Annotated in this window: 59 protein-coding genes, 1 tRNA gene and 3 pseudogenes (1 of these 63 running past the window's edge); 26 read left to right on the top strand and 37 right to left on the bottom strand. The window is 59.6% G+C overall.

Translation table 11 applies throughout. From position 1 onward, the window contains the following. The first annotated feature begins 347 nt into the window (after positions 1-347). Both AB4P90_RS21460 and AB4P90_RS21465 read left to right on the top strand, forming a co-directional pair. Positions 348-1,877, top strand: a complete 1,530-nt coding sequence (locus AB4P90_RS21460; RefSeq protein WP_019820568.1) for an NCS1 family nucleobase:cation symporter-1 — start codon at positions 348-350, stop codon at positions 1,875-1,877. A gap of 13 nt (positions 1,878-1,890) precedes the next feature. Further along, positions 1,891-2,619 carry an aspartate/glutamate racemase family protein gene (locus AB4P90_RS21465; protein WP_060767355.1) on the top strand — a complete coding sequence of 243 codons (729 nt, stop codon included), beginning with the start codon at positions 1,891-1,893 and terminating at the stop codon, positions 2,617-2,619. 105 nt (positions 2,620-2,724) lie between these two features. On the opposite strand, the gene AB4P90_RS21470 is transcribed toward AB4P90_RS21465, so the two are convergent. After that, complete coding sequence (locus tag AB4P90_RS21470; protein ID WP_019820571.1) at positions 2,725-3,648, bottom strand: LysR family transcriptional regulator; 924 nt, start codon at positions 3,646-3,648, stop codon at positions 2,725-2,727. Between the two features lie 107 nt (positions 3,649-3,755). Between AB4P90_RS21470 and AB4P90_RS21475 the strand changes: the two genes are divergently transcribed. Further along, complete coding sequence (locus AB4P90_RS21475; RefSeq protein ID WP_019820573.1) at positions 3,756-4,502, top strand: 3-oxoacyl-ACP reductase family protein; 747 nt, start codon at positions 3,756-3,758, stop codon at positions 4,500-4,502. 130 nt (positions 4,503-4,632) lie between these two features. On the opposite strand, the gene AB4P90_RS21480 is transcribed toward AB4P90_RS21475, so the two are convergent. Continuing rightward, positions 4,633-5,319 (bottom strand): HAD-IA family hydrolase, encoded by a 687-nt coding sequence (locus AB4P90_RS21480; RefSeq protein WP_019820575.1) that lies wholly within the window; start codon positions 5,317-5,319, stop codon positions 4,633-4,635. A gap of 224 nt (positions 5,320-5,543) precedes the next feature. Between AB4P90_RS21480 and AB4P90_RS21485 the strand changes: the two are divergent. From AB4P90_RS21485 to AB4P90_RS21495, 3 genes and pseudogenes are all read left to right on the top strand, one after another. Beyond that, positions 5,544-5,795: pseudogene (locus AB4P90_RS21485) on the top strand (type II toxin-antitoxin system RelE/ParE family toxin); the annotation flags it as partial. Continuing rightward, a complete protein-coding gene (locus AB4P90_RS21490) occupies positions 5,779-6,105 on the top strand; it encodes a helix-turn-helix domain-containing protein (protein WP_014719512.1) in 327 nt (108 codons plus the stop codon). The pseudogene AB4P90_RS21485 and the gene AB4P90_RS21490, both read left to right, overlap by 17 nt. Positions 6,106-6,156: 51 nt before the next feature. Then, on the top strand, positions 6,157-6,513 hold the full coding sequence (locus AB4P90_RS21495; protein ID WP_014719513.1) for a DUF2784 domain-containing protein: 357 nt from the start codon (positions 6,157-6,159) through the stop codon (positions 6,511-6,513). Here the strand turns inward: AB4P90_RS21495 and AB4P90_RS21500 are convergent. Continuing rightward, positions 6,500-7,468 (bottom strand): NAD-dependent epimerase/dehydratase family protein, encoded by a 969-nt coding sequence (locus tag AB4P90_RS21500; protein ID WP_014719514.1) that lies wholly within the window; start codon positions 7,466-7,468, stop codon positions 6,500-6,502. The two genes, AB4P90_RS21495 and AB4P90_RS21500, sit on opposite strands and share 14 nt — an antisense overlap. A gap of 94 nt (positions 7,469-7,562) precedes the next feature. On the opposite strand from AB4P90_RS21500, the gene AB4P90_RS21505 reads away from it, so the two are divergent. From AB4P90_RS21505 to AB4P90_RS21530, 6 genes are all read left to right on the top strand, one after another. Then, the gene (locus tag AB4P90_RS21505) at positions 7,563-8,447 is read left to right on the top strand and encodes a LysR family transcriptional regulator (RefSeq protein ID WP_102666443.1); all 885 of its coding nucleotides are present in this window, start codon (positions 7,563-7,565) and stop codon (positions 8,445-8,447) included. A gap of 53 nt (positions 8,448-8,500) precedes the next feature. Further along, entirely contained in the window at positions 8,501-9,079 is a 579-nt protein-coding gene (locus tag AB4P90_RS21510; RefSeq protein WP_003193347.1) for a DUF4337 domain-containing protein, read from the top strand. Positions 9,080-9,257: 178 nt separating this feature from the next. After that, positions 9,258-9,593 carry a hypothetical protein gene (locus AB4P90_RS21515; RefSeq protein WP_003193349.1) on the top strand — a complete coding sequence of 112 codons (336 nt, stop codon included), beginning with the start codon at positions 9,258-9,260 and terminating at the stop codon, positions 9,591-9,593. A gap of 69 nt (positions 9,594-9,662) precedes the next feature. Next, the gene (locus tag AB4P90_RS21520) at positions 9,663-10,703 is read left to right on the top strand and encodes an EamA family transporter (protein ID WP_395605361.1); all 1,041 of its coding nucleotides are present in this window, start codon (positions 9,663-9,665) and stop codon (positions 10,701-10,703) included. Positions 10,704-10,832: 129 nt separating this feature from the next. Further along, positions 10,833-11,285, top strand: a complete 453-nt coding sequence (locus AB4P90_RS21525) for a thiol-disulfide oxidoreductase DCC family protein (protein WP_020302615.1) — start codon at positions 10,833-10,835, stop codon at positions 11,283-11,285. Next, the gene (locus tag AB4P90_RS21530; protein WP_020302614.1) at positions 11,282-11,650 is read left to right on the top strand and encodes a DoxX-like family protein; all 369 of its coding nucleotides are present in this window, start codon (positions 11,282-11,284) and stop codon (positions 11,648-11,650) included. Before AB4P90_RS21525 ends, AB4P90_RS21530 begins: the two co-directional genes overlap by 4 nt. Positions 11,651-11,701: 51 nt before the next feature. On the opposite strand, the gene AB4P90_RS21535 is transcribed toward AB4P90_RS21530, so the two are convergent. The 3 genes from AB4P90_RS21535 to AB4P90_RS21545 form a co-directional block, all read right to left on the bottom strand. Next, complete coding sequence (locus tag AB4P90_RS21535; RefSeq protein ID WP_020302613.1) at positions 11,702-12,199, bottom strand: DUF2269 domain-containing protein; 498 nt, start codon at positions 12,197-12,199, stop codon at positions 11,702-11,704. A 2-nt stretch (positions 12,200-12,201) separates the two neighbouring features. Next, complete coding sequence (locus AB4P90_RS21540; RefSeq protein ID WP_032903085.1) at positions 12,202-13,329, bottom strand: saccharopine dehydrogenase NADP-binding domain-containing protein; 1,128 nt, start codon at positions 13,327-13,329, stop codon at positions 12,202-12,204. Between the two features lie 198 nt (positions 13,330-13,527). After that, a complete protein-coding gene (locus tag AB4P90_RS21545; RefSeq protein ID WP_032895759.1) occupies positions 13,528-13,827 on the bottom strand; it encodes a hypothetical protein in 300 nt (99 codons plus the stop codon). A gap of 545 nt (positions 13,828-14,372) precedes the next feature. Between AB4P90_RS21545 and AB4P90_RS21550 the strand changes: the two genes are divergently transcribed. From AB4P90_RS21550 to AB4P90_RS21565, 4 genes and pseudogenes are all read left to right on the top strand, one after another. Next, entirely contained in the window at positions 14,373-14,918 is a 546-nt protein-coding gene (locus AB4P90_RS21550; RefSeq protein WP_395605362.1) for a hypothetical protein, read from the top strand. A gap of 13 nt (positions 14,919-14,931) precedes the next feature. Then, a pseudogene (locus AB4P90_RS21555) lies at positions 14,932-15,107 on the top strand (phage baseplate assembly protein V); the annotation flags it as partial. Between the two features lie 46 nt (positions 15,108-15,153). Beyond that, positions 15,154-15,278, top strand: a pseudogene (locus AB4P90_RS21560) (baseplate assembly protein); the annotation flags it as partial. Between the two features lie 377 nt (positions 15,279-15,655). Next, on the top strand, positions 15,656-15,934 hold the full coding sequence (locus AB4P90_RS21565; protein ID WP_020302610.1) for a hypothetical protein: 279 nt from the start codon (positions 15,656-15,658) through the stop codon (positions 15,932-15,934). 292 nt (positions 15,935-16,226) lie between these two features. Here AB4P90_RS21565 and AB4P90_RS21570 read toward each other — a convergent pair. Continuing rightward, a tRNA-Ser gene (locus AB4P90_RS21570) sits at positions 16,227-16,316 on the bottom strand. Between the two features lie 321 nt (positions 16,317-16,637). Here AB4P90_RS21570 and AB4P90_RS21575 point away from each other — a divergent pair. From AB4P90_RS21575 to AB4P90_RS21585, 3 genes are all read left to right on the top strand, one after another. Further along, positions 16,638-17,330, top strand: coding sequence for a crotonase/enoyl-CoA hydratase family protein (locus AB4P90_RS21575; RefSeq protein WP_003193445.1), 693 nt, complete (start codon positions 16,638-16,640; stop codon positions 17,328-17,330). A gap of 213 nt (positions 17,331-17,543) precedes the next feature. Beyond that, complete coding sequence (locus AB4P90_RS21580; RefSeq protein WP_073843634.1) at positions 17,544-18,266, top strand: 1-acylglycerol-3-phosphate O-acyltransferase; 723 nt, start codon at positions 17,544-17,546, stop codon at positions 18,264-18,266. Between the two features lie 147 nt (positions 18,267-18,413). Next, complete coding sequence (locus tag AB4P90_RS21585) at positions 18,414-19,385, top strand: magnesium and cobalt transport protein CorA (protein WP_003193449.1); 972 nt, start codon at positions 18,414-18,416, stop codon at positions 19,383-19,385. On the opposite strand, the gene AB4P90_RS21590 is transcribed toward AB4P90_RS21585, so the two are convergent. The 3 genes from AB4P90_RS21590 to AB4P90_RS21600 all read right to left on the bottom strand — a co-directional run bounded on the left by AB4P90_RS21590 (position 19,382) and on the right by AB4P90_RS21600 (position 23,571). After that, positions 19,382-20,107, bottom strand: coding sequence for an amidotransferase (locus tag AB4P90_RS21590; RefSeq protein ID WP_014719523.1), 726 nt, complete (start codon positions 20,105-20,107; stop codon positions 19,382-19,384). The two genes, AB4P90_RS21585 and AB4P90_RS21590, sit on opposite strands and share 4 nt — an antisense overlap. Positions 20,108-20,201: 94 nt before the next feature. Beyond that, on the bottom strand, positions 20,202-22,349 hold the full coding sequence (locus tag AB4P90_RS21595) for a 3-hydroxyacyl-CoA dehydrogenase NAD-binding domain-containing protein (RefSeq protein WP_289328956.1): 2,148 nt from the start codon (positions 22,347-22,349) through the stop codon (positions 20,202-20,204). Between the two features lie 16 nt (positions 22,350-22,365). Then, positions 22,366-23,571 (bottom strand): acetyl-CoA C-acetyltransferase, encoded by a 1,206-nt coding sequence (locus AB4P90_RS21600; RefSeq protein WP_032901590.1) that lies wholly within the window; start codon positions 23,569-23,571, stop codon positions 22,366-22,368. A 648-nt stretch (positions 23,572-24,219) separates the two neighbouring features. Here AB4P90_RS21600 and AB4P90_RS21605 point away from each other — a divergent pair. Then, on the top strand, positions 24,220-25,026 hold the full coding sequence (locus AB4P90_RS21605; protein WP_060767411.1) for a cytochrome c: 807 nt from the start codon (positions 24,220-24,222) through the stop codon (positions 25,024-25,026). Between the two features lie 133 nt (positions 25,027-25,159). Here the strand turns inward: AB4P90_RS21605 and AB4P90_RS21610 are convergent, their stop codons facing one another. From AB4P90_RS21610 to AB4P90_RS21675, 14 genes are all read right to left on the bottom strand, one after another. Then, entirely contained in the window at positions 25,160-25,942 is a 783-nt protein-coding gene (locus tag AB4P90_RS21610; RefSeq protein WP_032901589.1) for a transglutaminase family protein, read from the bottom strand. Further along, on the bottom strand, positions 25,939-26,889 hold the full coding sequence (locus AB4P90_RS21615) for an alpha-E domain-containing protein (RefSeq protein WP_019820590.1): 951 nt from the start codon (positions 26,887-26,889) through the stop codon (positions 25,939-25,941). Before AB4P90_RS21615 ends, AB4P90_RS21610 begins: the two co-directional genes overlap by 4 nt. A gap of 4 nt (positions 26,890-26,893) precedes the next feature. Further along, entirely contained in the window at positions 26,894-28,303 is a 1,410-nt protein-coding gene (locus AB4P90_RS21620; protein WP_395605363.1) for a circularly permuted type 2 ATP-grasp protein, read from the bottom strand. A 428-nt stretch (positions 28,304-28,731) separates the two neighbouring features. Further along, positions 28,732-29,073, bottom strand: coding sequence for a ribonuclease E inhibitor RraB (locus tag AB4P90_RS21625; protein WP_005790456.1), 342 nt, complete (start codon positions 29,071-29,073; stop codon positions 28,732-28,734). A gap of 213 nt (positions 29,074-29,286) precedes the next feature. Next, positions 29,287-29,523 carry a hypothetical protein gene (locus tag AB4P90_RS21630; RefSeq protein ID WP_014719530.1) on the bottom strand — a complete coding sequence of 79 codons (237 nt, stop codon included), beginning with the start codon at positions 29,521-29,523 and terminating at the stop codon, positions 29,287-29,289. A gap of 103 nt (positions 29,524-29,626) precedes the next feature. Then, a complete protein-coding gene (locus AB4P90_RS21635) occupies positions 29,627-30,232 on the bottom strand; it encodes an START domain-containing protein (RefSeq protein ID WP_020302604.1) in 606 nt (201 codons plus the stop codon). A gap of 41 nt (positions 30,233-30,273) precedes the next feature. After that, positions 30,274-30,528 (bottom strand): YkgJ family cysteine cluster protein, encoded by a 255-nt coding sequence (locus tag AB4P90_RS21640; RefSeq protein WP_014719532.1) that lies wholly within the window; start codon positions 30,526-30,528, stop codon positions 30,274-30,276. A 162-nt stretch (positions 30,529-30,690) separates the two neighbouring features. Continuing rightward, the gene (locus tag AB4P90_RS21645; RefSeq protein ID WP_014719533.1) at positions 30,691-31,182 is read right to left on the bottom strand and encodes a hypothetical protein; all 492 of its coding nucleotides are present in this window, start codon (positions 31,180-31,182) and stop codon (positions 30,691-30,693) included. A 94-nt stretch (positions 31,183-31,276) separates the two neighbouring features. Next, positions 31,277-32,716, bottom strand: coding sequence for a PLP-dependent aminotransferase family protein (locus tag AB4P90_RS21650; protein ID WP_003193472.1), 1,440 nt, complete (start codon positions 32,714-32,716; stop codon positions 31,277-31,279). A 264-nt stretch (positions 32,717-32,980) separates the two neighbouring features. After that, positions 32,981-33,793 (bottom strand): OmpA family protein, encoded by an 813-nt coding sequence (locus tag AB4P90_RS21655; protein ID WP_395605364.1) that lies wholly within the window; start codon positions 33,791-33,793, stop codon positions 32,981-32,983. Next, positions 33,790-34,152 carry a DUF4398 domain-containing protein gene (locus AB4P90_RS21660; protein ID WP_014719535.1) on the bottom strand — a complete coding sequence of 121 codons (363 nt, stop codon included), beginning with the start codon at positions 34,150-34,152 and terminating at the stop codon, positions 33,790-33,792. Before AB4P90_RS21660 ends, AB4P90_RS21655 begins: the two co-directional genes overlap by 4 nt. Positions 34,153-34,161: 9 nt before the next feature. Further along, the gene (locus tag AB4P90_RS21665) at positions 34,162-34,977 is read right to left on the bottom strand and encodes an ABC transporter substrate-binding protein (protein ID WP_058410706.1); all 816 of its coding nucleotides are present in this window, start codon (positions 34,975-34,977) and stop codon (positions 34,162-34,164) included. Between the two features lie 72 nt (positions 34,978-35,049). Next, positions 35,050-35,979: an electron transfer flavoprotein subunit alpha/FixB family protein gene (locus AB4P90_RS21670; RefSeq protein ID WP_014719537.1), complete on the bottom strand. Its 930-nt coding sequence runs from the start codon at positions 35,977-35,979 to the stop codon at positions 35,050-35,052. A gap of 2 nt (positions 35,980-35,981) precedes the next feature. Then, on the bottom strand, positions 35,982-36,731 hold the full coding sequence (locus AB4P90_RS21675; protein WP_395605365.1) for an electron transfer flavoprotein subunit beta/FixA family protein: 750 nt from the start codon (positions 36,729-36,731) through the stop codon (positions 35,982-35,984). A gap of 516 nt (positions 36,732-37,247) precedes the next feature. Between AB4P90_RS21675 and AB4P90_RS21680 the strand changes: the two genes are divergently transcribed. Further along, positions 37,248-38,912, top strand: coding sequence for an electron transfer flavoprotein-ubiquinone oxidoreductase (locus AB4P90_RS21680; protein WP_020301874.1), 1,665 nt, complete (start codon positions 37,248-37,250; stop codon positions 38,910-38,912). 168 nt (positions 38,913-39,080) lie between these two features. Here the strand turns inward: AB4P90_RS21680 and AB4P90_RS21685 are convergent, their stop codons facing one another. Then, entirely contained in the window at positions 39,081-39,974 is an 894-nt protein-coding gene (locus AB4P90_RS21685; RefSeq protein WP_003193483.1) for an AraC family transcriptional regulator, read from the bottom strand. A gap of 181 nt (positions 39,975-40,155) precedes the next feature. Between AB4P90_RS21685 and AB4P90_RS21690 the strand changes: the two genes are divergently transcribed. Next, complete coding sequence (locus AB4P90_RS21690; RefSeq protein WP_133633152.1) at positions 40,156-41,208, top strand: NAD(P)-dependent alcohol dehydrogenase; 1,053 nt, start codon at positions 40,156-40,158, stop codon at positions 41,206-41,208. Here AB4P90_RS21690 and AB4P90_RS21695 read toward each other — a convergent pair whose 3' ends face one another. From AB4P90_RS21695 to AB4P90_RS21720, 6 genes are all read right to left on the bottom strand, one after another. Continuing rightward, positions 41,209-42,012 carry an IclR family transcriptional regulator gene (locus AB4P90_RS21695; RefSeq protein ID WP_019820600.1) on the bottom strand — a complete coding sequence of 268 codons (804 nt, stop codon included), beginning with the start codon at positions 42,010-42,012 and terminating at the stop codon, positions 41,209-41,211. It lies immediately after the preceding gene. Between the two features lie 181 nt (positions 42,013-42,193). Further along, positions 42,194-43,159: an L-arabinose ABC transporter permease AraH gene (gene araH / locus AB4P90_RS21700; protein ID WP_395605366.1), complete on the bottom strand. Its 966-nt coding sequence runs from the start codon at positions 43,157-43,159 to the stop codon at positions 42,194-42,196. A gap of 22 nt (positions 43,160-43,181) precedes the next feature. After that, positions 43,182-44,681, bottom strand: coding sequence for an L-arabinose ABC transporter ATP-binding protein AraG (gene araG / locus AB4P90_RS21705; RefSeq protein WP_395605367.1), 1,500 nt, complete (start codon positions 44,679-44,681; stop codon positions 43,182-43,184). Then, positions 44,678-45,658 carry a substrate-binding domain-containing protein gene (locus AB4P90_RS21710; RefSeq protein WP_014719544.1) on the bottom strand — a complete coding sequence of 327 codons (981 nt, stop codon included), beginning with the start codon at positions 45,656-45,658 and terminating at the stop codon, positions 44,678-44,680. Before AB4P90_RS21710 ends, araG begins: the two co-directional genes overlap by 4 nt. Positions 45,659-45,690: 32 nt before the next feature. Continuing rightward, positions 45,691-46,512: an SDR family oxidoreductase gene (locus AB4P90_RS21715; RefSeq protein WP_323559191.1), complete on the bottom strand. Its 822-nt coding sequence runs from the start codon at positions 46,510-46,512 to the stop codon at positions 45,691-45,693. 237 nt (positions 46,513-46,749) lie between these two features. After that, the gene (locus AB4P90_RS21720) at positions 46,750-47,229 is read right to left on the bottom strand and encodes a GNAT family N-acetyltransferase (protein WP_395605368.1); all 480 of its coding nucleotides are present in this window, start codon (positions 47,227-47,229) and stop codon (positions 46,750-46,752) included. Positions 47,230-47,417: 188 nt separating this feature from the next. Here AB4P90_RS21720 and AB4P90_RS21725 point away from each other — a divergent pair, with 188 nt between their 5' ends. From AB4P90_RS21725 to AB4P90_RS21740, 4 genes are all read left to right on the top strand, one after another. Continuing rightward, positions 47,418-48,614, top strand: a complete 1,197-nt coding sequence (locus AB4P90_RS21725) for an MFS transporter (RefSeq protein WP_323559178.1) — start codon at positions 47,418-47,420, stop codon at positions 48,612-48,614. A gap of 85 nt (positions 48,615-48,699) precedes the next feature. Next, entirely contained in the window at positions 48,700-49,038 is a 339-nt protein-coding gene (locus tag AB4P90_RS21730) for a hypothetical protein (RefSeq protein WP_020301899.1), read from the top strand. 51 nt (positions 49,039-49,089) lie between these two features. After that, the gene (locus tag AB4P90_RS21735; protein WP_395605369.1) at positions 49,090-49,356 is read left to right on the top strand and encodes a hypothetical protein; all 267 of its coding nucleotides are present in this window, start codon (positions 49,090-49,092) and stop codon (positions 49,354-49,356) included. 48 nt (positions 49,357-49,404) lie between these two features. After that, complete coding sequence (locus AB4P90_RS21740) at positions 49,405-49,785, top strand: Rho termination factor N-terminal domain-containing protein (RefSeq protein ID WP_014719549.1); 381 nt, start codon at positions 49,405-49,407, stop codon at positions 49,783-49,785. Positions 49,786-49,902: 117 nt separating this feature from the next. Here the strand turns inward: AB4P90_RS21740 and AB4P90_RS21745 are convergent, their stop codons facing one another. The 6 genes from AB4P90_RS21745 to AB4P90_RS21770 all read right to left on the bottom strand — a co-directional run. After that, positions 49,903-50,814, bottom strand: a complete 912-nt coding sequence (locus tag AB4P90_RS21745; protein ID WP_014719550.1) for a PfkB family carbohydrate kinase — start codon at positions 50,812-50,814, stop codon at positions 49,903-49,905. Next, the gene (locus AB4P90_RS21750) at positions 50,807-52,273 is read right to left on the bottom strand and encodes a purine-cytosine permease family protein (protein ID WP_395605370.1); all 1,467 of its coding nucleotides are present in this window, start codon (positions 52,271-52,273) and stop codon (positions 50,807-50,809) included. Before AB4P90_RS21750 ends, AB4P90_RS21745 begins: the two co-directional genes overlap by 8 nt. Positions 52,274-52,461: 188 nt before the next feature. Then, entirely contained in the window at positions 52,462-53,463 is a 1,002-nt protein-coding gene (locus AB4P90_RS21755) for an ADP-ribosylglycohydrolase family protein (protein ID WP_032901586.1), read from the bottom strand. Then, the gene (locus AB4P90_RS21760) at positions 53,460-54,173 is read right to left on the bottom strand and encodes a GntR family transcriptional regulator (RefSeq protein ID WP_014719553.1); all 714 of its coding nucleotides are present in this window, start codon (positions 54,171-54,173) and stop codon (positions 53,460-53,462) included. Before AB4P90_RS21760 ends, AB4P90_RS21755 begins: the two co-directional genes overlap by 4 nt. A 70-nt stretch (positions 54,174-54,243) precedes the next feature. Continuing rightward, positions 54,244-54,804: a DUF1285 domain-containing protein gene (locus AB4P90_RS21765; protein WP_014719554.1), complete on the bottom strand. Its 561-nt coding sequence runs from the start codon at positions 54,802-54,804 to the stop codon at positions 54,244-54,246. A gap of 16 nt (positions 54,805-54,820) precedes the next feature. Beyond that, positions 54,821-55,053 carry the 3' portion of a DUF4823 domain-containing protein gene (locus AB4P90_RS21770; protein ID WP_395605371.1) on the bottom strand. Its footprint extends 373 nt past the window's final position, so the window shows 233 of its 606 coding nt (coding positions 374-606); its start codon lies beyond the right edge, outside the window — the gene reads right to left on this strand; its stop codon occupies positions 54,821-54,823.

Here is a 55,053-nt window from a genome sequence, read left to right on the forward strand (position 1 = left end):
CGGGTAAATCTTGTACACAACCTTGTAACCATAAGTGCCATTTTTGTGTGCAACTTAATATACAACGCACCAAAACGTAACATCTCTCTGCGCCAATGGCGCCGTCTATAAATAGCCCTCCAATTAACAAAAAAATAAATACCTGTTCAAACGGTCAACTTATAGTGCCCGCAATTCAGTAAGTTATTCACAATCTATATAAAAACGAAATTAGCCAAGATTTTCTTATATCGAGAATTGGCACGCATATGGCTTAGGCAGAAGTACGCTTTGTATACAATCAATACAAAACCTACATACACTTTGCCATCCGCCGCTTTGCTGCAGATGCGCTGGAGCCTGCCGGAATGCGTACAAGTCTCTCGAACACCCTCGCACTGGATCTGCCCTCCTCCCCGTTAAACCCTGCGGCCGCCGGCCCCGGCCCGCTGGTACTCAGCCCGCGCCTGCACAACAAGGACCTGGCGCCCACCAAGGTCGAAGGCCGACGCTGGGGGCGCTATAGCATCTTCGCGTTGTGGACCAATGACGTGCACAACATCGCCAACTACTCATTCGCCATCGGCCTCTATGCATTAGGCCTGGGCGGCTGGCAAATATTGCTGTCCCTGGGGATCGGCGCGGCGCTGGTGTACTTCTTTATGAACTTGTCGGGCTACATGGGGCAGAAGACCGGTGTGCCGTTTCCGGTTATCAGCCGTATCAGCTTCGGCATTCATGGGGCGCAGATTCCGGCGTTGATTCGGGCGGTAATTGCGATTGCCTGGTTTGGGATCCAGACCTACCTGGCCTCGGTAGTTTTCCGCGTGCTGCTGACCGCCATTCATCCAGGCTTTGCCGATTATGACCACGACTCGATTCTGGGGCTGTCGACCCTGGGTTGGGCGTGCTTTGTGGCGATCTGGCTGGTGCAGTTGGTGATTCTCGCCTATGGCATGGAAATGGTACGTCGCTATGAAGGCTTCGCCGGGCCGGTGATTCTGCTGACCGTGGCCGCACTGGCCGGCTGGATGTACTTCCAGGCGAACGGGCAAATTGCCTGGTCGATCCGCGAGCCCCTGAGTGGCGGCGAGATGTGGCGCAATATCTTTGCCGGCGGCGCGCTGTGGCTGGCCATCTACGGCACCTTGATCCTCAACTTCTGCGACTTCGCCCGTTCCTCACCCTGCCGCAGGACTATCCAGGTCGGCAACTTCTGGGGCCTGCCGGTGAATATCCTGGTGTTCGCCGCCATCACCGTGCTGCTGTGCGGCGGGCAGTTCCAGCTCAATGGCCGCGTGATCGAAAGCCCGACCGAAATCATCGCGGCGATCCCCAACACCTTCTTTCTCGTGCTCGGCTGCCTGGCCTTCCTGATCGTCACCGTGGCGGTGAACATCATGGCCAACTTCGTCGCCCCGGCCTTTGTATTAAGCAACCTGGCGCCCAAGTACCTGAACTTTCGCCGCGCCGGACTGATCAGCGCCTTCGTTGCCGTGCTGATCCTGCCGTGGAACCTCTATAACAGCCCACTGGTGATCGTGTATTTTCTCTCTGGCCTCGGCGCGCTGCTGGGGCCGTTGTACGGGGTGATCATGGTCGATTACTGGCTGATCCGTAAAAGCCAGGTGGATGTGCCGCAGCTGTACAGCGAAGACCCCCAAGGCATTTATTACTACAGCCGGGGGGTGAATATGCGTGCGGTGGCGGCGTTCATTCCGGCGGCGGTGATCGCCATCCTGCTGGCGCTGTTGCCGGGGTTTGCCAGCGTCTCGCCGTTTTCCTGGTTGTTTGGCGCCGGCATTGCAGGGTTGCTGTACCTGCTGATTGCCAAGCGTCAACCGCACTACGCCGATGTCAGCGGCGAAAGCATTGCCGTCGATAACGTCAGTCATTAAACAAGGACTTTCCATGCGTATCCTCGTGGTCAACGTCAACACCACCGAATCCATTACCGACACCATTGCCCAGCAAGCACGGGCCGTGGCTTCACCGGGCACCGAGATTGTCGGGCTCACCCCGTACTTCGGCGCAGAATCGGTGGAAGGCAATTTTGAAAGCTATCTGGCAGCCATCGCCGTGATGGATCGGGTAATGGCCTACGACCAGCCCTTTGATGCGGTGATCCAGGCCGGCTATGGCGAACATGGCCGTGAAGGCCTGCAGGAACTGCTCAATGTGCCGGTGGTGGATATCACCGAAGCGGCGGCCAGCACCGCGATGTTCCTGGGGCACGCCTACTCGGTGGTGACCACCCTGGACCGCACTGTGCCGCTGATTGAAGACCGGCTGAAACTCGCCGGCCTCTACCAGCGCTGTGCTTCGGTGCGCGCCAGCGGCATGGCGGTGCTGGAACTGGAAGAAGACCCGCTGGGCGCCACGGAGGCCATCGTGCGCCAGGCCGAACTGGCCATCCGCGACGACAAGGCCGAGGTGATCTGCCTGGGCTGCGGCGGCATGGCCGGGCTGGATGAGCAGATCCGCCAGCGCACCGGGGTGCCAGTGGTGGACGGAGTGACGGCGGCGGTGATGGTGGCCGAGTCGTTGGTGCGGTTGGGGTTGTCGACCTCGAAGATCAGGACGTATGCGGCGCCGCGGCCGAAGAAAGTCATTGGATGGCCGGGCAAGTTCGGGCGGTAGACCGATGCGCCTGCATCGCGGGCAAGCCCGACTCCCACATTGGATTGCGATCACTGTGGGAGCCGGGCTTGCCCGCGATGGCCACGACTCGATGCAAGGCCCTGCTCAGATGGCACTGAATCGTTGAGCCAGTTTCTGCTCGGCGAACTGCTCAATAATGAAATCCACAAACGCCCGCGTCTTGCCCGGCAGCAACTTATGCTCGGCGTAGTAGATGGAAATATTACCGTCGTCCACATACCAATCGGGTAACACTCGCACCAACGCACCGCTGTCCAGGAACGGCACGGCCATTGGCATGCTCACCAGCGCGATGCCAAGGCCCTGGGCACTGGCGCAGCAGGCGGCTTCGGAGTCGCTCATGGTCATGGCTGGCTTCAGTACCAGTGGGCTGTGCTCGCGCTCACGGTGGGTCAGTTGCCATGAACGCACCCGGCCAGTCTGCGGCGAGCGAATCAAGATGCCGAGGCAGTGCGACAGGTCGTCGGGCGCCCGCACCGGCAAGCGTCGCGCCAGGTAATCCGGCGACGCCACCAGCACCCGGTGCGCCGGGGTCAACTTGCGCGCCACCACGCCTTGGGGCAGATCAAACCCGCCACCGATGGCCGCATCGAAGCCTTGCCCGATCAGGTCGACCTGGCGGTTATCAAAATGCCAGTCCGGGCTGATATCCGGACAGCGCTGCATGAATTCGCCCAACAACGGCACCACATACCGATTGCCGAACACTGGCCCCATGCTGACCTTGAGCGTGCCCACCGGCCGCCCTTCGGCACTGGCCAGGTTGGCGACCGCATTCTGAATGGTGGTGAGGCTGCCGCTGACTTCCGCCAGGAACACCTTGCCGGCTTCGGTCAGCACCAGACGCCGAGTGCTGCGCTGGAACAACCGCACCCCGAGGCGCGCCTCCAACTTGGCGACGCTTTTACCCACCGCTGCGGGAGTGAGGCTCAGGTGCCGTGCAGCCTCGGCAAAGCTGCCACCCTCGGCGCTGCGCACAAAGCATTCGATACTGCCAAAGCTTTCCATATCGCTCCACTCTAAACTTTTGGTTTACACAGACTATAGCAACCACGGGCTACCGAGCAGCGCGGGCGAGGTCGATACTCGCTCCATCAACTACCTCGGAGATCGACATGACCACACATAACCTCACCGGCAAAGTCGCCTTGATTCAAGGCGGTTCCCGCGGCATTGGCGCCGCCATCGTCAAGCGCCTCGCCGCCCAGGGGGCAGCGGTTGCCTTTACCTACGTCAGCTCGGCCGCCAAGGCTGAAACACTGCAGAACGAGGTGATCGGCGCAGGGGGGCAGGCTCTGGCGATTCACGCCGACAGCGCCGATGCCACGGCGATTCGCGCGGCGGTCAACGCCACGGTCGAGGCGTTTGGACGCCTGGATATCCTGGTGAATAACGCTGGCGTGCTGGCCATCGCGCCGCTGGACGAATTCAAGCTGGAAGACTTCGACCAGACCTTGGCGATCAATGTGCGCAGCGTGTTTATCGCCACCCAGGAAGCCGCCAAGCACATGGGCGAAGGTGGCCGCGTGATCAATATCGGCAGCACCAACGCCGAACGCATGCCCTTTGGCGGTGGCGGGCCCTACGCCATGAGCAAGGCGGCGCTGGTGGGGTTGACCAAGGGATTGGCACGGGACCTGGGGCCACGGGGCATCACCATCAACAACGTGCAGCCTGGGCCGGTGGACACCGATATGAACCCGGCGAACAGTGATTTTGCCGACAGCCTGATCGGGTTGATGGCGGTAGGACGGTATGGGCATGTGGAGGAGATTGCCAGTTTTGTGGCCTATCTGGCCGGGCCGGAGGCCGGCTATATCACGGGCGCCAGCCTGACCATCGATGGTGGTTTCAGCGCCTGATTTTTGCAGAACCGCAACCCAAATGTGGGAGCGGGCTTGCTCGCGAATACGGTGAGTCAGTTGATAAATCTACTGACTGACACCCTGCATTCGCGAGCAAGCCAGCTCCCACATTTTTGACCGCGCGGGGTCAGGCCATGGGGGGCAAGCCGTAGGCGGCCAAATCAAAGTCGGCGAGCTTGCGAATAATCTGGTCAGCATGCTGGTACTTGCTGTCAGCCATCGCCTCATCGGGCACCGCAATAGCGGTCATGTGCGCAGCCTTCGCCGCCGTCACGCCGAACGGCGAATCTTCGAACACCAGACAATCCTCAGGCGCTACACCCAACCGGCGCGCGGCGGTGAGGAAGATATCCGGCGCGGGCTTGGCAGCGCCTACTTCCGGGTCGTCAGCGGTGACGATGGTGTCGAACAGGCCAAACCATTCACGGTGCAGGGTGGTCTTGTGGCCAAACGAGTTACGCGATGAACTGGTGCCCACCGCAATCGGAATATTGTGCGCCTTCAAGTGCCGCACCAACGCCTCGGCACCGGGCATACCCAAGGCCTTGGGAAAGCGCTCGCTCATCAGCGGTTCGCGTATTTCCAGAAACTCGGCGGGCGTGATCGGCAGGTCCAGGGCCTTGACCACGTAATCGGCCAAATCCTGGGCACCCCGCCCGATGATGTGCTGCTTGATGCCCCAGTCGTAGGTACGACCATAGCGTTCGGCAATGATCTGCGTGACTTCGGTGTAGATGCCTTCGGTATCCAGCAACAACCCGTCCATATCGAAAATCACGGCTTTGATCGGGACAGCGGTACGCGGTGCATTCATCACAACACAACCTTGGGGCGAGGACTAAAAGGATTCAGCACAATAACGGCCCTCGTTGCCTGCAAGCAACCTTCGTGGGCCTTCCGTTGATTCATACCACGCAACAGTTTTACCCGTCGGCGCTGACGGCGGCCGTCTAGGGTTTGAGAGGAAAACGTCATGACCCGTTGACGCGGATCTGAAAATACCGATTGCAAACCTTATAAAAGACTTATTAACCTCCCATGAATTCAATCCAATGGACGCGAAAAGCCGTCAAACAATTGCTTCGGTTGCATTCGTATCATCAGCAACAGGTACGCGATGCCGTGTCCGCTCTTGAACACATGCCCGATGCAATCAACGTCAAGGCGCTGGTTAACCATCCTCACAGCTATCGCTTGCGGGTAGGTCATTACCGGGTCCTTTTCGACTGGGACGGCAGCATCCAGGTCGTCAGCATCCAAGAGGTTAAAAAACGTGACGAGCGAACCTACTGCCGTACAGATCATCCACAATACGCAGGGCGAGCCAGCCTATGTGGTGATTCCCTATGAACACTATGTGGCGCAGCAAAACGATCCAAACCTGATCCCCCATGCGGTAGTCAGCCGCCTGGTGGATGGCGCAACACCTATTCGCGCGTGGCGCGAGCATCTGAGCCTGACCCAGGAAGAAGTCGCCAAACGCCTGGGTATTTCACAATCGGCATTTGCCCAGCAGGAAGCGGTCAGCAAACCCCGCCGCACCACGCGGGAAAAGATAGCCAAAGCGTTCGGTATCAATGCCAGTCAACTGGAGCTATAACGGCGCGCTGCAAAAATTCACGTACCCCTTCACCTCACATCGAGCTCAAACATGCTCTACCGCCTAGCCGCCGACGGCCTCGTGCTGTTCCACCTGGCCTTTATCCTGTTCGTGCTGTTCGGCGGCCTGCTCACCCTGAAGTGGCCCAGGGTAATGTGGCTGCACCTGCCCGCCGTTGCCTGGGGCATCGCGGTAGAGGTGCTGCACCTGCCCTGCCCCCTTACACGTTGGGAAAACCTGTTTCGCCACTTGGCCGGGCAGGATGGTTATGGCGGTGGGTTTATCGAGCATTACATTCTGACGATGATCTACCCAGCCGGGCTGACTGCGAATACTCAATTAGTGCTGGGGGCCGTGGTGGTGGTGGTCAACCTCGCCGTGTATGCACGCCTGATCAAACGCAAGTAGGCAGGCAACCCAGGCCAACCAGGGTGGCCTCCACCGCCTGTTCCAGCGGTGTGTGGGGCTCATGGCCGAGCGTCGCGAGCAGGCGCTGGTTATCCAGGCGCAACGGTGTTTGCCACAGGTAGCGCATCTCCTGCATCTCACGCACGGTGACGACAAAAGGCGCCGCCCAGTTCAACAACCACCAGGGAAACGCGCCGACCCTGGGTTGCTGGCCCGTCCTGCGCAGCACCACACGCTGGATCGTCTTAGCCATCTGCGTACCGTCCGCATCCATGTACCCAGCCATATGAAAGCAGGCGAAGGCGCCAAGACTGGCACGACGCTCAATCAACTCAAGCATTGTACGCGCTACGTCCGGCAGATAAGCCCATTGATGGGCCACGCCGTAATCGCCTGGGTAGCGGATGGTGTGCACCGGTTTGCCGGGTTTGACCAAGCCTTGGGCAAACCAGTTATTGGCCACCCTGGCGCCGAAAAAATCCCCAGCGCGCACAATCACCACCCGGGCGCCCTGAGTGGAAGCGGCTCGCAAGCGCTGCTCCATCTGCACACGGATCGCGCCCTTGCGAGTCAGCGGGTGCTGGGGTGAGTCTTCGTGCAGCACAGGGAATGCATCCGGCCCGAAGTTGTAGACCGTGCCGGGCAGCACGACTGTCGCGCCTTCGCAGATGGCCGCCGCAATGGAGTTGTCGATCATCGGCAACACCCACTCGGCCCATTTGCGATAACCCGGCGGATTGACGCCGTGCACGATTACCGCGCAGCCCCGGGCGGCCGCGATCACGTCGTCGCGATTCAGGGCATCGCCTTTTAGCCACGTAAAAACAGGATTTTGGCTGCGAGCCTTGATCAGATCCCGAGTCAACGCCCGCACCTCCCAGCCCGCCGCGCTCAACTGCCGCGCCACTTCGCCACCAATGCCACCGGTTGCACCCAAAACCAGAACCTTGCTCATCACCCTCTCCCACTGTTGGTTGATGAGGGTATGTTGGATGCGGAACAGCTATAGAGGAATTGCCCAAGAGTATCGAGCCGCTATACATTTATGTATGGCTACGAATATCGGTTGGGAGCTTTACCGGTCATTTCTCGGTGTACTCAAGGAAGGATCGCTGTCGGGGGCCGCACGGCAGCTCGGCATCACCCAACCCACGGTAGGGCGGCACATCGCCGCGCTGGAAACGGCGCTGGGCGTCGTGTTGTTCACCCGCTCGCCCTCAGGCTTATTACCCACTACGGTCGCCCACACACTGCGGGCGCATGCAGAAACCATGGCGCGTACCGCCGCCGCCCTTGAACGCGCCGCCTCGTCCCAAGGCGATGAGGTGCGTGGCGTGGTACGAGTATCGGCCAGTGAAGTGGTGGGTGTGGAGGTACTGCCGCCGATCATCACGCAATTGCGCCGGGAACACCCGCACCTGAAGGTGGAACTGGTGCTGACCAACCGCTTGAGCGACCTGCTGCAGCTGGAAGCCGACATTGCCGTGCGCATGGTGCGCCCCAGCCAGGAGCAGCTGCTGGCGCGGCGTATCGGCCTGATCGAAGTCGGCCTGCATGCCCGTGACGATTACCTGCAGCAACACGGCATCCCCCAACACATGCACGACCTGGCCGGCCACTCCGTCATCGGCTTTGATCAAGCCACTGCATTTATCCGCAGCCTGGCAATCAAGGTTTTTGAGCGCAACGCCTTCGCCATCAGTAGCGACAGCGACCTGGCGCAACTGGCAATGATCCGCGCCGGTGCCGGCATCGGTGGGTGCCAGGTACAACTGGCCCAGCGCGACCCACGTCTGCGCCGAGTGCTGCCTGACGGCTTCGCGTTTAAAATGGACACTTGGGTCAGCATGCACGAAGACCTGCGCAACAGCCCACGCTGCCGGGTGACATTCGATGCACTGGTGGCAGGTTTGCAGCGTTACGTACAGGCTTGAGACAGCTGCGCTGGTGAACAATCAGCGCACCTCAATCCGTTCGCGGTCGCCCCATGTCCGAAGCCTTCGAAGTTCCCAGCCCCCACGAAAAACACCTTGAACACACCACCGAGCATGCTCACGGCCGCGGCGATAGCTTTGCCAGTCGTATCGCCGTGATGACCGCGATCATGGCGACCGTCGGTGCCATGCTCAGCTATCAGGCCGGCTCCAGCGAAAGTGAAGCTGCGATGGACAAGAACAACGCCGCCATCATCAAGACCGAAGCCGCTAACCAGTGGAACTACTACCAGGCCAAATCCAGCCGCCAGAACCTGGCAGAACTGGCCAGCCATATTCCCGGCGTGGATGCGGCGCATTACCAGGCGGAGATCGAGCGCTACAAGCGCCAGAAGGAAGAAGTGCGTAAACAGGCCGAAACGCTTGAGGCCACTTCACGGGACTGGGACCACAAATCCGAGGAAGCGCTGCACCAGCACCATCGCTGGGCCCAGGCGATGACGGCGATTCAGATCGCGATTTCATTGGCGGCGATTACCCTGCTCACGCGCAAGGAATGGCTCAAACGCATGTCGTACACCGCCGGCGGGGTGGCGGTGATGTTGGGTGGCCTGGCGTGGCTGCATCTCTGACACGCCGAAGAATAAATGTGGGCGCTGTCGAGCCCCAACCAGGCTGCAATGGGATCACCGCGCAGTACCCGCCAGACTGCGACCCAGCCTCGCTGATTGATTTCAATCTGCCAACTGAGCGCTTAGAGTGTCGCCCCCCCGAGAATTGAATCTCGAGATTGAACCTATGGAGTTATGAGTGAAATACGTCAGTAAAGTCGTTGCAGCAGCCGTACTTGGTTTCACCCTGGCAGGTTGCACCGGCACCGCCATGAAAACCCAGCAATACGACGCCAGCCAATACACCGTCCTCGGCCACAGCGAAGCCAGCGCCACCGGCATCATGCTGCTGGGCGTCATCCCCATCGGCCAGAACAACCGCTTCGTACGCGCCCAGGATGCAGCCATCAAGGCCAAGGGCGGCGACGCGTTGATCAACACACAAGTGCAGGAAAAGTGGTTCTGGGCTTGGGTATTGAACGGCTACACCACCAAAATCTCCGGTGATGTGATCAAGCTGAAAACCGCGCAATAAAGTACGAAATTGCCAGGGCGCTGACCCCGGCAAGCGACGTATCATGGGCCTGACTTTCGAGGATGGCCCATGAACCTCAGCATCATTTACGCCCTCGCGGCCGCCGCCCTGTTCGGCGCCAGTACCCCGCTCGCCAAAAGTCTCGGCCTGGGCCTCTCGCCCATCCTGCTCGCCGGCCTGCTCTACCTCGGCAGCGGCATTGGCCTTGCCGGTGTGCGCTTGATCCGTGATCGCGGCTGGAAACCTACCGGGCTAACCCCATCGGAATGGCCCTGGCTACTTGGCGCCATCGCCTTCGGCGGCCTCCTCGGCCCCGTTGCACTGATGTTCGGCCTGACCCGCACCACCAGCGCCAGCGCCTCCCTGATGCTCAACCTTGAATCGGTACTGACCGCCGTGATCGCCTGGGTCGTGTTCCGCGAAAACGCCGACCGACGCATCGTCCTCGGCATGCTTGCCATTGTGTTGGGCGGCGTGGTGTTGTCGTGGTCCGGTGCTGACAGCAGCCATCAGGACTGGACCGGACCGCTCGCCGTCGCGCTGGCGTGTTTGTGCTGGGGCATTGATAACAACCTGACGCGCAAGGTGTCGGCGTCTGACGCGCTCTTTATCGCTGGCGCCAAGGGTTTGATTGCGGGGTTGGTGAATTGCAGCCTGGGGCTTTACCTGGGGGCGCAGATTCCGGGCGTGGCGCAATTGGCGCCGATCCTGGTGGTGGGGTTCCTCGGCTATGGCATCAGCCTGGTGATGTTCGTGCTGGCGCTACGCGGGCTGGGCAGTGCGCGCACCGGGGCTTATTTCTCCACCGCACCTTTCCTCGGTGCCGCAGTGGCGTTGCTGGTATTTGGCGAGTCGGTGACCGTGGCGTTCTGGATTGCCTCGGCACTGATGGCCGTAGGCGTGTGGCTGCACCGGACGGAGCGGCATGCCCACGAGCATGTGCATGAAGCCACGGAACATGGGCATCGGCATGTGCATGATGAACATCACCAGCATGAGCATGGGTTTGAGTGGGATCCGGCGCAGCCGCACAGTCATGTGCATGTTCACAAGGTGATGACCCACAGCCACGCGCATTTTCCGGATGTGCATCATCGGCATAGGCATTGATGATCGTTTGGTACGAAAAGACTTCGGTATTCTCCAATCCTGAAGCCCAGTGGGAGTGGCTCCAAACATTACAGTGCAGGCGAAGGCAGGTATGATCCAGGCCAACCCGGCCCGACTGGACCTACACACATGCCTGCCTCCGACACCCGCCCTACGCCCGCGCCATTCCTCAAGCCCGGTGAAACCGTGGTGTTGTTCGACGGGGTGTGCAAGCTGTGTAACGGTTGGGCAAGGTTTCTGATCCGCCACGACCACCAACGGCGCTTGCGATTAGCCGCCGTGCAGTCACCCGAGGGTCAGGCGCTGCTGGCGTGGGCGGGGTTGCCGCTGGAGCAGTTCGACACCCTCGCAGTGATCCGCGATCGGCACTGTTGGGAGCGTTCGGAGGCGGTGTTGGAAATCATTGCGCAACTGCCTGCCCGCTGGCACCCAATGCTGCTCCTGCGCGGCATCCCGCGCTTTCTTCGGGATTGGGCTTACGACCGCATCGCGCGCAATCGCTATCGGCTGTTCGGGAAATACGATACCTGTCTGTTGCCGAACGCGGATCATGAACAGCGCTTTTTAAAGGATCAGCCATGAATTCCCTGGTGCGCATCAACTGGATCGCCCGGGGCGGCCTGGCTTTCATGTTTGCCTACCATGGGCTGGTGCCAAAGCTGCTGTGGCTAAGCCAGGGTGAGCGGGCAATGATCCAGGCGCACGGGATCGAGCAGGTGCAGTTGTTCGCCACGCTGGCGGGGGTTGGGGAAATTGCCCTGGCGATATGGATACTGCTTTCGCCACGCAGTATCTGGCCGCTTGTAGTGGCTGCGACTGCGCTGGCGGGGCTGCTGGTGGATGTGGCGGTGTTCAGCCCGTCGATGCTCAGGGAAGCGTTTAATCCTGTGTCGCTGAATGTGGCGGGTTTGGCGTTGTGTGCGGTGGCTTGGAATACCAAGCCCTGAACGGCATTTATTTCAGCCCGAGTGCCTCAAGTGCAACGGCCAGCGCTGATGTCAGCCACACAGCAACAGCCCAATCAACTGCCATGGCGTCATCTTCGTGACCATGATCAGCACGATCACAAACATCCCAGAGAAACCCAAAACACCCATCCAGAACCATTGCCTATAGACGCCGCGGTATCCATCACCAAGCGCGCTGCACGTCTCAACCGCACTGAGCGCCATCTGCTGCAAACGCTTCTGCAGCACCAGCACCGGCAGCCAAAGAGCCCCCACACACAGGAAGATGATCAGCGAAGTCAGCACCCATTCGGTGGTCAACCCAAGTCCGGCAAGCTTGACCAACACAAAGCCGGTAATGATCTGAATGACGCCCGCCGGCGTAGTGATCCAGGTATCGAACTGCACCACCATCCGCGCCACATGGGCAATCACTTGCGGGTTGGCCGTACGGCTCGCGGCGATCAGATACAGATACGAGCCCATGCCGAAGCCAAACAGGAAAATCGCCGCGATGATGTGGATGTATTTCAGGCTCAGATAGAGCATGGTCAGCCCTGCCCGTCAGAGAAATGCACGGCCAGGCTGAGGTTCGCCGGGTCGTTGATAGCGGCCATGTATTCGTCGACGGTGATTTCGCCAACGCACGGCCGCGCACCGGGTTCAGGCACATAGCCTTGGGCGACTTTAAGGGCCAGAGCAACGGCGGCGCAGCTGGGGATTTCCGGGCCTTTGTCATTCAGCGCCGTCAGTTGCACCGCCAGGGACAGCGGTTGCCCTTCTGCACCAAGGCCTTTCACGTCGATGTACATCGCGCTTTTGCCATCGCCAAAGCGCTCGAACCAAGTACCCAGCCGATGCAGCCGCGCAGCCCAGGCAAGATGGTCACGCACCACGCCCCACCGCAGCGCCTGGGCCAGCAGACAGTTGGCGACACCGCCAAGCTTGAGCCCCGCACCAGCCTTGAAGCTCAGGGTGTGGGCACCATAGCGGCCAGCAAAGATGTCCATGTCGGGCACGTCCACATTCGCCAACACCCGCGTGCCAAGCTCAGGCATTTTGCGCAGCGTCAGGTCCTGCCAGCCCAGCACTTCATGCACCTGGCCATGCCTGAGCTGCTTGATGGGTTTGCCCGCGTAAGCCAGCACACCTTCGACGGTGGACAGGCCCGGCATCTTGGCCGAGGAGGAAATACCGTGCTCGATCGAGTCGATACGGGTGAAGCGATAGCGATACTGATCGATGATGGCGGACGACAGCGTCGGCACGGAGCTGCACCCGCTAAGGATCGCCACGCCTGCCTGCCGTGCTTGTGCATCCAGCACGCTCACGCCGTTGACGAAGGTGCGGCAGTCGGACAAGTCGCAGTAGTTCACGCCAGCGTCGATGCAACTCTGGGCGACAGCATAGGACTGCCCCTGGAACGGGCCGCCGGTGTGGATCACCCACGTGATGTTCATCGACCGCAAAACGGAGGCGAACCCGGCTCCCATGGCATCGCCGCACCAGCCCTCGCAAGCGGTGTTCGACTGGCTTTTCAGCTCATCCACCTTGCGCTGCAGCTTATGAGGGTCGCGACCCGAGATCACCAGTTCAATGCCCGGCGCCAACACCAGATGCCGGCAAACGATGCTGCCGAAATTGCCGTAGCCACCGACTACCAACACCCTGAGTGTCATTCCATTCTTCCCTAAACAATCGATCATGCGCTGCGCCTGAGGCAGGCTGGCGGCTGAGGCGGCAAAGATACCCGATTTGCTTAACAGCTTGGGCCAGATCAACAGAAAGAGTGAGAAGAAGGACTACGGTTTTACAGAGCCCTGATCACCAGCCCGCCCCACAAGCCGTCTCAGACCACCTGCAACGGTTTACCGCGATCAATTGACTCCAGGCCAGCTCTCTACATATTCAATAGTGAAGTCCGGATAGGAATCGACAATCTGGATCTTGTAATCAGGATAGCTATCGACGGTTTGCCATTTCCCGACAGAATCCGGCCAGGAATCCACCTTCTTTACTTTGAGGTCGGGGAATTGATTCACCACCTTCACCTTGTAGTCGGGATAGCTGTCCACGAACTGAATCTTGCCGTAAATCTTCGACACATCGACCGTCGTACCGGCGTGAGCGCAAAAAGTGCAGGTCAACAGCAAGGAAGCGAGGGCAGCTTTGAACATGAGTATTGCATCCTGAAAAATTGAGGCGTCCAGTCTATCGGTAGCCGCGCGGGCCGTGCCGAAAAACGCCTATCCTTTAAACTCACCCGCCCCATTGCAGACGGCGTCAACATACGCCACACACAACAACTCGGAGATCTGGCTTTTGACTGCTTTGGTCGATTCTGGGCGCGGGTTTCACCTTTGCTGTTTCCGGACTTTCGATAGCAACCTTGAGCCGGAAATAACATGAGGGTTCCCGTCGGCGAAGTTAGCGATAAAACACAACGCTGTGCGGGCCATAAAGTAAATAAATTCGTCCCCTTTTCCCGCTGGAGCAACTCCAGCCAGCCGCCCGCAATCAACTCGCCCGCTCTATCGGCCAGGAATTGCGACGTAGCCATCAAAGACCGTGCTCAGCGCAGTGCACCAGAGATTCGTTACGAGCAACCTGAACTATTAGGGTTCATAGACATAGACCTTGATATAATTCGCGACGCCTTACTGACAAAACCAACTCAATGAACTCTTTTTGATCGAGAACTAAAATGCAAGGAAAGCAAAACATGTCAAAGCCAAACTACAAAATGATCGTAGGCTTGTGGGTGGCTGCTTTCATACTAGCGTTTGTATCACCTATCACAGCTGGCATATTCGGCAAGCCAGAAATAGCCATATCAACATTGATCCTAGGTGTCTTTTTGGCTCTCATCATGATACTTGACCTCAAGCAGGACAGAGTGATCAAAGGGTTATTCATTATAATGTTTGGCGTGTTATTTCAAACTTTATACTTGAAAATAATTTACATCTTTGTTCCTTCCAATACCATTCCGCAGCATTACAAAGATTACTTGGATATCTACTCGCAAGTATTATTATTTGCTTGCTCAGGAGCAGGCGGAAGTATCATTGCAGCTCACGCAGACAAAAGCTCTCTCGATAATGACTCAGCAGCCTCCAGCGAAAAACACACCTGCCATGACGTAGAAATCAAAAAACTAACCACCACAATTGAAAAACTCCATAAAAAACTTAATTCTATTATCACTGCGATCGCCTCATTAGGCATGATTATTATAATTCTGGCAGTCGCTATTTTTATCCGATAGTTCGCGACGCTTCGGCGGCATCAACCTAGAAGGCGACATCACCCACAAAGGTGACTACATCCAAACCAGGAGTCAGACGTAACCGGCCAAGTCCAGGTATCTAGTGATGTGATCGCAGCCGGCGTCAGTTTGGTCAAACACCCGCACACCGGCGTCAAGGCCGGCGGCGACCAGTCTGGGGTGCCGATCCATCATGAATCGACATACCGGCGGTGCTATCAGCGAGCGCTAGCACATCAGTCAGGCGATCACCGACATTCTGACCACACGCATTGGCACGCGTGGAATGCACCGCGAATATGACAGCCTGGTGCCAGAGCTGGTGGATCACCCTTCAACGACGTCAACCGTCTGCGCGTACGAATAGATATGCCGTGCGCATGATCTAAGAACAGTAGGTTTTCCAAGCTCAAAAATTACAAACCCCCAGGTTTCTTTCGAAACCTGGGGGGGGGTTGTTTGCTTTGAACGAGGAGGAAGAAAATCAAAAAAATCTGTCCCCCTCTCCTTGCATTTTCCCGTCTGTAGGCTTGACTGTGGAAGCAGGCGGACAATATACCCATGCAATACATTATATTTTACTTGGCGCCAGCATTGAGCGCCTCCAGTATCACTTGGATATGGCTTAATCAGCGAGTTAACCTAACTACGGTTTTTTTGTAGCAGTGGCAAGTCTGCAGCTTTATTCCAAATAGGGAGCCAACTCATGGAATTCAAAATCCAAAAGGAATGTAAATATGACTATCACAATCACAAACGGCGCAAGCAGAGTTGTAAAAGTTGCAGTAAGTTCATGGAAGACTGATAGCAACCCCAGTGAGGACTACTTCTCAATAGAGCAAGGCAATAGCGACACGTGGTCGCGTAGCGATTCAAGAGGCTATTTAATGCTCGTCCAAGACCTCGCACAGACGAGCGAGTACTACGTCTCCTCCAGCAGCAAAATCGTTATCGAGGATGACCGTGTCAAAGATCATGGCCAAACTATTAGACCACTAACATCGATAAATCAGTGATAGGTGTCGGTAATACGCATGTGGAGGTCACTCAAAACAGGGGACAGCACCTGTACCGCCACCAAATCCTGTCGCAGATTTTTCCTGGTTGCTCATTGGGTCGAAATCAATAGAGATCAGCTCAACGAGCTGCGCACAGACGCCAGGGTGGATTGCTAATACGAAAAAGCGCCCCGTCGAGAGCCACCTGGCGGCGAGGCTGCCTTTCAAAAATCCGAATGGGGAACAAAGGGAGGGAGAAAATCATCAGGCACAAAAAAGCCCCGAAAAACGGGGCTTTTTCATAACAATGTGGCGGTGAAGGAGAGATTCGAACTCTCGATACAATTTCTTGTATACACACTTTCCAGGCGTGCTCCTTAAGCCACTCGGACACTTCACCGTATCTCGTCAAACCAGTTCAGTCTGTCGAGGCGCGCTAATGTAGTCGAAAGCCTTTCTGATGGCAAAGGTTTTTTTCAGAATTTTCATGCGGTTAGACCGTTATGCCATTCACCGCGCGGCAAGGGGTGATGATTGTGCCATTCTCAGGCAGCGGCGGCACGCGTCTGGAGCGCTTGCTGCGCCCTGCTGCGGGGTGTCTACCCTTGGGGATGGGGCAAAAGCCTGACTGGGTAGTCAGTCACGGCGCTTTACCCGCGCGGGCGTGGTGAGTAACGTCTGCGCATCTACCTCTATAACAAACCCTACAAGGAACCGCGTCATGAGTGAGTTGATTGCCTACCACTTCGAAGACGGTATCGCGACCCTGACCCTGAGCAACGGCAAGGTGAATGCCATTTCTCCGGCGGTGGTCAGTGAGTTTAATGCGGCGCTGGATCAGGCCGAGAAGGATCGGGCGGTGGTGATCATCACGGGCACGCCGGGGATTTTGTCGGGTGGTTATGATTTGAAGGTGATGACCGCCGGCCCTAAAGAGGCAATCAGCCTGGTGACCTCGGGTTCGACCCTGGCGCGGCGGATGTTGGCGCATCCGTTCCCGGTGATCGTGGCCTGCCCTGGCCATGCGGTGGCCAAAGGCGCGTTCCTGTTGCTGTCGGCCGATTATCGGATTGGCGTCGAAGGCCCGTTCAGCATTGGTCTGAATGAAGTGGCGATTGGCATGACCATGCACCACGCCGGTATCGAGCTGGCGCGGGATCGCCTGCGTAAGTCGGCGTTTCAGCGTTCGGTGATCAATGCCGAGATGTTTGATCCGCAAGGCGCCCTGCACGCAGGTTTCCTCGACAAGGTGGTTGCACCGGAAGAACTGCAAGCGGCTGCACTGGAAGCGGCGCGGCAGCTGAAGAAGATCAATATGAACGCGCACAAGCACACCAAGTTGAAAGTGCGCCGTGCACTGCTCGAAGCCCTGGACGATGCAATCATCCAGGATCAGGGCCATAGCCTGAGCTAAGCCCTACCCCTGCTGTGCCTGAGCCCGACCTTGAGTCGGGCTTTTTCTTACCTAGTAAGTGTGAAACGTCTGTAGCCGCTCTAGCTAGCCGTTATCGGCCCATGTGGAAACATGCGCTTAAACATCGGCTATCTCCTACGTCTGTAGGGGCAATTGCCGAATACAGTGCACATCCGTACACTGCGCCACCTTTTATCCCGATGGGCCGTGTCGATGCTTTTTCTGTTGCGTATGTTGTTGATGAGCCTGCATTTTATGATCGCTGGCGTGCTGGGTGTGCTGGTCGGTGTGTGCCGGCCGTTCAACCCGGACAACAGCCGTCTCTGCGCTCGCCTCTATGCGTTGCCGGCCATGCGGATCCTGGGCTTGAACGTGAAGACCGACGTCGACTCGCTGCGCGACAAGCCCGGTACCTGCGTGGTGATCGCCAACCATCAGTCCAATTACGATTTGTTTGTGTTCGGCAATGTAGTGCCGCATCGCACGGTCTGCATCGCCAAGAAAAGCCTGAAATGGGTACCGCTGTTCGGCCAGCTGTTCTGGCTGGCGGGCAATGTGCTGATTGATCGTGGCAATGCACACAAGGCGCGGCGGGCGATGCTGACCACCACGCATACCTTGCAGCATGAAGACACGTCGATCTGGGTGTTCCCGGAAGGTACGCGCAACCTGGGCAAAGGGTTGTTGCCGTTCAAGAAAGGCGCGTTTCATATGGCGATTGCGGCCGGTGTACCTATCGTGCAGGTGTGCGTCAGCAATTACGTGACGCAGATGAAGCTCAATCGTTGGGACAGTGGCAGTGTGCTGATACGCTCGTTGCCGCCGATTCCTACCTGTGGCTTGACGGTGGATGACATCCCTCAGTTGCTGCTGACGTGTCAGACGCAGATGAATGAGTGCATTGCACAGATGGACCGCGAACTGCAATGCGCGTAGGCGCACGCTTAGAGTGACGCGGAGCGTCAAGGGCGGCATTCCCACGCAGAGCGTGGGAACGATCAGTGATATCAGCCAGCAACAACGGAACGCCATTCAGGCTAAGCTGCCCAACATCTGTCCTCTTGATAAGAAGTGATCAGCACCATGGGTAGAGTTGTTGCGGCTGCCGTCTATAGCGCCGGTAAGAAAGTCTCGGATATCACTCTCGATGAAGGCGCGGCCTGGGCCGCCAAACCTGGGCACTTTGTGTGGATCGGCCTGGAAGAACCCAGCGCCCAGGAATTGAACAACCTGCAACGCCAGTTCAACCTGCACGAGCTGGCGATTGAAGACGCCATGGAAAAACACAGCCGCCCGAAGCTGGAAACCTTCGGCGACGCGCTGTTTATCGTCACCTACTCACCGGTGCGCGAGAACGGCAAGCTGGAGTTTATCGAAACCCATATTTTTGCCGGCAACGGCTACATCATAACCGCACGCAACGGTCACTCGGCGTCCTACGGCTTTGTGCGCCAACGCTGTGAGGCGCGCCCGTTGTTGCTGGAGCATGGGGAAGATTTCGTACTCTATGCGTTGCTGGATTTTGTCACTGAAAACTACCAGCCGGTGAGCGAGGCGATCCACGCCGAGATTGATGAGTTGGAGCGTAACGTGCTGTGCAGTTCGCTCAACGAGCGCGATATCCAGCACCTCCACGGCCTGCGCCGCGATGTGTTACGGCTCAAGCGGCACGTGGCGCCAATGGTGGAGATCAGCCAGGAGTTGCAGAAGCTGAGCTTCCCGTTTATCGACAAGAACATGCGCCCGTATTTCCGTGATGTGCAAATCCACGTGACGCGGCAAATGGAAGACCTCACCACCCTGCGCGACATTGCCAGCCAGACCATCGAGATCGGTGTGTTGCTGGAGGCGTCGCGCCAGAGCGTGGTGCAGCGCAAGTTCGCCGCGTGGGCGGCGATCCTGGCGTTCCCCACGGCGGTGGCGGGGATTTACGGGATGAACTTCCAGAACATGCCCGAGCTGCAATGGCACTACGGCTATTTTGCGGTGCTCGGTTTTATTACCTTGGGCTGTACCGGTTTATGGGCCAGCTTCAAGCGTTCGGGCTGGCTTTAAGCCTTGGCTTCAGGCTGGTGCGCCACAAAGCGCATCATCCACTCCGCCACGGTCACGCCGTGGTGGTCGCGCTCCAGGCTGGCCACGCCGTTGCTGTAGACCTTTTCACCCAGGGTTGTCTGAAGTATTTCCAGCAACTCACGGGAATAGTCGTGAACAAACTCCGGATGGCCCTGGAAGCACAGCACTTGGTCGCCAATGTGATACGCGGCAAACGGGCAGAATTCGCTCGAGGCGATCACGGTGGCGTTTTCTGGCAAGGTGGTGACTTGGTCCTGGTGGCTGATCAATAGCGTCAGCTCCGGCACCTCGGGGCTCATCCATGGCGTCTTGGCATCCAGCTTGTAAGCGTGGGTGCCCATGCCCCAGCCCTGGCTGGCACGTTCGGCCTTGCCGCCCAAGAGCAGCGCGAGCAACTGATGGCCGAAGCACACGCCCAGCAGCTTGTCGCCGCGCTCATAACGCGTGAGCAGGTAGGTCTTGAGCGTCTGGATCCAAGGGTCGGTACCGAAGGAATCGGCCTTGCTGCCGGTGATCAGGTACGCGTCAAACACTTCGTCATCCGGTGGGTACTCGCCCTGCACCACGTTGTAGACCACAAACTCGGCGGCAATCGGTTGCTTGGCGAACAGGCGCTTGAACATCTGCCCATAGCCTTGGTACTCATCGATCAAAGCGGGGCGCAGAATATCGGTTTCCAGGATGCAGACGCGTAGCGACATAAAAAATACCTGACACGGCGATGGGAATATTGCACACCCCAGAGCCTGCCTTGAAATACACCTTCAAAGCAAGCTCTCCCCTCCTACATTTTGATTACCGGAACACTTCACCCTGCGCGGCTTTCTCCAACAACAACGCCGGCGGCGAGAAGCGCTCCCCATACTGCTCTGCCAGGTAGCGGGCGCGGGCGATGAAGTCGTTCAGCCCGTACTGGTTGATAAACTGCAACGCGCCGCCACTCCACGCGGCAAAGCCGATGCCGAAGATTGAACCAACGTTGGCATCCGCCGTGGACATCAACACGCCCTCCTCCACACAGCGCACGGTTTCGATGGCTTGGATAAACAACAAGCGGTCGCGCACGTCCTGGGGTGAGATTTGCTCGTCGGGCTGTTCAAACCGGGTTTTCAGCTCAGGCCACAGGTGCTTCTGGCCTCCAGCGGGATAGTCGTAAAAACCACCGCCGGCCGCCTTGCCCGTGCGCTTGTATTCGTTCACCAACAGATCAATCACCGCCGTCGCCGGATGGTTCGGCATGGCCTTGCCTTCGGCCTGCAGGTCCTTGGCCGTTTGCTGTCGGATATGGCTCATCAGGCTGAGGGACACTTCATCGGACACCGCCAACGGCCCCACCGGCATGCCGGCCTTGCGCGCTTCGGTCTCGATCATCGGCGCGGCCACGCCTTCGCCGAGCATGGCGATGCCTTCGTTGGTAAAGGTGCCGAATACCCGCGAGGTGAAAAAGCCGCGACTGTCGTTGACCACAATCGGGGTTTTCTTGATTTGCAGTACGAAGTCAAACCCTCGGGCCAGGGTTTCGTCGCTGGTGCGCGCCCCTTTGATGATTTCCACCAGGGGCATCTTGTCCACGGGGCTGAAGAAGTGCAGGCCGATGAACTTGGCTTGATCGGGCACCGCCGTGGCCAAGCCGCTGATGGGCAAGGTGGAGGTGTTGGAGGCGATCACCGCGTCGGCCCCCACCACACTTTGCGCCGCGGCCGAGACCTTGGCCTTGAGTGCGCGGTCTTCGAATACGGCCTCGATGATCAGGTCGCAGCCGGCCAGGCCGGCGTCATCCTGAGTAGGATGAATGCGCGCCAGGGTGGTTTCGCGCTGTTCGGCGGTCAATTGCCCACGGCTGACTTTCTTGTCCAGCAATGCGGCCGAATGGGCTTTGCCTTTTTCAGCGGCGGCCAGGGTGATGTCTTTGAGCACCACCTCGATACCCGCACAGGCACTGACATAGGCGATGCCCGCGCCCATCATCCCGGCGCCGAGCACACCGACTTTGCGCGTTGCATAAGGCGCAAAGCCCTGCGGGCGCGAGCTGCCGGCGTTGATTTGGTTGAGCTGGAACCAGAAGGTGCCGATCATGTTTTTTGCCACTTGCCCGGTCACCAGTTCGGTGAAGTAGCGGGTTTCGATCAGGTGCGCGGTGTCGAAGTCCACCTGGGCGCCCTCGACCGCCGCACAGAGGATTTTCTCCGGCGCAGGGAAGCAGCCTTGGGTCTTGCTACGCAAAATCGATGGGGCAATGGCGAGCATTTGCGCAACTTTAGGGTGGGACGGCGTGCCGCCGGGAATCGCGTAGCCCTTGTTGTCCCAGGGTTGCCTGACGTCGGGATTAGCCAGAATCCAGGCACGGGCCTGTGCCAGCAATGCCTCGCGATCTGCCGCCAACTCATCAATCAGGCCCGCTTGCAGGGCCTGGGCGGGCCGCACCTTTTTGCCTTCGAGCAAATACGGCAAGGCTTTTTCCAGGCCGAGCATGCGCACCATGCGCACCACGCCGCCGCCCCCTGGCAACAGGCCAAGGGTGACTTCCGGCAAGCCCAGTTGCACGGACTTGTCGTCCAGCGCGACCCGGTGATGGCAGGCCAGGCAAATTTCCCAACCGCCGCCCAGGGCCGCGCCATTGATCGCGGCCACCACCGGTTTGCCGAGGGTTTCCAGGCGGCGTAATTGCGCTTTCAATACCAAGACACTGTCGTAGAACGCCTTGGCGTGGGCTTTATCGACCTTGATCAGCTCATTGAGGTCGCCCCCGGCAAAAAAGGTCTTCTTGGCCGAGGTGATCACCACCCCGGCGATCTCGTCCTTTTCAGCTTCCAGGCGCGTGAGGGTGGCCGCCATGGCTTCACGGTAGGCGGCGTTCATGGTGTTGGCGCTCTGGCCGGGCATGTCGAGGGTCAGCACCACGATCTGGTCCTGGCCTTTTTCGTAACGAATGGCATCGGTCATGACAAATTCCTTAGGCTCAGAGGCGTTCGATAATGGTGGCGATACCCATGCCACCGCCGACGCATAAGGTGGCCAGGCCGTAGCGTTGCTGGCGCGCCTCCAGCTCGTCGAGCAAGGTGCCGAGAATCGCGCAGCCGGTGGCGCCCAAGGGGTGGCCCATGGCGATGGAGCCGCCGTTGACATTGACCCGTGCGGCGTCGATGCCCATGTCCTTGATGAACTTGAGCACGACCGAAGCAAAGGCTTCGTTGACTTCGAACAGGTCGATGTCTTCAACCCGCAGGCCGGCTTTGGCCAGCGCCTTGCGAGTGGCCGGCGCGGGGCCGGTGAGCATGATCGTCGGGTCGGTACTGGTCACCGCCGTGGCGACAATACGCGCCCGCGGTTGCAGGCCCAGTTCACGGCCTTTGGCCTCGGAACCGATCAGCATCAACGCGGCGCCATCCACAATGCCGGAACTGTTGCCCGGCGTGTGCACATGGTGGATGCGCTCCACGTGGCTGTAGACCCGCAACGCGGTGGCGTCGAAACCCATCTGGCCCATCATTTCGAAGCTCGGCTTGAGCTTGCCCAAGCCCTCGAGGGTTGAGTCGCCGCGGATAAATTCGTCATGGTCCAGCAGCACGATGCCGTTCTGGTCGTGCACCGCGATTAGCGACTTATTGAAGGAACCGTCTGCCCGCGCCCTGGCTGCTTTCTGCTGGGACTGTAGGGCAAAGGCGTCGACATCCTGGCGCGTGAAGCCTTCCAGGGTGGCAATCAGGTCGGCGCCAATGCCTTGGGGCGTGAAGTGGCTGTGCATATTGGTTTGCGGGTCGAGTACCCAGGCGCCGCCATCGCTGCCCATGGGCACGCGGGACATGGACTCGACGCCGCCAACAACCACCAGGTCTTCGAAGCCGGAACGCACTTTCATCGCCCCCAGGTTCACCGCTTCCAGGCCCGACGCGCAGAAGCGATTGACCTGCACACCGGCCACACTGACATCCCAGTCGGCCACCAGCGCGGCGGTCTTGGCGATATCGGCGCCCTGGTCGCCAACGGGCGTGACGCAGCCCAGGACGATGTCATCCACTTGGCGGGTGTCGAGGTCGCTGCGCTGCGCCAGCGCCGTGAGCAAGCCAGCCACCAGGTTTACCGGCTTGACGCTGTGCAGGGCACCGTCGGCCTTGCCCTTAGCCCGGGGCGTGCGTATCGCATCAAAAATCAAAGCTTGGGTCATGACATCCTCGAACCGCTGTGGGTGTGTGCTCCTACCTTAGGCCCGATTGACACGGTTTCAATGACGGATGCGCTCATTGCTTTTGACCCCCTCGCTCGGACGAACGGTAGGTTCCTACGGGAAATGCCTGATTAATCGTTTTAGCTGTCTAGCCCTAGGGCTGGCGCCAAGATGGCAATAAGCCTCATGCCGTTTTTAGCGCAAATACTTCTTAGCTGATATGAAATGAGTCTAAGCCAGAAAGAACGGGCGCTCTAAGGTTGAATCTGTAAGACGCTGTTGCCGGGTTTTGCTGGAACAGTTGTAAGAAAAGTGCAACGTCACCTCGCGATACTGAAATAAACCAGCACGCATTTGACGCTCAGGAATAACAACAAAAGAAAAGGCAGTCAGCCATGTTCAAACAATCGAAAGTACGTCAGGCGGGACTTATTCTGTTCGCCACCACCTTGATTCTGATCTTGCCCAATTTAACCAAGGTTATTGGGTGACACTCCCCGCTTGCGTGCACACACCGCACCAGGCCTGCAGTTTTTGGCAGCACCTGCCAGGACATTGCGCTTAGCGCTCCTGTTGCAGGGGCTGTCTTTTTACCTGCCGTTTTCCGTTATCGTGTGCGCCCTCACTCTCTCGCAACGGGCCTGAGCCTTGAAACCGATCCTCGCCCTTTTTGCCCTGCTGCTGAGCCTGCCCGCGGCGGCGGCACAGTTGACCATCGAGTTGGACCACAGCCAAAAGACCTGGCAGACCGCCGAGTTGCTCAAGCACCCCGACGCTCAGACGGTGCAGATCGTCGATGATGTGTCCTACAAGCGCACTATGACCTATCGTGCGGTGCCCCTGGCGGTGCTCTTACCGGGCCTTAAATCTGCGAACCACCTGCAAGCCGTTGCCCTTGATGGTTTTGCCGCCGAACTTGCCGCCGCGCCGTTACTGGAAAAAAACGGCGCCCGCGCCTGGCTGGCCGTGGAAGACCCGGCCCATCCATGGCCACCGCTGGCACAGGGCAAGCCCAGCGCCGGGCCGTTCTATCTGGTCTGGACCAACCCTCAAGCCGGGCATATCAGCCCCGAACAGTGGCCGTTCCAGGTATCGAAATTCAAGCAGTTGCAGACGGTTGGCGAGCGTTTCCCGGCGTTATTGCCCGACCCGAAGCTGGCGGCGAACGACCCGATCAACCAGGGCTTTGCGTTGTTCCAGAAGAACTGCCTGGCGTGCCATCGCCTCAATGGCGGCGGTGATGCCCAGATGGGGCCGGACCTGAATGTGCCCTACAACCCCACCGAGTATTTCAGCGGGGATTTCCTCAAACGTTACATCCGCGACCCGCAAAGCCTGAGGCAGTGGCCACAGGCGAAGATGCCGGCGTTTACAGCGAGTGTATTGCCAGACAATGAGTTGGACTTGCTGGTGGGGTATCTGCGGCATATGGCGGGCCGCAAACAGCAACCTTGAGCCTGCGCTGTATCGATCGCTCCCACTCCGCGTGGGAACGCCTCTTGTGTCACGCTTTGGGACGCGGAGCGTCCTCGGCTGCATTCCCACGCAGAGCGTGGGAACGATCAAGCAACGCAGAGCGCGGGGGCGATCATTGCTGCGGCGCCACGAATACCTTGGCATGCATCTGCTCATGCCCACCGCCACGGCGCATCCCCCGGACCGGGCAGGCGTCGAGGTAGTCCAGGCCCACGGCCAGCTTCAAGTGCCGCTCCGGCCGCGCCAGTTGGTTGGTCACGTCAAAGCTGTACCAGGCGTCATCCAGCCAGGCTTCGGCCCAGGCATGACTGGCCAGGTGCGTGCTGTCTTCGGTATACAGATACCCCGACACATACCGCGCAGGGATCCCCAGGCTGCGTGCGCAGGCCAGGAACGCATGGGTGTGGTCCTGGCACACCCCAGCGGCACCTGCGAAGGCTTGGGCGGCGCAGGTATCGACGTCGGTCGCACCGGGGGTGTAGACCATGGTGTGGTTAAGCGCGTGCATCAAATCGATAAGCGCCGTGCGATCACGACGCTGATGGCAGTGTTGCCCGGCAAACCCGCGCAGGGCGTCGTCGGGCTCGGTGAGGCGAGTGGAGCGCAGGAACGGAAAGGCAGACTGACTTTCGTGTTCGGCCTCGCGCAATTCATCGATCTCCACCACGCCCCGGGCGCCGATGATGATGGCGTCGTGGGGTTCGTCCAGCGTGAGCACATGCAAGATATTGCCGAAGGGGTCCACCTGAGCCCGCACCGGGCGCGGCAGGTCGAGTTGCCAGCTCAGCACGTGTTGGCGCTCGCTGTCATGGGGCGTCAGGCGCAGGTACTGGATGCTGGCGCGCACCTGGTCTTCGTAGTGGTAGGTGGTGTCGTGGCTGATGGAGAGTCTCATGCCGCCTCCAGGTAGGAACTGTAGATGGCGTCGCCCAACTGGCGGACCAAGGGGATAAAGTCGGTCAGCCAGGCATGCAGGCCTTCCTCGAGGATTTCGTCGATGGCCGTAAAGCGCAGGCGCGCATCCATCTCGGCGGCCAGGCGCTGGGCCGGGCGGCCGTTGATGCCGGGCAGGCTGGCGAGGATCTGGTCGATCTCTTCGCTGCAAGCGCGCAGCGAACGCGGCACATCCGCGCGTAACAGCAGCAGCTCGGCCACTTGTCGAGCCCCCGGGGCATCGCGATAAATCTCGGTGTACGCCTCGAATGACGACAGTGCGCGCAGCAACGCACTCCATTGGTAATACGCGTGAGCCGTGCCATCGCTGACCACCGCCGCGTGTTCGCCGGCCATTTCGTAGCGGGCATCGAGCAAGCGCAGGGTGTTATCGGCGCGCTCGATAAAGGTGCCCAGGCGAATAAAGCGGAAGGCATCGTTGCGCATGATAGTGCCGTAAGTGGCGCCCCGAAACAGATGGGAGCGCTCCTTGACCCACTCACAAAACCGGCTCATGCCGTAATGGCTCAGGCCCTGCTGGGCGATATCGCGTATGTCCAGCCAAGTGGCATTGATGTTTTCCCACATGTCGGCGGTGATTCGCCCACGTACAGCGTGAGCGCTGGCCCGCGCCGCACCCAGACAGCTGTAGATGCTCGCCGGGTTGGCCGCGTCCAGGGCAAAAAAGTGCAGCAAGCGTTCAGCGTGCAAGGGGCCATGGCGCTCGTGGTAATCCTCCAGGGTGCCGGTGATCAACAGCGGCATGGCCAACTCGTGCAGGCCATCGCCGCGCCCGTCCTGGGGCATCAGCGACAGCGAATAGCTGACATCGAGCATGCGCGCGAGGTTTTCGGCACGCTCCAGGTAGCGCGACATCCAGTACAAATCCGAGGCAGTTCTACTCAACATGGCATCAGCCCTCGACCACCCAGGTGTCCTTGGTTCCGCCGCCCTGGGACGAGTTGACCACCAGCGAGCCTTCGCGCAGCGCCACGCGGGTCAGGCCACCCGGTACCACGCGGGTCTCCTTGCCGGACAACACGAAAGGGCGCAGGTCTATGTGGCGCGGGGCGATGCCGTTCTCGACAAAAGTCGGGCAGGTAGACAAGCACAGGGTCGGCTGCGCGATATAAGCGTGTGGCTTGGCCTTGATACGTGCCCGGAACGCTTCGATTTCTGCCGTGGTAGACGCCGGTCCAACCAACATGCCGTAACCACCGGAACCCTGGGTTTCCTTGACCACCAGCTCGGGCAGGTTGGCCAGTACGTGGGACAATTCGTCAGGCTTACGGCATTGGAAGGTCGGAACGTTCTGCAGGATCGGCTCTTCGTCGAGGTAGAAGCGAATCATCTCGGTGACGAACGGATACACAGATTTGTCGTCCGCAACCCCGGTGCCAATGGCGTTGGCCAGCACCACATTGCCGCAACGGTAGGCGGCGAGCAGGCCGGGCACACCGAGCATGGAGTCCGGGTTGAAGGCCAGCGGGTCAAGGAACGCATCATCAAGGCGACGGTAGATCACATCGACAGCCTTGGGCCCGTCGGTGGTGCGCATGAACACACGGTCATCGCGCACGAACAAATCCGCACCTTCTACCAATTCCACACCCATTTCCCGAGCCAGGAAGGCATGTTCGAAGAACGCGCTATTGAAACGCCCGGGCGTCAGTACCACCACACTGGGGTTATCCAGGGGGCTGGCGCTTTTGAGGGTGTCGAGCAGCAGGTTGGGGTAATGGTCGATGGGCGCGATGCGCTGGGCCGCGAACAGCTCGGGAAACAGACGCATCATCATTTTGCGGTCTTCAAGCATGTAGCTGACACCGCTGGGCGTGCGCAAGTTGTCCTCGAGCACGTAGTACGTGCCGTCGCCATCGCGTACGAGGTCGACCCCGGAGATGTGCGAATAGATATCGCGGTGCAAATCCAGGCCCTGCATTGCCAACTGGTATTGCTCGTTGGCCAGTACCTGTTCGGCGGGGATGATGCCGGCCTTGATGATGCGTTGATCGTGGTACAGGTCGGCGAGGAACAGGTTCAGCGCCTTGACCCGCTGGATGCAGCCGCGCTCGACAATCCGCCATTCACTCGCTGGAATGCTGCGGGGGATGGTGTCGAAGGGGATCAGGCGCTCGGTGCCTTGTTCGTCCCCGTAGAGGGTAAAGGTGATACCGGCGCGGTGGAACAGCAAATCGGCTTCACGCCGGCGCTGGGCCAGCAGTTCGGCAGGGGTGTCGGCCAGCCAAAGGGCGAACTCGCGATAATGGGGGCGAACCTGCCCTGCCCCATCGTACATTTCATCGTAATAAGTGCGGATCATGCCGTACTCCTTGTCACCCGGACGCAAGAACCTTCGCAAGGCCCGTGCCAGCGGCATAAACACTTAATAATCAACCAGTTGAATAATCCAAGCGCATTCCTCGCACCGTCCTGGTGCGCACAATGGCTTGGGTCACGTCGCGCGCCTCATTGCAATGCGGTCTTTGACTATCAACAGCATAGCCAGAGTTGATTTCACTGCCCGGCTGGCGCTGCGGATAATCACCTCCATTGGCTGAACAGGAGATGTCCTACAGCGAAACCTTTTGTGCAAGCGATATCGTGTTACTTCGTGTACTGATCTACTCCCTTGAGCTTCCCTTTCCGCCACCCTATCCGGGTGGCTTTTTTTTGCACGTAAAACGCCGTCCAAACAAAATCGGCCGACCCAAAGGTCAGCCGATACGCTGTGGTGCTCATAAATACCAACTACATGGGTAACCCACGCACCTCCTGCTTGACGCCCCATCCTTCGATGATCCCTCCCAGGGGCTCGACCACTGCTTCAAAGTCTTGCTCGAAATCTCCTATGCCGTCGTAGGTTGCGAACATGACTTTGCTCAGTTCCAGGTACCAGGCGCCATCGTCGCGCGCGCTGACCTGGGCATTGAGGGACTCCCCACGAAATCGACCCGCTGCCCTGCGCGCCCGTTCTTCATCCGGGAAAATGGCGTAGAACTCAATGGGGTGAAAACGCGAGAAGTCAAAGCCGCCTTCTTTCATGCGGCGCAGTACGTTGGTGCTGATGTCTTCTTGATAGGCTGTGCTCATGAAACGTCCTCCTCAAACCGATGGATAGACTTTCCGTGCTTCCTGAAGCCCCGCGCCCTGCTGGCGCGGGCACCACGGCATAACAACGCCGCAGGAAAACAAGCATGTAGCTGACAAGACCAGACCTTAGCGATTCATTCGCTGATCTCGATTGCAGAGTAGCGCGAAGCTATCACCTCCACCAGAGGTGCTCGTGTGGCGTGTGAAAAATGTTTAGACGGAGGGAGAAATATCGAGAATCTGGATACTGTTCTGGTCTTTGAGAATCTTGACCGTCGGCTCGGGTTTACGGCCTTCCAGGTCATTGAGATCGAGTTCGGCAGCAATCGGCACCAGCTTCGCACGAATCATATGCGCAGCGTCTTCGAGGCTGGGCTTTTGTTCGCAGGTGAACTGCTGCACGGACTTTTCACCGTGATCATCAACGAAGGTAATTTGCCACGTTTGCATCGGTGCCTCCTCGATAAAACCCATAGGTGGGCTTACAAGTATCTGGACCTTGGCGGCGCGCAAAACGTTCCGCTCAAGCCCGGAGGCACCGGATCAACTGCACTTATTTTTCAGCGTGATCTTTCAAGGCTTTCAAAGTGTTGAACGGCGCTTCCACCACGAACTTGTTGGCCAGCCACGAGGGGACACTGCCACCTGGCTCGGTGTGTACCTGGTAGGTGACTTCGGTCTGGTTATCGCCCTTTGGCACCAGTTTCCAGAAACCGTCCACCTGGGCAACCCGCACGTAGCCTTTTGCTTCTGGCTTGTAGGTCGGCACACCTTCCAGTTTGCGCGTGACGGTGCCGTCAGCGGCTTTGGTGGTGGTGACGTGGATGTACGAGTCGCGGTCCGTCACGGGGAACGGGGCCTTGAACTGGGTGTAGGTCCAGGCCTCGTCGCCTTTCTTGTCGACGAGTTGCTGGGATTTGCATTCATGGATCCATGCGCAAGCACCGACCACATCTTCCTGCAGCGCCTGGACCTTGGCCAAAGGCGCCTTGATCACCGTCACACCGCGATACGCCTTGTACTTGGAACCGGCAATCTCGCTCAGGGAGACCTTGATACCGTCTTCGTCCTTGGCGACTTGCCAATCCTCAGCCTGGGCAGTAGCCGCCAACAACAGCGTAAAACCGCACAGTACAGCCACTCGTTTCAGCGAACCCATCGTTGTATTCCTTATTGTTGAAGTTCCGATAGTAAAGCCCATCAAGCCGCCGTCATCTGTTCCCACCAACCGATCAGGCGAATGGCATCGGCCTGGTCATTGCCGCACACCTCAATATCGGGCTTGAAATCACTGCATACGGCTGGCCGCTGCGGTTGACCGAACAACTGGCACAGTTGTTCCACCGACAAGTGCACGCAGCGAACGCCAGCGGGCTTGCCATGGGGCATTCCCGGCAACGGTGAACTGATGGAGGGGGCAATGCAGCATGCGCCACAGCCTTCACGGCATTTCATGACCAGCAGGTCCTCGACGACTCAATAGGGATGGCCGGGCTAGAGTACGCCCTTAAACAGACGTTTTAAAATGGCCCAACAGGGGTTTTTCGCACAAAACAAAAGTGACCGACCAGTCTGCGACAGATGGTCGGCGACCTGGGTCACCTGTGGTGCGAAAGTTTATTGCTTGAATTCGAAATCCAGCGCAGCGCCTTCAACATCACGGCGCTCTTCGTTACGCAGTTGCAGCTTCATCTCATTGCTGAGCAAGCGGCCGTTGATCTGAAACGCGCTGTTGTCGGTGGGCTTTTCGCCAAACATTGGCGGCAGCAAGGGCACACTCTTGGGCTTGGGCATGGTACCGATGGGTTGCAAGTGCCTGACCATGTCCGAAGGCAGGGACAGGTCCAACTGTGCCGGTGGCAGTTTGGTCTGGGCGACTTCATGGGCCGACTTGGACTTGCTCGCCACGGGTGCACGCTTTTTGGTCGAGGCGGCTTTCTTTTGTGCGGCGGGGGCTTTTTTCGCAGGCGCTGGCTGCTTGGCTGAGGTCTTTTGCTCGGCACCGACAGCAGGCTTGCCTTCAGCCACCGGCGCTGCAGCCAGTACGCTCCCGGCATTGCACAGGCTCAGCAGACCAAGCATCAACGTAACGCGAAAAATAGAAGTCATATCGCCAACAGCATTAACGGCAGAAGGCCATATGCTCGCTTGTTGTGCGCGGCATGACAAGGGCACAGATCAGTCTTGTGCCCTTTTGCTCGCCTCAAAAACCCGCTGCGGCCTCCTGGCACAGCTGGCTGGCAAGCATTCCCAGGGTCATCAACGCCCTCTCCGCCTCGCGGTTCCACGGCGTGCCGCAATTGAGGCGAATACAGTGGTTGAACTGTTCGGTATTACTGAAAATCAGCCCTGGCGCAATGCTGATGCCTTGTTGCAGGGCACGCACATGCAGTTCCTGAGTATTGACCCGCCCCGGCAAACTGACCCACAAGATAAAGCCGCCGGTCGGGCGGGTCATTTGGGTGCCTTCGGGGAAATACTGCTGCACCGCCAATTGGAAGGCACTGAGGTTCTTGCGGTATTCCTGGCGGATGTAGCGCAAATGACGGTCGTAGCCACCGTTTTCCAGATAGGCCGCGACGCCCATCTGCGTGACGCTGCAAGCAGAATGCGTGCTGAACATCTGCAGGCGCTGGATTTCCTGCTGGTACTTGCCGGCAATCATCCAACCAATGCGCACGCCCGGCGACAAGGTCTTGGAAAAGCTTGAGCAATAGATTACCCGGTCGAGGCGGTCGTAGGCCTTGAGGGCTTTGGTGCGGCCGAGTTCGAACATCAACTCGCCGTAAATGTCATCTTCGACGATCTGGATATCGAAGTCCGAGGCCAGGCGCAGCAACTGTTTCTGCCGCTCCTCCGGCATGGTGCCGCCCAGCGGATTACTCAGGCGCGTGGTCAACACCAGCGCCTTGATCGACCATTGGTTGGCGGCCAGTTGCAGGGCTTCCAGGCTCATGCCTGTGGCGGGGTCGCTGGGGATCTCGATCACCTTGAGGCCCAGCAGATCAGCCAATTGCAGCAGGCCGTAATAGGTGGGTGATTCAGCCGCGATCAGGTCGCCAGGGCGCGTCAGCACGCGCAACGACATTTGCAATGCATCGACACAGCCGTGGGTGATCACCACTTCGGAAGGGTCCACCACCACGCCCGCATCGCGCATACGGATCGCCACCTGGCGCCGCAATGGTTCAAAGCCAGGGCTGAACATGTAGCTGAAGGCCCGTGGGCTCTGGAAACGCGTGACCTTGGCCAACTGCTGATGCAGTGCCCGCACCGGCAGGTAGTCGACACTCGGCACCGCCGCGCCCAAGGGAAACACCCCTTCGCGGCGCGACTCGACCAGCACCTGCTGGATGATACTGCTACGGGTGACCAACCCTGGGCGCTCGACCCGTGCGATATCAGGCGTAGGCGCCGTGAGTGCTGGCGTCTGGTGCACGTAATAGCCCGACTGCGGCCGCGCCCGGATCAGCCCCTGGTCTTCCAGGTTGGCGTAGGCCTGCAGCACCGTGGCATGGCTCACATTGAGCTGGGAACTCATCTTGCGCACCGACGGCACGCGCTCCCCCGGTTGGTAGACACCGCGCCGGATGTCCTCAGCCAGTTGCTGGGCAATACGTTGGTAAAGCAACAGATTGGTCATGACGCAGCACTCGATTTCACGGGTATTTTATTTTTGTGTGAAACATACCGGCACAGTTTAGAAGTGTACGGGGACAGTTGCCACAATAGTCGAGCGCGGGCGGGAGTGACAGTAAAAACTGCGGGGGAGCTGGGGTGGGCATCGCCGAAACGAAATGTGGGAGCGGGCTTGCCCGCGAAAGCGGTGTGTCAATCAGTACATTCGGTACTGAGCCACCGCATTCGCGGGCAAGCCCGCTCCCACAATTTGGATCTGCGTCAGACTTTAGCGTGCTGCGCCCAATTGGCCCTTCTCGTCAGAGAACACAATTTCCACTCGGCGATTCTGTGCACGACCACGCTCGGAGGCATTGGCTTCCACCGGGTATTGGTCGCCATAACCCTCGACCTCGATGCGCTTGTCATCAATACCCAGGTCCATCAACAGATCGGCCACCGATTGAGCACGGTCGCGGGACAGTTTCAGGTTTTCCTGCTCGCCACCGGTGTTGTCGGTGTAGCCCTCGATGCGCACCCGACGCTTGGGGTTCAGTTGCAGGAATTGCACGATCTTGAGCACCGTGCGGTTGGCCGAGTTGTGCAGTTCAGCTTCGCCGGTGTCGAACAGTACGTCCCCCAGGGTCATCACCAGGCCACGGTCGGTCTGGGTGGTGAGGCTGGCGATTTGCGCTTCAACCCACTTGCCCTGCTGTTGCACGCTGGCCAGCTTGTTTTCGCGCAAGGCCAGTTGCAGGCGCTGACGTTCCAACTCCAGTTGGGTGCCGCGCTCGGCATTCAGGCCCTGCTGGGTGTGCTCTCGGGCGATGGCGCTGTAACGCTGGCTCAGGTAAGCGTAATGCACCACATCCGCGCCGCTGCCCCAGTAGCTGGACAGGCGATCGGCGCGGGCCAGGGACTCGCCGGCGCGGATCACGTCCTTGGGGGCGAAGCGCAGTACGTTGGCGTCTTCCTTGACCTTTTGAAAGTCATCGCCGGCCTGCTGCAACGCCTGCTCGCTCGTGGGTTGGCTGGCACAGCCGCCCAAGGCCGCGCCGCCCAGCAGCAGTACACAGCTCAAACTACGGATCATCGGGCTCATTGTGCGTCTCCCAACTGCAGTTGCTTACGCAGGCGAGTGATACGGGTATTGAGCACGTTCAATTGTTCCTGGCTCTTGCCGGTCAGCACTTTGGCTTCGGCCAGGCGTGCGTCCAGCTCAGCCTGCTCGGCGCGCATCCGCGCTCGCTTGTAGGATTGGTCGGCCATGTTGCCCTTGGCCCGGGCGAATTTTTCTTCGGCCAGCTTCAGTTCGGGGGATTCATCGGTGTTGGCCCCGACCGCGGTGGCTTGTTCCAAGGCTTGCTGGGTCAGGCGCATTTGTTCGATCGGCGCAGGATCGGTTGCGCATCCCGCCAGCGCGACAACGGCAAGGGCCGCGAAAAGAGCTCGAAAAATCACTGTAAATCCCTACTTTGTTGGGGTGCCGACAGGTTGTTGCAGTTGCGCTTTCCAACGCTCCAGATTGCGCTGCAGCGCGGCTTGAGCGGCACCGGAGGCGGGCAATTCTGTCATCTTTTTCGTCAGCTGTCCGCGAAGCCAAGGATCATTGCAGGCCGAGTTGTGGGAAATCGCCAGGTACAGGCCAGGCTGGTCGACAGGCACCTCATGGGCCACCAGGTCATTACTCATGCCCAGGGTCTGGGCCATGGCCATGCCGGAATAGCGCCCAGCCAGCACGTAGTCCACTTCACCGAGCAACAGTTTCTGGAAAGCCGGCGTCAAATTGGGCAGGCGTTGCAGGTTGAGTTGCTGGCTGGCGAAGGTTTCGAACTCCGCGCTCAAACGCGCACGTTCCGAAACTGCGCCTTTGTGGCCGTGCAAATCGGCGGCGGTGGAATAGACCACGGCTGAATCCTTGCGCGTCCATACCAGGTAGTCGGTCTGCATCAGCGCCGGATGGATGTAGTCGAAGTGGTCCAGCTCACCCAGATTCAGCGGTGCGTCGGCGAGAATGTCCATGCGCCCGCTACGCGCTTCATCCAGGGCCAAGGAGCGTTTGCCGCCATAGAGCAGGTCGATTTTCAGCCCGAGGTCCTTGCCCACTTGTTGCAGCACGTCAGCGGTCGCGCCGATCAGGTGCGTAGGGTCCTGAGGGTCGCGCCAGAGCAAAGGCGGTGCGTCCGGGCTGCCGGTGATCACCAGGCGCTCGCACTTGCCGGCGGCGAGCGTCAGGCTCGGCAGCAGCGTAAGGCCCAGCAGTAAGGCCCAGGGGCGCAGTTCCATGGCAAGACTCTCCCGATCAGTAAAAAAAAACCCGGTCATAAGACCGGGCTCTTTATAAGTGAAGCGGCTGGATTAGACCAGCTTCTCCAATTCAGGTACGGCTTCGAACAAGTCCGCCACCAGGCCATAATCGGCTACCTGGAAGATCGGCGCTTCTTCGTCCTTGTTGATCGCAACGATCACCTTGGAATCTTTCATACCGGCCAAGTGCTGGATAGCGCCGGAGATACCGACGGCGATGTACAGCTGTGGCGCAACGATCTTGCCGGTCTGGCCGACCTGCATGTCGTTGGGTACAAAGCCTGCGTCGACAGCAGCGCGGGAAGCGCCGACCGCAGCACCCAGCTTGTCGGCCAGGGCGTACAGGTGTTTGAAGTTGTCACCGTTCTGCATGCCACGACCGCCGGAAACGACGATCTTGGCAGCGGTCAGTTCAGGACGGTCCGACTTGGCCAGCTCTTCGCCGACAAAGCTGGAAGTGCCAGCGTCGTGGGCAGCGGAGACGGCTTCAACGGCAGCCGAGCCACCTTCGGCAGCAACCGGGTCGAAACCGGTGGCGCGCACGGTGATGACCTTGACCGAGGCGTTGGACTGCACGGTAGCGATGGCGTTACCGGCGTAGATCGGGCGCTTGAAGGTGTCGGCGCTTTCTACCGAGATGATCTCGGAGATCTGGTCAACGTCCAGCTGCGCGGCAACGCGTGGCAGGATGTTTTTGCCGTTGGAGGTAGCGGCGGCCAGGATGTGGCTGTAGCCAGCGCCAAGCTCGGCGACCAGCGGTGCAACGTTTTCCGGCAGCTGATGCGCATAAGCGGCATTGTCAGCGTTCAGGACTTTGCTCACGCCTGCGATTTTCGCAGCGGCTTCAACCACGGCGCCAGCGCCCTGCCCTGCTACCAGGACGTGGATGTCCCCACCGATTTTAGCGGCAGCGGCCACGGTGTTCAGGGTGGCCGGGGCCAGAACCTTGTTGTCGTGTTCAGCGATTACCAAGATAGTCATGATTAGATTACCTTCGCTTCGTTTTTCAGTTTCTCGACCAGTTCAGCCACCGACTTGACCTTGATGCCCGCGCTGCGTGCAGCCGGCGCTTCGACTTTGACGGTCTTGTTGGTAGAGGCGGTGGAAACGCCCAAAGCGTCCGGAGTCAGCGTCTCCAGAGGCTTCTTCTTGGCTTTCATGATGTTTGGCAGGGACGCATAACGCGGCTCGTTCAAACGCAGGTCGGTGGTGACGATGGCCGGCAGTTTCAGGGAAACCGTCTGCGCGCCGCCGTCGATTTCACGGGTAACCGCAACGCTGTCGCCGCTCACTTCGACTTTCGAAGCGAAGGTGCCCTGGCCGTAACCGGTCAGTGCAGCCAGCATCTGGCCAGTCTGGTTGTTGTCGCTGTCGATGGCTTGTTTGCCCAGGATCACCAGCTGAGACTGTTCCTTGTCGACAACGGCCTTGAGCAGTTTGGCAACGGCCAGGGAGGTCAGCTCTTCAGCAGACTCCACCAGAATGGCGCGGTCGGCGCCCAGGGCCAGAGCGGTACGCAACTGCTCTTGGGCAGTGGTCGGCCCGATGGACACCACGACGATTTCCGTCGCCACGCCTTTCTCTTTCAGGCGTACGGCTTCTTCCACAGCGATTTCGCAGAAAGGGTTCATCGACATCTTGACGTTAGCAAGGTCGACGCCGGAATTGTCCGCCTTGACGCGAACTTTCACGTTGTAATCGACAACGCGTTTGACAGCTACAAGAACCTTCATGGATTCCTCGTTACTCTCCGGTGAAAAGAAAGTCGCCTAGGCGAACCTGGCGGTTGATGCTCATCGGCACACAAGGGCACCTCCAAAGACCTCGGCAGTGGCCTTGCACACGGGAAATGACGACCGTTCGTCAGTGGTGACTGAGAGGTCATTCTTTATCGCGGCGTGTAAACTGCGCTCCAACGTTGGGGGGCGCATCACCTTTATTGCCTTCAGCCTGTCTTTGGACGTGCTCTTGAAACCTGCAGTCTGCCTACGGGAAGCGCAAAACCGACCGTATCTTGACCGGAACGCCTATTCTGGTCAATACGGCAAAATGGTCAGTCATAAGCCCCGTTGCTTTGATTTATCTAGGCTGCAGGCAATTCAAACAAACGTTTGTATTGGACGCTGTCAGTGGTCTATATATAATGCGCCACCTAGAGAGACAGGTGGGTGCTGCCTTCGCGCAGAACTACACCGAACCTCCACCCATTAGAAAAAAAAGCCTGTTGAGCCTTGAGTAGGAGATAGCCTGTGGAACGCGAATACATGGAATTCGACGTGGTCATCGTCGGCGCTGGCCCGGCTGGCCTGTCTGCCGCCTGCCGACTGAAGCAGAAGGCCGCCGAAGCCGGTAAGGAAATCAGCGTCTGCGTGGTCGAGAAAGGCTCCGAAGTCGGCGCCCACATCCTCTCCGGTGCCGTGTTTGAACCCCGTGCCCTGAATGAATTGTTCCCGGACTGGAAAGCACTCGGCGCCCCGCTCAACACCCCGGTGGTGCGCGATGACATCTATGTACTGCGCAGCCCGGAAGCCTCCACCAAGGTGCCCGACTTCTTTGTGCCCAAGACCATGCACAACGAAGGCAACTACATCATTTCCCTGGGCAACCTGTGCCGCTGGCTGGCCCAGCAGGCCGAGAACCTGGGCGTGGAAATCTACCCAGGCTTCGCCGCCCAGGAAGCGCTGTTCGACGAGAACGGCGTGGTACGCGGCATCATCACCGGCGACCTTGGCGTTGACCGTGAAGGCAAGCCAAAAGACGGCCTGTACACCCCGGGCATGGAACTGCGTGGCAAGTACACGCTGTTCGCCGAAGGCTGCCGTGGCCACATCGGTAAGCAACTGATCCAGCGCTTCAACCTGGACAGCGACGCCGACGCCCAGCACTACGGCATCGGTCTGAAGGAAATCTGGGAAATCGACCCAGCCAAGCACCAGCCGGGCCTGGTGGTGCACACCGCCGGTTGGCCGCTGGACATCATGGGTAACGAGAACACCGGTGGCTCGTTCCTCTATCACCTGGAAAACAACCAGGTGGTGGTCGGCCTGATCGTCGACCTGTCCTACAGCAACACCTTCCTGTCGCCGTTCGATGAGTTCCAGCGCCTCAAGCACCACCCGGTGCTGGCCCAGTACCTGGAAGGCGGCAAGCGGGTCAGCTACGGCGCCCGCGCGATCTGCAAAGGCGGCCTGAATTCGCTGCCGAAGATGGTCTTCAAGGGTGGCGCGCTGATCGGTTGCGATCTGGGCACCCTGAACTTCGCCAAGATCAAAGGCAGCCATACCGCGATGAAGTCCGGCATGCTCGCCGCCGACGCCGTGGCCGACCGCCTGTTTGCCGAATCCGAGGGCGGCGACGAACTGACCGCGTATGTCGACAGCTTCAAAGCCAGCTGGCTGTATGAGGAACTGTTCGCCAGCCGCAATTTCGGCCCGGCCGTGCACAAGTTCGGCGCGATCATTGGCGGCGGTTTCAACTGGCTCGACCAGAACATTTTCGGCGGCAAGATCCCTTTCACCCTGCACGACACCAAGCCGGACTACGCCTGCCTGAAGCTGGCCAAAGACAGCCAGAAGATCGACTACCCCAAACCCGACGGCAAGTTGAGCTTCGACAAGCTGAGCTCGGTGTTCATCTCTGGCACCAACCATGAAGAAGAGCAGCCGTGCCACTTGAAGCTCAAAGACCCAAGCATCCCGATCGGCACCAACCTGCCGCTCTACGATGAACCGGCGCAGCGCTACTGCCCGGCTGGCGTGTATGAAGTGGTGACCAAGGAAGACGGCGAGAAGCGCTTCCAGATCAACGCCCAGAACTGCGTGCACTGCAAGACCTGTGACATCAAGGACCCTTCGCAGAACATCACCTGGGTGACACCGGAAGGTGCGGGTGGGCCGACTTACCCGAATATGTAAGTCGTTCGCTTAACCCAAAAAGGCTCCCGAGATGGGAGCCTTTTTTGTGGGCGACATCGAAAAAAATGTGGGCGCTGGCTTGCCTGCGATGGCGGCCTTCAGGTGCCAAATGTATGGCTGACCCGCCGCTATCGCAGGCAAGCCAGCTCCCACAATGACCTTGTGGTGTCAGGCGGCCCGCTCTTCACCTGGGTTGCGCAGGAAATAGCGTTTGTACTCCCGGCTGAACTGCGACGTACTCTGGTACCCCACCTTGTGCGCCGCCTGCGCCACACTCATGCCTTCCACCAGCAGCAACTGCTGGGCCTTCAATAACCGCAAGCGCTTGAGGTACTGCACCGGTGACAACAAGGTGCAGCGTTTGAAATGCTCATGAAAGGTCGAGGCACTCATGTGCGCAAATCCGGCCAACGTCTCGATATTCAGCGGCTCGGCGTAATGGGCATGCAGGTGATTCAATGAGGTGGCGATGCGCGAAAACTGCCCCTGTTGTTCCACCAGCGCACGCAACACATCCGCCTGAGGCCCACGCAAGGCGGTGAACAACAATTCGCGCACCCGCGCCGGGCCCATGATCCGGCTTTCCAGCGGATCGTGCAGGCACTGCAACAACCGCTCGACGCAGCCGCGCATCGCATCGTCCAGCACCACCGAACTCATCGATTCCAAGGTCTGCGCGGTCGGCGGTGGCCCGGCCTGCATGCCCATGGCAATCACCAACTCGCCCAACACCACGCGGTCGATGCCTACCGTCACGCCATACAGCGGCGCCTCGGGGGCCATGGCAAAGGTCTCGCATTCGAACGGCACCGGCATCGCCTGGATCAGGTAATGCCCGGCGCCATACTCCAGCGTGCGGGGGCCAAGGTAGGCGACTTTGCTGCCCTGGGCCACGAACATCAGGCTTGGCTCATAGATCTGCGGCCCACGCGCCACATCGCAACTGGCGCGCAGCACCTGCACACCGGGCAAGTGAGTCGGGGAAAAACCGTCGCGGGGCGTGAGCCCTTCGATCAAGGCAACCAGCGTGGCATTGGCGTCCAAATGGCGGGTCAACAGCATGGCAAAAAACTTCGCGAATAAGGGATGACAGCATCATCGCAGGTCTGGCGGCCAATATATCCAAACCTCAGGCACTGCCGGACGAATAGGCATGAGACTCGGAGCATTTGCCATGTTCGCGCCCCCAGGCCGACGCGCAGAATTCGCCACCTCTGCAGTCCAAGCTTTTGTGAGGTTTACTATGTACACCGCCATCGGTTACGCCGCCCAGTCGGCCACCACGCCCCTCGCCCCGATGTCATTTGAACGCCGCAGCCCGCGCGTCGATGACGTGGCCATCGAGATTCTCTACTGCGGCGTGTGCCACTCCGATATCCACCAGGCTCGCAACGAGTGGGGCATCGCCGTGTACCCGTTGATGCCGGGCCACGAAATTGTCGGCAAGGTCACCGCCATCGGCGCCAATGTGACTGCCCATAAAGTCGGCGACCTGGTGGGCGTAGGCTGCATGGTGGACTCGTGCCGTCACTGCGAAGCCTGCCAATCGGACCTTGAGCAATACTGCCTCGAAGGCCCGACCATGACCTATGCCACGCCGGACCGCGTGGATGGCAGCAACACCATGGGCGGTTACTCCGACAGCATCGTGGTCAGCGAACATTTCGTGGTGAAGATCCCGGCCAAGCTCGACCTGGCCAGCGCTGCGCCGATCCTGTGTGCAGGTATCACCACTTACTCGCCGCTCAAGCACTACGGCGTGAAAGCCGGCGATAAAGTCGGGATTCTCGGCATGGGCGGTCTGGGCCACATGGGCATCAAGTTCGCCAAGGCCATGGGTGCCGAAGTGACGCTGTTCACGCGTTCGGCGAGCAAGGCCGAGGAAGGCCGTCGCCAGGGCGCCGACCATGTGATCGTGTCCACTGATGCCGAGCAGATGAAAGCTGCTGCCGGGCACTTCGACTTCCTGCTCGACACCATCCCGGTGCAGCACGACCTGAACCCCTACCTCGATGTGCTGCGCTTTGACGGCGTGCATATCCTGGTCGGCCTGATCGAGCCGGTGGACCCGCCCGTCAACGCCGCCAAGCTGGTGCTGGGCCGTAAAGTCTTGGCCGGCTCGCTGATCGGCGGCATTGCCGAAACCCAGGAAGTCCTGGATTTCTGCGCCGAGCACAACATCACCTGCGACATCGAGATGCTCGACATCCGGCAGATCAACGAAGCTTACGCACGCATGATTGCCGGTGATGTGAAGTACCGCTTTGTCATCGACATGGCAAGCCTCAAAGCCTGATCAGGCCTTGGCGCCCAACTCCGCTGACAGCCGGGCTGCGACCTGTTTGATCACAGGAATCAGCTCGGCCATTTTCTCCAGCGGCATGTAGGGCACCGTACTGGCGATGCTGATGCCGGCGACGATGCGCCCGCTGGCATCGCGCACCGGTGCGGCCACGCAGCGGATCGAAGGCTCGTTGTCTTCGAGGTCAAACGCGTAGCCACCCTCGACATACTCATGCATGCGTTGTTCGAGCTGCGCCCAGGATTGCTCCGGGTGCTGCGGCCATTGCAGGCTTTTGCCCGCCGTCGGCAAGCTCGCCTCGTACAAGCGCTGCCACTCCTGCGGCGAGTCATCCAGCATCAACGCCTTGCCGATACCGGTGCGCGCCAACGGCATGCGATGGCCGACCCGCGAGCGCATTTCCGGCCCATTGCGGCCGGGGTTCTTGTGCAGGTAAAGCACCTCGTCGTACTCACGAATCGCCAGGTGAATGGTATCGCCGGTCAGCGCCGACAATTCATCCAGGTAGGGCACCGCCAGGTTCACCAAGGGCAACTCTTCACGGGCCTGGAACCCTAACTCGATCAGCTTGGGCCCCAGCAGATAACCGACCTGGGGCACCACACGCAGGTAACGCTCGTCCACCAGGCAACTGGCCAGGCGGTGCGTCGTGCTGCGCGTGGTGCCGATGCGCCGGGCGATCTCCTTGAGATCCCGCGCACCAGCCGCCACCGCTTGCACCACCCCCAAGCCGCGCAACAGGGTCTGGGTGCCGGTGGGGGCGGCGTCTTTGACGGGGGTGGGGGCGTTTTCCTGCATATCGGGCCTATAAGTATGAAAGCGGGGGCATTATGGCAAATACCGCCCTCCTGAACACAGAAGATCCAAGGTGGGAGCTGGCTTGCCTGCGATGGCGGTGGGTCAATTAAAGATGGGCTGGCTGACACACCGCTATCGCAGGCAAGCCAGCTCCCACAGTTTGATCTTCACAGGGCGAACATCAGCGTTGCTTCATGCGGTCGATGATGACGGCCAGCAAGAGGATCGAGCCACGAATCACATATTGATAAAAGGTATCGATGTTCTTCAGGTTCATCGCATTCTCGATGATCGCCAGAATCAATACCCCGGCAATCACATGGCGGATCATGCCAATGCCGCCGCTCAAGGACACACCGCCCAGCACACAGGCCGAAATCACGGTCAGCTCGAACCCCTGGCCAATCATCGGCTGGCCCGAGGTCATGCGTGACGCGAGGATCACCCCGGCCAAGGCGCCGATCAAACCGTGCACGGCAAAGATAATGATCTTGGTGCGATCGACATTCACCCCCGCGAGTAACGCGGCTTCCTGGTTGCCGCCAATGGCCATGGTGTTGCGCCCGTAGGTGGTGTAATTGAGCAACCAGCCAAAGAACACAAAGCACAGCACGGTGATGATGATCGGCACCGGCACGCCCAGCAGCTGGCCGTTGCCGAACACGAAGAACCCTTCATTCATCACCCCCACCGCCTTGCCGTTGGAGAAGATGTAGGCCAGTCCGCGCACGATCTGCATGGTCGCCAAGGTGGCAATCAACGCGTTGATGCGCAGCTTGGCGATCACAATGCCGTTGATCAGCCCTACCGCCAGGCCCATGGCCAAGGCTGCCGACACGCCGAGTGCCACGCTGTCGGTGTCGCGCATCACGATGCCCGCCACCACCCCGGCACAGGCGATCACCGAACCCACCGACAAGTCGAAGTGCCCCGACGCCAGGCAGAACAGCATGGTGCAGGCGGCGATACCCACGGTGGAAATCGCCAGACCGAGGCCGCGCATGTTCAACGGAGACAGGAAGTTATCGATGAACACCGCGCTGAGCACAAAAATGCCCAGCGCCGCCAACAGCATCACCCAATCATCGAGAAATTTGCGCTGATTGAAACCTGGCCAGAAGCCCTTTGCTGTTTTTACCTCAGACATAGCCAAACCCTCTTATTCTTGTTCAAGCCCGCGACTGTGGCAGCGCCAGTTGCAGCAGGCGCGCTTCATCCGCTTGGGCGCGGGGTAACTCACCGGTCAAGGCGCCTTCACTCATCACCAGGATGCGGTCGCAGATGCCCATCACCTCCATCAGGTCGCTGGACACCACAATCACCGCAATGCCGCTGACCGCCAGGTTATGGATGATCTGGTAGATCTCCGACTTGGCGCCGATGTCGATACCGCGGGTGGGTTCATCCAGCAGCAGGACCTTCATCGGCATCGACAACCAGCGGCCAAGAATGGCTTTCTGCTGATTACCGCCGGACAGGTACAGGATTTTCTGCTCGGCATTCGGCGTCTTGACCTTCATGGCCTGGATCTGCCGCTCGGCGTTGCCCTTCTCCCAGCCGTCGCGCAGCAACCAGCCGAACGAGGCGTGGGCGCTGCGGGCGCTGATGTTGATATTTTCCGCCACGCTGGACAGCGGAATGATGCCTTCCTTCTTGCGGTCCTCCGGGCACAGCAGCACGCCAGCGGCGATGGCGTCGCGGGGTGAACGCAACTGCAACGGTTCACCACAGAGTGCCAGGCTGCCGGCGCTGGAGCGTTCCAGGCCGCTGAGCAGGCGCAGGAGCTCTGTGCGCCCTGCCCCCACCAGCCCGAACAGGCCGAGGATCTCGCCTTTGCGTACCTGGAAACTCACCGGCTCACGCAGGCCGGGGCCGAGCAAGCCCTCGACATTGAGCGCCACCTCGCCCTGCTCTCGCGGGCGGTAATCGTAGATGTCCTGAATATCGCGACCGACCATGCAAGTCACCAACTGGTCGTGAGTCAGCGTGCTCATGTCCTCGAAAGTACGCACGTAGCGGCCGTCCTTGAACACCGTCACCGCATCGCAGATACGGAACACTTCTTCCATACGGTGCGACACGTAGAGCACCACTTTGCCCTCGTCGCGCAGGCGCGTGATGATCGCCATCAAGCGGTCGATTTCCCGCGCCGATAAACTGCTGGTGGGTTCATCAAAGGCGATCACGCTGGCGCCGCGAGACAGCGCCTTGGCGATTTCCACCAGTTGGCGCTGGCCCAGGGACAGGCGCCCGAGTTTCTCGTCGGGGTCGATTTCATCGGCCAGCCCCTTGAGACACGCCAGGGCCTGCTTACGCAGCAGGCTCCGGTTGACCACGCCAAAGCGCGTGGGCAAATGCCCGAGGAACAGGTTCTCGGCCACGCTCATTTCCGGCACCAGGTGCAGCTCTTGGTGAATCACCGCCACACCGCTGGCGATGCTGTCGGCGGCGCATTTGAAGGCCATGGTCTGCGCGCCGATCTGCACCGTGCCGCTGGACGGAATGTAGGCGCCGCCGAGGATTTTCAGCAGCGTCGACTTGCCTGCGCCGTTCTCGCCCATCAGCGCGTGCACCGAATGGGGCCGCGCTTCAAAGCTGATCTGCGCCAGGGCTTTCACACCGGGAAACTCCTTGCCGATGCCATTGAAACGCAGGGCTGCGCCGCTCATTTCCACAGGCCGATCTTGGTCAGTTCTTCCTGGAAATTGGCGCGGGTGATCAAGGTCACTTCGTCCATGGCGGTGTATTTGGCCGGTTCCTTGCCGGTGGTGACCCACTCGTACATCGCCAGCGCGGTGTTGTAGCCCTCGATATGCGGGCTGGGCAGCATGGAACCGAAGAAGCCGCTGTCGGCTTTCTTCAATTCGCCAATGGCGTCGGTGCCATTGATGCCGATGCCGATCACGTTGGCGGCCTTGAAGCCGGCGCTCTCAGTAGCGCGCACGCCGCCGAGTACGGTGTTGTCGTTCATGCCACCGATGATCAGGTTCTTCGCCCCGCTCGGCAACTTGACCAGGGCCGAGTTGGTGGCGTCCATGCTGCCGGGAACATCAAGGGTTTTCAGCGCAGCGGTGAGGATGTGGTCCTTGGGAATACCGGCCTCTTCCAGTGACTTGATCGAGCCGTCGGTGCGTTTCTTGCCGGTGTCGAGTTCGTTGAAGGTATTGATCACCGCATAGGTGTCCTTCCAATCCCAACCGCGTTTTTTCGCTTCGGCGGCCATGGCGGCGCCCTGCTTCTGGCCCACCTCAAACGCGGCCATGCCCAGGTAAGGCACGTCTTCCATGAAGTTGCCCTTGGCATCGACAAAGCGGTCATCCACGGCCATCACTTTCAAGCCGTTGACCTTGGCCTTGGCGACAATCGCAGGGCCCAGGGACACGTCCGGCGGGCAGATCACGAAGCCTTTGGCGCCGTTGGCGGCCAGGCTGTCGATGGCCGACAAGGTCTTTTCGCCATCGGGCACGGCGATCTTGATCACGGTGAAACCATGCTCCTTGCCGGCTTTTTCCGCGAATGCCCACTCCGTTTGAAACCAGGGTTCCTCGGCCTGCTTGACCAGAAAACCGATCTTCACTTCTTCAGCCGATACCCAGCCGCAGAACGCCATCGCCAGTGCCACGGCACCGAGTGTTTGCTTGAACATGGACCACCTCCTTCTTGTTATTGAAAAACGCTTTAGTCGTGGTACATCACAGACCGCCCGCCATCGATCATCAGGCAAGTGGCGTTGATAAAGGGCGCCTCGTCGGTCGCCAGAAACAGTGCTGTCATGGCCACTTCGATGGGCTGGCCAATGCGTTTGGGCGGGTGCAGGTCGAACGCACGCTGGCGTTCGGCGTGGGGGTCAGGGAAACCGTTCCAGTAGTCGACGTTGAGCTGGGTTTCGATATAGCCGGGGGCGATGGCATTCACGCGGATGCCTTTGGGCGCGTACTCGATACCCAGGGCACGGGTTAGGCCGAGCAGGCCGTGCTTGGCGACAGGGTAAGGAAAGCAACCGGGAATGATGTGGCTGGAATGGGTGGACGCGATATTGATGATGTTGCCGATACCTTGCTCGATCATGTGCGGCAACACCGAGCGGCAGCCGTACCAGGCACCGTCGAGGTCGATGGCGAAACAGCGGCGCCAGTCCTCGTCGCTCATCTCCAGCGGGTCACGGAACACGTTGACGCCGGCACAGTTGACCAGCACATCCACACGGCCAAAGCGCTCGATGGCCAGGTTGACCAATGCCTGCCACTGATCCTTGGAAGTGATATCAACCACGTGGGCGTAAACCTGCGCACCGTGTTCGCGCCAATGAGCGGCGATCTTCTCGACTTTGTCGCCCTGGATATCGGCAATGATCAACCGCGCCTGCTGGGCCTGGAAACAGGCAACGATGGCTTCGCCAATGCCTTGGGCGGCGCCAGTGACGATCACCACCTTGTTCTTCAGCCGCTCGCCGTAAGTCGGCTCGGGCACGGCGGGTAGGGACAACGGTTGCGCCTGCATCGCTTCACCTTTTTATTTTTTGTAGTGAGTGCTGATGCTGGCGACTATAAACCCATCGCCTGAAATATCTCAATATATAAATTATCGTCCCATATAATGGGCGGCGCTTGAAAAAATGTGGGAGCGGGCTTGCTCGCGAAGGCGGTCTGTCAGTTAAAGCATGTGCTGACTGATACACCGCATTCGCGAGCAAGCCCGCTCCCACATTCGATCTTTAGTGACTATACGAAAGAGGTTTCAGCCCAGGGCGAAGTCGCGCAGGGCATCGCCTTCCATGCGATAACGTACCCATTCTTCCTGAGGCTGGGCGCCGATGGATTTGTAGAAGGCAATCGCTGGCTCGTTCCAGTCCAGCACGCTCCATTCAAAGCGCCCGCAACCATTGTCAAAGGCAATTTTGGCCAAGTGGCGCAGCAACTTCTTGCCGGCCCCGCCGCCGCGTTGCTCCGGGTTGATGTACAGGTCTTCGAGGTACAGGCAGTTACTGCCCAGCCACGTCGAGTAACTGAAAAAGAACACCGCAAAGCCAATCGGCAAGCCGTCGCGCAAGCAGATCAGGCCATGGGCCGTGGCGCCTTCGTTGAAGAGGCTGCGCTCGATGTCCACCACGCTGGCGATCACTTCATGCCGAGCTTTCTCGTACTCGGCAAGTTCAGTGATAAAGGTCAGGATCTGCGCAGCATCGCTGGGCACGGCGGGGCGAATCTCGATGGTCATGGGCGAGCCTTGGGCAAATTCAAAGGCCACATACTAAGACGGTTTGATGGCCGTTTGCAGTGCAATTGATGCCGACGAGCGCGTTTCACTCCGGCGCGGGGTGATGCAAGCATCAGCAACCACAGAACAAAGCCTGCGCACGCCCATGGTAAACAATGAGCATAAATCCAACGATCAGAGACCTGCTCATGCACGTTACGCCACCCGTGGGCACGAAGACATTCGCGCTGTTCTGCCTCGCCAGTTTTCTGTTGTCGCTGTCTTACGGCTCGACCTTTTTGTTGTCACTGCTGATCCATGCCCGTGGCGGTAATGAACACGACGCGGGCAGTGTCATTGCCACGGCGATGCTCAGCACCTTTGTAGCGGTCGTGCTTTCCGGGCATCTGGCTGACGCGCTGGGCGCGGCGCGGGCCATTGCAAGCACCGGCGTATTGTTGGTGGTGGCCTGCCTGGGGTTTGCCCTGACGCCAGGGTTTGGCCAAGGCTTGATGCTGTTTGGATTGTCTCTTGGTTTGGGCTGGGGCGTGTTTTATACCCTGGGCCCGATCATCGTGACGCTGCTGGTGGAACCGCGCCAGCGGGCCAAATATTTCGCCTTGCTCTCGGGCAGTATGTTGAGCGGCATAGGTTCCGGCCCTTTGCTGGGACGCGCCGCCACTGCGCTGGACCTGCCCCTGACAACCGCGTTCTATATCGCCGGGCTCGCCAGCCTCGCCGGGGTGGTGATGTTCTGGCGCATGGGCTCTCGGTTGCGACAGCACGCGAATGTGCCAACCGCCAGGATTTCCTGGCGCGCAAGCCGCCGCGTCCTGTCTTCCAAGGCGGCGTTCGCCATCCTGATGGTCGGACTGGGCGGCTGCGTATTCGGGGGGCTGTCTTCGTTCCAGACCAGCTATGCCGTGGCCCATAAGCTGGACTATTCACTGTTCTTCGCGGGTTTCCTGACAGCGGCTATTACCAGCCGCCTGCTGATCGCCGGTTTCGTGGTCAAGCGCGATGCGTACCAGGCTGCCTGCGTGTTATCCGGGGTAATGTTCGGCGCGATCGCGCTGTTCGCGTTTGGTGTCAGCGGCAACCTCAGTTATGTGCTCGCCGCCGCCACGCTAGGGATCGGGTATGGCCTGACGTATTCGGTGATCAACGGCCTGGTGGCCAACGAAGCGCCCAGCGGCACCACTTCTCAGGCGTTGTTGCTGTTCAGCCTGGCGTACTTTATCGGCGTCTTCGGGTTTCCCTGGCTCGCAGGCAAGATCATCGTCGACTTCGGCCTTGCGACAATGATGCTGAGCGTACTGGTGATCGCCGCACTCAATTGGGCGATCACGGTGGCGCGCTTGATAGCGCGTCGGGTATCGGCACACAAAGTGATACAGGTGAGCTGATACCGTTCGTCGCCATCCCGGCACGATCAGCAATCGCGGGCAGACCAATACAGGGTAAGGACATTAATTATATGGAGACACCCTGATGAAACATTCCAAATTTGCTGCCCTCGCCCTCACCGGCCTGTTGTCTGCCGCGTCCTTGAGCGCCTTCGCGGCTAGCTCGACCACTGGCCCCACCGATCCAACGCCGGACGCCACTACCGAATCGCAAAAATCCATGGGCACCGGCATGGACACCAACGGCGGCGCGATCATCGACAACAGCGCTGACCCGCGCACCAAAGGCAACGACACCCAGCGCCAGGCACCGGCGGCCGTGGGCAACGGCAAGATGGGCCCTGGCACGAGCAACAATGAGCCGAAGATCAACAAGGGCGACGACTCGAACATCCCCGGCGCGCAGAAACAACCAGCGCCTTGATGCCCCCTTGGTACGACCAACGCCCGACCATTTCCCCGTGAAGAGGTACGCATGAACGTCGATAGAAACCTTGAAAAAGAAGTCCTCACCCGCCTGCTGCACGCCCACCCGCAAGGCTTGGGCAAGGAGGTGCTGGACAATTACCGCGGTGAAAAAGAGGTCGCCAGTGTCTTGGCGTTCCTGCAGGACCGCGGGCTGATCCAGGATGGGCATGTGACCACCGACGACGCCGGCGAATACGCGTTGAACCTGCCGATCAAGCTCACCGCTTCGGGTGTGGATGAGGCGCGCAAGCTCGACGCTCAAAGCACTGAGTAATCCATTTCTGGCCTGGCCCCGCGACCGGGGCCAGAAGGAGTTTTAGCGATGCCTCGTGGAAGCAAAGCCAAATACACCGACGAACAGAAACGCAAGGCCGCTCATATCGAAGACAGTTATGAGCACAAGGGACTGCCCAAGGACGAGGCCGAAGCCCGCGCCTGGGCCACCGTGAACAAACAGTCTGGCGGTGGTGAAAGAGCCGGCGGATCAGGTCGAGGCAAGGCGCCGGCCAAGAAGGCCCAGGACCGGCAGGAATCGGCCAAGCGTGCCGCTGCCAGCCGTGAAGGCCACCCACGCAGCAGCCGTGCTTCGCTGAGTACGCAAACCAAGGAAAGCTTGATGAAAGAGGCGCGGGAAAAGAATATTTCAGGACGCTCGACCATGCGTAAAGATGAGTTGATCCAGGCCCTGAAAAAAGCCGGTTGAACGCAGGACCCATTGTGGGAGCGGGCTTGCTCGCGAATGCGGTGTATCAGTCAGCACATGCTTTAACTGACACACCGCATTCGCGAGCAAGCCCGCTCCCACATTTTTGGGCCTCGTTTATTCAGTCACTAATGCATCGACCTCAGCAGTGCCAGGTGAAGTGGCCGGCCCCCAGCGGGTTACCGCCAATGCCGCCGCTGCGTTCGCTCGACGCGCCGCCTCAACCGGTTTCAAGCCCTTCGCCAACCCGGCAATAAATACCCCTGCATGCGCATCCCCCGCACCATTGCTGTCCACCGCCTTAACCTTGAAGCCAGGTACATGCTCAGTCTGTGCCCCACGCCCTACCCAGCAACCATTTGGCCCATCACGCACAACCAGCAGTGCCTGCACGTGCTGACTCAGCATGGGCAGCGCCTGACTCATATCCGCCGCCCCGGTAAACGCGAGGGCTTCAGGGCCATTGCTGGTCCAGATGTCGATACGCGGCAACAACGCGCGCATCAACGCCGAGTCCGGCGCCTTGACCAGCGGGCCTGGGTCGAACACCACCACGATCTCTCGCGGCAGCGCCAGCAGCCAGTCAAGCAACGGCTGTGCCTTACCTTCAAGCAGCAAGCTGTAGCCACTGACGTACACGTAATCATCAACACGCGGGACGATCTGAGCCAAGTCGTCGGCGCTCAGCTCACCCTCGGCGCCGAGATGGGAAATGAAGGTGCGTTCGGTGCTCGCTTCAGTCAGCGACACGCACAACCCGGTATCTTTGCCAGCGCTGGCCGCCAAGGTCATTTCAATACCTTCGGCCTGCATCGCGGCGCGCGCCAGCTCGCCAAAGCGCCCATCGCCATGGCGACCCAGGTAAACCACCGGCAACCCATTGCGCCGCGCCGCAGCCATTACGTTGAAACCGCCACCGACCTGGAAACTGGCGGAGTTGGCCAGCACGTCACCGCCGCTTGCCGGCAGGGTGTCGAGGCCCATGACCAGGTCGACAATGACCTGGCCGGTATGCAGCAATCTAGACATTGGCGCTCTCTGCTAAAGCAGGACGACGGTCAGCCGCGCCGCCCAGTACTGCATATAGTCCGCCGGCTACCAGGAAGGTCACGATCCAGCCCAGGCCGTTATGGCCCAGCCAGGAGTCGGACAACGGCCCGGCAAACCAGATGTTTTCGGCGGTGGTGCCGATGGTGGTGAAGCTGAACCCCAGCACAATGGCCACGGCCCAGGCGCCAAATGCACGCCACTCCACACCGCCGCGATACCAGTAGGCACTGCTGGGGCTGACGTCCAGCAGGTCGGTGGGGCTGTAGTAATGACGGTGAATCAAGTCGACCACGAAGATCCCGACCCACGCCGTAATCGGCACCGCCAGCAGCGAAATGAAGGTGATGAACGGGCCATAGAAGCTGTCGGCGATCAGCATGAAATAGATGGAGCCAGCAAAGATCGCGACGATATCGACAATCACCGCGTGCACGCGCTTGACCTTCAAACCCAAGGTCAACGTCGTCAGACCGGCCGAATACACCGACAGGTTGTTTGACAGCAACAGCCCGCCGAACGCGGTGATCAGGTAAGGCACCGCCATCCAGGTCGGCAGCATGTCGCGGATTGCGATGATCGGATCGGTGGCCGACGCCAGGTCGTTGTTACCCACCGACAGCAGGCCGCCCAGGGTAATCAGCAACACCAGCGGAATACCCGCGCCAAAAGCGGCGCTGGCCACCAGGCGTACAGCCTTGACGCTGCGGTGCTGGTAGCGCGACATATCGGCACCGGCGTTGGCCCAACCAATGCCGGTGCCGGCGGCCATGGTGCCTACGCCAATGATCATCGCGCTCAACGGCGCCGGGGTGGCGTTGAACACCGCACTCCAGTCGATGGTGGCGCACAGAAAGCCGCCCACCAGAATGTTCAGGCCGCCGAATACGTAGGTCGCCCACTTCTGGATCACCAACAACGTGGCGTGGCCGAGGCCCGATACGGCCAGGGTCAGCAGCACGAAGATGGCAATGAAGATCAGGGTGAGCAGCGGCGCGCTCTTGGCCTCCACTGCCGAGCCGAACAGGATAGAGCTCAACGACAACAACACGAAGGCTGCGGTGGTGGTGTTGACGGTTTCCCAACCCAGGCGCGACATCAGCGACACCAAGGTCGGGCCGATATTGCCGTGCACGCCGAAGATGGCGCGGGACAAGGTCAGGCTGGGCGCGCGACCACGGCGACCGGCAATGGAGATAATGCCAACCACGGCAAAGGAACCAGCGGCGCCAAGAATCGCGACGATGATCGCCTGCCAGATGGCCAAGCCACGAAACGCCACCAGCGTTGCACCAAGGGGCAAACCGAGGATGCTGATATTGGCCGCGAACCACACCCAGAACAGTTGCAGCGGATGGCCGTTGCACTCACCTTCCGGGACCGGCTCGATGCCGCGTGTTTCCAGTTGCCCGGCGCTTTGGCCGGAAGAGGGACTGCTCATGAAAGGGTGCTCCTGGTGCCTGTATTGTTGTGGTTGTGGCAGCGAGTCGAATCTTTATCCAGTCTTCCTGACTCAACGCTTTTGAATGTGGGAGCTGGCTTGCCTGCGATTGCGGTGGGGGCAACCCGCCCAGCGGCCACTGGAAAACCGCTATCGCAGGCAAGCCAGCTCCCACATCAGATTTGTGTTTATCGCAAGGCCAACAACCCTTGGACCAAGGGTTGCACATCCAATCCATTGACCCGCTTGACCTGTTCAACCAACGCCTCAGGCCAGCACTGCATGCCCAGGCACGCCCCCAGCATGGCGCCGAGGATCGCGGCAATGGTGTCGGTGTCGCCGCCCAGGCTGGCCGCCAGGCACAGGGCTTCGAAGGCATTCATATCACCTGACGCCACTTGCTGGGCCAAGGCAAACGAGACCACCACCGATTCCTGGGAAGCCACCGAAGTACCGATCAACTCGTAAAGCAGGTCGGCAAACAACGCTTTGTCGCCGCTGCCGACGCTCAAGGTGCGAGCCCAACTGATGCGGGTAGAAATGCGTCCGCCCGCGATCCAGTGACCATGGCTTTCAGCCTGTCGGGCAATCTGGGTGCCGATATTCAGGGCTTCCCCCAGGTCCACGCCATTGATGCCTGCCGAGACCACCGCCGCCACGGCCGCAGCGCTGGAAATACCCAGGCTGGTGTTATGCGTGACCTGGCACGCCTGGATCACCGCCTGGACAAACCGCCCCGGGTCGCCAACATCGGCGGCGATGCCCACCGGGGTGATGCGCATGGCCGCGCCATTGGTAGTGCCGTAGCGCCCGGATTCTTCCGGGGTATGGCCGGCGAGGATCATGTCGATCGCGCGCTTGGTGGACGGCCCGAGCAAGTCCTGGGAACCCTTGGCGCGCATCCCCGCTTCCCAGTCGATCAGGCGCTGGGCAAGCACGGCGGGCTCGATCTGGCCCTGGCCTTGCACCAGTAACTCGGCAACCAGGATGGCTTGTTCGGTGTCATCGGTGATGGAACCGGCAGGCATGTTGGGCGCAATGGGCTGGTCCGCGTCGGCGTCTTCCAAGGCGGTGATAGCACCGAAGCGCTGTTGAACCTGTTCGCGGCTCAAGGATTGGGTGGGCATGCCCAAGGCATCGCCCAGGGCCAGGCCATAAAAGGCGCCAAGTGCGCGATTTTCTCGGCTCATTTCGACGCTCCAAACTGCAGATGCAGGCGAAAGTGCAACGGGTCAAGCAGGCTTTCGACATGCTCCATGAAACGCTCGCGACGATCATAGGTGGTGCGCGACGCCTTGAGAAATACCGTACCGCTGGGGCGCCCGAGTAATTCGGCGTCTTCATCACTCAGGGGTTCGGCACCGATCCACTGGTCGCCGTCGGCCCCGACGTAGCCGTAGGCGGCCAGGGTGATGGTCAGGGAATTATCGATCAGCCCAATGTGGGGCAGGTTTTCCAGGTCGCCAACGGCCGGCATCAACGAGCGTTCCAGCGACACCGCTATACCGTCAGCCGTGCGCCGGAGGCGGTCGAGGGTAATGAACTGGTCGGTGCCGAAACGGCTGAACAAATCTGGGCGCGTCACGGTCTCGAAACGCAGGGTATCGGTGCTTACTTGGGCCCCCGTATCGGCCAGGGCCTGGGCCCAACCGCTGCGTTGGTCCAACACCATGCCGTCAAAGGTGACAATCGAACCGACGCCGCTTTGGGTGGCGATGTAGTTGCGACGTTTGAGCTCGGCCAGCGCCTCGCGCAGCGTGCCCCGGCTGACCGCAAACTCCTCGGCCAGTTGGTGCTCGCCCGGCAATAGGAAACCGTCGGCCATGACGCCACCTTCGATACGGCGGATGAGCTCATCGACGACGCGTTTTTTCTTATCAAATCGAACATGTCTAATCATGTACAAATTGATAACCGAAAGCGCGCGTTTACCGCAAGAGGATTATTTCAGGCTGAAGACAAAAACCGCCTCAGGGCTCCAGGCCGATGGGGAAAAACTCCCCGCCGCTCCAGACACCAAGCCAGTTCTGACCGTTGATCGGACGGCTCACCGCCAGCTCCACCAACTGGTAAAAAACGTTGCGATGCACGAGGGCTTCGAGGTTGGTGCGAACGCGCACATAGGGGGCGGGTTCCTGGGTGATGGGGTCGGTCACCACCCGCAGCGGGTGTTCGAGGCCTGCCTCGAGCTGTTCGTCGACGTTGGTGGTAAAGCGCAATACCTGGCTTTCGCCCTGCCCTTGCACATCCAGGGTCACTGCGACAAACGGCGCATCATCCACACGGATGCCGACCTTCTCCACGGGCGTCACCAGGAAATAATCATCGCCATCGCGGCGGATGATGTTGGAGAACAGCTTGACCATCGGCTTTCGCCCGATGGGTGTGCCCTGGTAGAACCAGGTGCCATCGCGGGCGATGCGCATGTCGATGTTGCCGCAGAAATCCGGGTTCCACAGATGCACCGGTGCCGGCCCCTTGCCCTTGGGCAGTTGGGCCAATAAATCATTGGCCTTGGCGGAATCGGTCATGGCGGGCTCCTCTGTCTTACTGATCACTCATACCCAGCAAACCGCGGGCGTATTGCGCGAGGGGGCGGGCGATCAAATCTTGTGGCGATGTGTCGTGGAACGTCAGTAAACCGCCACGACTGCGAATACGTGCAGTATCAATCAAATACTGGGTGCTGGTCTCGATCAACATGGCTTGGATCACCCCGGTGTCCAAGCCAAGACGGTCCAGGGCTTGTTGGTCGGTCCACTCGTCGGCGTTGCCGATAC

The sequence above is a fragment of the Pseudomonas sp. B16120 genome (genome assembly GCF_044218845.1).
GTDB classification, from domain to species: domain Bacteria; phylum Pseudomonadota; class Gammaproteobacteria; order Pseudomonadales; family Pseudomonadaceae; genus Aquipseudomonas; species Aquipseudomonas paracarnis.

Coding starts and splice junctions, on each gene's coding strand:
- AB4P90_RS21460 (WP_019820568.1), top strand. CDS start 348: ATGCGTACAAGTCTCTCGAACACCCTCGCACTGGATCTGCCCTCCTCC.
- AB4P90_RS21465 (WP_060767355.1), top strand. CDS start 1,891: ATGCGTATCCTCGTGGTCAACGTCAACACCACCGAATCCATTACCGAC.
- AB4P90_RS21470 (WP_019820571.1), bottom strand. CDS start 3,648: ATGGAAAGCTTTGGCAGTATCGAATGCTTTGTGCGCAGCGCCGAGGGT.
- AB4P90_RS21475 (WP_019820573.1), top strand. CDS start 3,756: ATGACCACACATAACCTCACCGGCAAAGTCGCCTTGATTCAAGGCGGT.
- AB4P90_RS21480 (WP_019820575.1), bottom strand. CDS start 5,319: ATGAATGCACCGCGTACCGCTGTCCCGATCAAAGCCGTGATTTTCGAT.
- AB4P90_RS21495 (WP_014719513.1), top strand. CDS start 6,157: ATGCTCTACCGCCTAGCCGCCGACGGCCTCGTGCTGTTCCACCTGGCC.
- AB4P90_RS21500 (WP_014719514.1), bottom strand. CDS start 7,468: ATGAGCAAGGTTCTGGTTTTGGGTGCAACCGGTGGCATTGGTGGCGAA.
- AB4P90_RS21505 (WP_102666443.1), top strand. CDS start 7,563: ATGGCTACGAATATCGGTTGGGAGCTTTACCGGTCATTTCTCGGTGTA.
- AB4P90_RS21510 (WP_003193347.1), top strand. CDS start 8,501: ATGTCCGAAGCCTTCGAAGTTCCCAGCCCCCACGAAAAACACCTTGAA.
- AB4P90_RS21520 (WP_395605361.1), top strand. CDS start 9,663: ATGAACCTCAGCATCATTTACGCCCTCGCGGCCGCCGCCCTGTTCGGC.
- AB4P90_RS21525 (WP_020302615.1), top strand. CDS start 10,833: ATGCCTGCCTCCGACACCCGCCCTACGCCCGCGCCATTCCTCAAGCCC.
- AB4P90_RS21530 (WP_020302614.1), top strand. CDS start 11,282: ATGAATTCCCTGGTGCGCATCAACTGGATCGCCCGGGGCGGCCTGGCT.
- AB4P90_RS21535 (WP_020302613.1), bottom strand. CDS start 12,199: ATGCTCTATCTGAGCCTGAAATACATCCACATCATCGCGGCGATTTTC.
- AB4P90_RS21540 (WP_032903085.1), bottom strand. CDS start 13,329: ATGACACTCAGGGTGTTGGTAGTCGGTGGCTACGGCAATTTCGGCAGC.
- AB4P90_RS21545 (WP_032895759.1), bottom strand. CDS start 13,827: ATGTTCAAAGCTGCCCTCGCTTCCTTGCTGTTGACCTGCACTTTTTGC.
- AB4P90_RS21550 (WP_395605362.1), top strand. CDS start 14,373: ATGTCAAAGCCAAACTACAAAATGATCGTAGGCTTGTGGGTGGCTGCT.
- AB4P90_RS21565 (WP_020302610.1), top strand. CDS start 15,656: ATGACTATCACAATCACAAACGGCGCAAGCAGAGTTGTAAAAGTTGCA.
- AB4P90_RS21575 (WP_003193445.1), top strand. CDS start 16,638: ATGAGTGAGTTGATTGCCTACCACTTCGAAGACGGTATCGCGACCCTG.
- AB4P90_RS21580 (WP_073843634.1), top strand. CDS start 17,544: ATGCTTTTTCTGTTGCGTATGTTGTTGATGAGCCTGCATTTTATGATC.
- AB4P90_RS21585 (WP_003193449.1), top strand. CDS start 18,414: ATGGGTAGAGTTGTTGCGGCTGCCGTCTATAGCGCCGGTAAGAAAGTC.
- AB4P90_RS21590 (WP_014719523.1), bottom strand. CDS start 20,107: ATGTCGCTACGCGTCTGCATCCTGGAAACCGATATTCTGCGCCCCGCT.
- AB4P90_RS21595 (WP_289328956.1), bottom strand. CDS start 22,349: ATGACCGATGCCATTCGTTACGAAAAAGGCCAGGACCAGATCGTGGTG.
- AB4P90_RS21600 (WP_032901590.1), bottom strand. CDS start 23,571: ATGACCCAAGCTTTGATTTTTGATGCGATACGCACGCCCCGGGCTAAG.
- AB4P90_RS21610 (WP_032901589.1), bottom strand. CDS start 25,942: ATGAGACTCTCCATCAGCCACGACACCACCTACCACTACGAAGACCAG.
- AB4P90_RS21615 (WP_019820590.1), bottom strand. CDS start 26,889: ATGTTGAGTAGAACTGCCTCGGATTTGTACTGGATGTCGCGCTACCTG.
- AB4P90_RS21620 (WP_395605363.1), bottom strand. CDS start 28,303: ATGATCCGCACTTATTACGATGAAATGTACGATGGGGCAGGGCAGGTT.
- AB4P90_RS21625 (WP_005790456.1), bottom strand. CDS start 29,073: ATGAGCACAGCCTATCAAGAAGACATCAGCACCAACGTACTGCGCCGC.
- AB4P90_RS21630 (WP_014719530.1), bottom strand. CDS start 29,523: ATGCAAACGTGGCAAATTACCTTCGTTGATGATCACGGTGAAAAGTCC.
- AB4P90_RS21635 (WP_020302604.1), bottom strand. CDS start 30,232: ATGGGTTCGCTGAAACGAGTGGCTGTACTGTGCGGTTTTACGCTGTTG.
- AB4P90_RS21640 (WP_014719532.1), bottom strand. CDS start 30,528: ATGAAATGCCGTGAAGGCTGTGGCGCATGCTGCATTGCCCCCTCCATC.
- AB4P90_RS21645 (WP_014719533.1), bottom strand. CDS start 31,182: ATGACTTCTATTTTTCGCGTTACGTTGATGCTTGGTCTGCTGAGCCTG.
- AB4P90_RS21650 (WP_003193472.1), bottom strand. CDS start 32,716: ATGACCAATCTGTTGCTTTACCAACGTATTGCCCAGCAACTGGCTGAG.
- AB4P90_RS21655 (WP_395605364.1), bottom strand. CDS start 33,793: ATGAGCCCGATGATCCGTAGTTTGAGCTGTGTACTGCTGCTGGGCGGC.
- AB4P90_RS21665 (WP_058410706.1), bottom strand. CDS start 34,977: ATGGAACTGCGCCCCTGGGCCTTACTGCTGGGCCTTACGCTGCTGCCG.
- AB4P90_RS21670 (WP_014719537.1), bottom strand. CDS start 35,979: ATGACTATCTTGGTAATCGCTGAACACGACAACAAGGTTCTGGCCCCG.
- AB4P90_RS21675 (WP_395605365.1), bottom strand. CDS start 36,731: ATGAAGGTTCTTGTAGCTGTCAAACGCGTTGTCGATTACAACGTGAAA.
- AB4P90_RS21685 (WP_003193483.1), bottom strand. CDS start 39,974: ATGCTGTTGACCCGCCATTTGGACGCCAATGCCACGCTGGTTGCCTTG.
- AB4P90_RS21690 (WP_133633152.1), top strand. CDS start 40,156: ATGTACACCGCCATCGGTTACGCCGCCCAGTCGGCCACCACGCCCCTC.
- AB4P90_RS21695 (WP_019820600.1), bottom strand. CDS start 42,012: ATGCAGGAAAACGCCCCCACCCCCGTCAAAGACGCCGCCCCCACCGGC.
- araH (WP_395605366.1), bottom strand. CDS start 43,159: ATGTCTGAGGTAAAAACAGCAAAGGGCTTCTGGCCAGGTTTCAATCAG.
- araG (WP_395605367.1), bottom strand. CDS start 44,681: ATGAGCGGCGCAGCCCTGCGTTTCAATGGCATCGGCAAGGAGTTTCCC.
- AB4P90_RS21710 (WP_014719544.1), bottom strand. CDS start 45,658: ATGTTCAAGCAAACACTCGGTGCCGTGGCACTGGCGATGGCGTTCTGC.
- AB4P90_RS21715 (WP_323559191.1), bottom strand. CDS start 46,512: ATGCAGGCGCAACCGTTGTCCCTACCCGCCGTGCCCGAGCCGACTTAC.
- AB4P90_RS21720 (WP_395605368.1), bottom strand. CDS start 47,229: ATGACCATCGAGATTCGCCCCGCCGTGCCCAGCGATGCTGCGCAGATC.
- AB4P90_RS21725 (WP_323559178.1), top strand. CDS start 47,418: ATGCACGTTACGCCACCCGTGGGCACGAAGACATTCGCGCTGTTCTGC.
- AB4P90_RS21730 (WP_020301899.1), top strand. CDS start 48,700: ATGAAACATTCCAAATTTGCTGCCCTCGCCCTCACCGGCCTGTTGTCT.
- AB4P90_RS21735 (WP_395605369.1), top strand. CDS start 49,090: ATGAACGTCGATAGAAACCTTGAAAAAGAAGTCCTCACCCGCCTGCTG.
- AB4P90_RS21740 (WP_014719549.1), top strand. CDS start 49,405: ATGCCTCGTGGAAGCAAAGCCAAATACACCGACGAACAGAAACGCAAG.
- AB4P90_RS21745 (WP_014719550.1), bottom strand. CDS start 50,814: ATGTCTAGATTGCTGCATACCGGCCAGGTCATTGTCGACCTGGTCATG.
- AB4P90_RS21750 (WP_395605370.1), bottom strand. CDS start 52,273: ATGAGCAGTCCCTCTTCCGGCCAAAGCGCCGGGCAACTGGAAACACGC.
- AB4P90_RS21755 (WP_032901586.1), bottom strand. CDS start 53,463: ATGAGCCGAGAAAATCGCGCACTTGGCGCCTTTTATGGCCTGGCCCTG.
- AB4P90_RS21760 (WP_014719553.1), bottom strand. CDS start 54,173: ATGATTAGACATGTTCGATTTGATAAGAAAAAACGCGTCGTCGATGAG.
- AB4P90_RS21765 (WP_014719554.1), bottom strand. CDS start 54,804: ATGACCGATTCCGCCAAGGCCAATGATTTATTGGCCCAACTGCCCAAG.